At 43.2% G+C, this 57671-nt stretch carries 37 protein-coding genes and 2 pseudogenes (2 of these 39 cut by a window edge); 5 read left to right on the forward strand and 34 right to left on the reverse strand.

Features of this window, described 5'->3' with window-relative positions; all coding sequences use genetic code 11:
• From J2Z65_RS07110 to deoB, 22 genes and pseudogenes are all read right to left on the reverse strand, one after another.
• Positions 1-481 carry the 5' end (the start) of a discoidin domain-containing protein gene (locus tag J2Z65_RS07110; protein ID WP_209855801.1) on the reverse strand. 4460 nt of this gene lie to the left of the window's left edge, so only the first 481 of its 4941 coding nucleotides appear in the window; the start codon lies at positions 479-481; its stop codon lies off the left edge, out of view.
• A gap of 335 nt (positions 482-816) precedes the next feature.
• Positions 817-2091 (reverse strand): ABC transporter substrate-binding protein, encoded by a 1275-nt coding sequence (locus tag J2Z65_RS07115; RefSeq protein WP_167061557.1) that lies wholly within the window; start codon positions 2089-2091, stop codon positions 817-819.
• A gap of 20 nt (positions 2092-2111) precedes the next feature.
• Entirely contained in the window at positions 2112-3101 is a 990-nt protein-coding gene (locus J2Z65_RS07120) for a substrate-binding domain-containing protein (RefSeq protein WP_167061560.1), read from the reverse strand.
• Positions 3091-4887, reverse strand: a complete 1797-nt coding sequence (locus tag J2Z65_RS07125; RefSeq protein ID WP_167061563.1) for a cache domain-containing sensor histidine kinase — start codon at positions 4885-4887, stop codon at positions 3091-3093. Before J2Z65_RS07125 ends, J2Z65_RS07120 begins: the two co-directional genes overlap by 11 nt.
• Entirely contained in the window at positions 4884-6515 is a 1632-nt protein-coding gene (locus J2Z65_RS07130) for a response regulator (RefSeq protein WP_338111725.1), read from the reverse strand. The genes J2Z65_RS07125 and J2Z65_RS07130 overlap by 4 nt, the downstream gene beginning before the upstream one ends.
• A 248-nt stretch (positions 6516-6763) precedes the next feature.
• Positions 6764-11137, reverse strand: a complete 4374-nt coding sequence (locus J2Z65_RS07135) for an endo-alpha-N-acetylgalactosaminidase family protein (RefSeq protein WP_244999141.1) — start codon at positions 11135-11137, stop codon at positions 6764-6766.
• A gap of 177 nt (positions 11138-11314) precedes the next feature.
• The gene (locus tag J2Z65_RS07140; protein WP_209855803.1) at positions 11315-15772 is read right to left on the reverse strand and encodes an endo-alpha-N-acetylgalactosaminidase family protein; all 4458 of its coding nucleotides are present in this window, start codon (positions 15770-15772) and stop codon (positions 11315-11317) included.
• Between the two features lie 230 nt (positions 15773-16002).
• Positions 16003-19317, reverse strand: a complete 3315-nt coding sequence (locus J2Z65_RS07145; protein WP_167061566.1) for a M60 family metallopeptidase — start codon at positions 19315-19317, stop codon at positions 16003-16005.
• 285 nt (positions 19318-19602) lie between these two features.
• On the reverse strand, positions 19603-20247 hold the full coding sequence (locus J2Z65_RS07150; protein WP_167061569.1) for a hypothetical protein: 645 nt from the start codon (positions 20245-20247) through the stop codon (positions 19603-19605).
• A 135-nt stretch (positions 20248-20382) separates the two neighbouring features.
• Complete coding sequence (locus J2Z65_RS07155; RefSeq protein ID WP_209855807.1) at positions 20383-22065, reverse strand: response regulator; 1683 nt, start codon at positions 22063-22065, stop codon at positions 20383-20385.
• 10 nt (positions 22066-22075) lie between these two features.
• Positions 22076-22903, reverse strand: a complete 828-nt coding sequence (locus J2Z65_RS07160) for a carbohydrate ABC transporter permease (RefSeq protein ID WP_167061577.1) — start codon at positions 22901-22903, stop codon at positions 22076-22078.
• On the reverse strand, positions 22904-23785 hold the full coding sequence (locus J2Z65_RS07165; protein ID WP_167061580.1) for a carbohydrate ABC transporter permease: 882 nt from the start codon (positions 23783-23785) through the stop codon (positions 22904-22906).
• Between the two features lie 76 nt (positions 23786-23861).
• Complete coding sequence (locus tag J2Z65_RS07170; protein WP_167061583.1) at positions 23862-25154, reverse strand: ABC transporter substrate-binding protein; 1293 nt, start codon at positions 25152-25154, stop codon at positions 23862-23864.
• A gap of 281 nt (positions 25155-25435) precedes the next feature.
• Positions 25436-27082, reverse strand: a complete 1647-nt coding sequence (locus tag J2Z65_RS07175) for a response regulator transcription factor (protein ID WP_209855810.1) — start codon at positions 27080-27082, stop codon at positions 25436-25438.
• A 61-nt stretch (positions 27083-27143) separates the two neighbouring features.
• Positions 27144-28931 carry a sensor histidine kinase gene (locus J2Z65_RS07180; protein ID WP_167061592.1) on the reverse strand — a complete coding sequence of 596 codons (1788 nt, stop codon included), beginning with the start codon at positions 28929-28931 and terminating at the stop codon, positions 27144-27146.
• Between the two features lie 180 nt (positions 28932-29111).
• Positions 29112-29924, reverse strand: a complete 813-nt coding sequence (locus J2Z65_RS07185) for an ROK family protein (protein WP_167061595.1) — start codon at positions 29922-29924, stop codon at positions 29112-29114.
• Between the two features lie 49 nt (positions 29925-29973).
• Positions 29974-30116: pseudogene (locus tag J2Z65_RS36070) on the reverse strand (M20 family metallopeptidase); the annotation flags it as partial.
• 339 nt (positions 30117-30455) lie between these two features.
• A complete protein-coding gene (locus tag J2Z65_RS07190; protein ID WP_240159865.1) occupies positions 30456-32024 on the reverse strand; it encodes an ABC transporter substrate-binding protein in 1569 nt (522 codons plus the stop codon).
• Positions 32025-32206: 182 nt separating this feature from the next.
• On the reverse strand, positions 32207-34477 hold the full coding sequence (locus J2Z65_RS07195) for a helix-turn-helix domain-containing protein (protein ID WP_167061600.1): 2271 nt from the start codon (positions 34475-34477) through the stop codon (positions 32207-32209).
• A gap of 224 nt (positions 34478-34701) precedes the next feature.
• The gene (gene deoC / locus J2Z65_RS07200) at positions 34702-35367 is read right to left on the reverse strand and encodes a deoxyribose-phosphate aldolase (protein WP_240159866.1); all 666 of its coding nucleotides are present in this window, start codon (positions 35365-35367) and stop codon (positions 34702-34704) included.
• 116 nt (positions 35368-35483) lie between these two features.
• Positions 35484-36305 carry a purine-nucleoside phosphorylase gene (locus J2Z65_RS07205; RefSeq protein WP_167061603.1) on the reverse strand — a complete coding sequence of 274 codons (822 nt, stop codon included), beginning with the start codon at positions 36303-36305 and terminating at the stop codon, positions 35484-35486.
• Between the two features lie 90 nt (positions 36306-36395).
• Entirely contained in the window at positions 36396-37583 is a 1188-nt protein-coding gene (gene deoB, locus J2Z65_RS07210) for a phosphopentomutase (protein WP_167061606.1), read from the reverse strand.
• A gap of 88 nt (positions 37584-37671) precedes the next feature.
• Here deoB and J2Z65_RS07215 point away from each other — a divergent pair, with 88 nt between their 5' ends.
• The 3 genes and pseudogenes from J2Z65_RS07215 (at position 37672) to J2Z65_RS07225 (ending at position 40603) form a co-directional block, all read left to right on the forward strand.
• Positions 37672-38388, forward strand: coding sequence for a Crp/Fnr family transcriptional regulator (locus J2Z65_RS07215; protein WP_167061609.1), 717 nt, complete (start codon positions 37672-37674; stop codon positions 38386-38388).
• 181 nt (positions 38389-38569) lie between these two features.
• Complete coding sequence (gene deoD / locus J2Z65_RS07220) at positions 38570-39274, forward strand: purine-nucleoside phosphorylase (protein WP_167061612.1); 705 nt, start codon at positions 38570-38572, stop codon at positions 39272-39274.
• Between the two features lie 95 nt (positions 39275-39369).
• Positions 39370-40603 (forward strand): annotated as a pseudogene (locus J2Z65_RS07225) (MFS transporter).
• A 78-nt stretch (positions 40604-40681) separates the two neighbouring features.
• On the opposite strand, the gene J2Z65_RS07230 reads toward J2Z65_RS07225, so the two are convergent.
• Genes J2Z65_RS07230 through J2Z65_RS07250 form a run of 5 tightly spaced genes read right to left on the reverse strand, consistent with a single transcriptional unit; the run spans position 40682 to position 46641 of the window.
• A complete protein-coding gene (locus tag J2Z65_RS07230; protein ID WP_167061615.1) occupies positions 40682-41800 on the reverse strand; it encodes a Ger(x)C family spore germination protein in 1119 nt (372 codons plus the stop codon).
• Entirely contained in the window at positions 41800-42897 is a 1098-nt protein-coding gene (locus tag J2Z65_RS07235) for a GerAB/ArcD/ProY family transporter (protein WP_167061618.1), read from the reverse strand. Before J2Z65_RS07235 ends, J2Z65_RS07230 begins: the two co-directional genes overlap by 1 nt.
• On the reverse strand, positions 42894-44012 hold the full coding sequence (locus J2Z65_RS07240) for a Ger(x)C family spore germination protein (protein WP_167061621.1): 1119 nt from the start codon (positions 44010-44012) through the stop codon (positions 42894-42896). The genes J2Z65_RS07235 and J2Z65_RS07240 overlap by 4 nt, the downstream gene beginning before the upstream one ends.
• A complete protein-coding gene (locus J2Z65_RS07245) occupies positions 44009-45109 on the reverse strand; it encodes a GerAB/ArcD/ProY family transporter (protein ID WP_167061625.1) in 1101 nt (366 codons plus the stop codon). The genes J2Z65_RS07240 and J2Z65_RS07245 overlap by 4 nt, the downstream gene beginning before the upstream one ends.
• A complete protein-coding gene (locus tag J2Z65_RS07250) occupies positions 45106-46641 on the reverse strand; it encodes a spore germination protein (RefSeq protein ID WP_167061627.1) in 1536 nt (511 codons plus the stop codon). The genes J2Z65_RS07245 and J2Z65_RS07250 overlap by 4 nt, the downstream gene beginning before the upstream one ends.
• Positions 46642-46871: 230 nt before the next feature.
• Here J2Z65_RS07250 and J2Z65_RS07255 point away from each other — a divergent pair, with 230 nt between their 5' ends.
• Together J2Z65_RS07255 and rodA are read left to right on the forward strand one after the other, a co-directional pair.
• On the forward strand, positions 46872-47984 hold the full coding sequence (locus tag J2Z65_RS07255) for a phosphodiester glycosidase family protein (protein ID WP_240159823.1): 1113 nt from the start codon (positions 46872-46874) through the stop codon (positions 47982-47984).
• Between the two features lie 86 nt (positions 47985-48070).
• Positions 48071-49228 (forward strand): rod shape-determining protein RodA, encoded by a 1158-nt coding sequence (rodA, locus tag J2Z65_RS07260; protein ID WP_338111726.1) that lies wholly within the window; start codon positions 48071-48073, stop codon positions 49226-49228.
• Positions 49229-49443: 215 nt separating this feature from the next.
• On the opposite strand, the gene J2Z65_RS07265 is transcribed toward rodA, so the two are convergent.
• The 7 genes from J2Z65_RS07265 to J2Z65_RS07295 all read right to left on the reverse strand — a co-directional run.
• Entirely contained in the window at positions 49444-50655 is a 1212-nt protein-coding gene (locus tag J2Z65_RS07265) for a helix-turn-helix transcriptional regulator (protein ID WP_167061630.1), read from the reverse strand.
• A gap of 8 nt (positions 50656-50663) precedes the next feature.
• Positions 50664-51818, reverse strand: coding sequence for a Gfo/Idh/MocA family protein (locus J2Z65_RS07270; RefSeq protein WP_167062711.1), 1155 nt, complete (start codon positions 51816-51818; stop codon positions 50664-50666).
• Between the two features lie 23 nt (positions 51819-51841).
• The gene (locus J2Z65_RS07275) at positions 51842-53500 is read right to left on the reverse strand and encodes a response regulator transcription factor (protein ID WP_167061633.1); all 1659 of its coding nucleotides are present in this window, start codon (positions 53498-53500) and stop codon (positions 51842-51844) included.
• Positions 53478-55256 (reverse strand): sensor histidine kinase, encoded by a 1779-nt coding sequence (locus J2Z65_RS07280; RefSeq protein ID WP_167061636.1) that lies wholly within the window; start codon positions 55254-55256, stop codon positions 53478-53480. Before J2Z65_RS07280 ends, J2Z65_RS07275 begins: the two co-directional genes overlap by 23 nt.
• A gap of 110 nt (positions 55257-55366) precedes the next feature.
• A complete protein-coding gene (locus J2Z65_RS07285; protein WP_167062714.1) occupies positions 55367-56212 on the reverse strand; it encodes a carbohydrate ABC transporter permease in 846 nt (281 codons plus the stop codon).
• Positions 56213-56270: 58 nt separating this feature from the next.
• Positions 56271-57128, reverse strand: coding sequence for an ABC transporter permease (locus J2Z65_RS07290; RefSeq protein ID WP_193581022.1), 858 nt, complete (start codon positions 57126-57128; stop codon positions 56271-56273).
• Positions 57129-57257: 129 nt separating this feature from the next.
• A protein-coding gene (locus J2Z65_RS07295) for a type 2 periplasmic-binding domain-containing protein (protein WP_167061639.1) crosses the window boundary here: on the reverse strand, positions 57258-57671 show its 3' end. Its footprint extends 1248 nt past the window's final position; only the last 414 of its 1662 coding nucleotides appear in the window; its start codon lies beyond the right edge, outside the window — the gene reads right to left on this strand; the stop codon is at positions 57258-57260.

Consider the following 57671-nt stretch of genomic DNA (forward strand, 5'->3'; position numbering starts at 1 on the left):
AAGGGGTCAAATCATATTCGAACGAAATGTATCCATTCGGACGATTTCCAAGAACTTGTCCATTGATATACACCGTGCTGTCCATATAGACGCCGTCGAAGGTAATCGTTACTTTTTTTCCGGCCGCTTCATTTGGCAGCGTGAATGATTTCCGGTACCATCCGGTTCCGCCATCCAGGAACGCAGCGTCTCTACCGGCAGCGGAATCTTTATTAAAATTCTTTTCAATACTCCAATCATGGGGAACGTCCAATGTTCTCCAGGAAGAATCATTAAAATCGGCGGCTTGCGTACCGACCGCATCACCCAGATTAAATTTCCAGTTGGAATCAAAGCTTTGTTTTCTTTCATTTTGGTTTAAACCCATATTAGTTGTTAGATCTGCAGCATGAGCCGTTTCAACCAGAAAATCTGAAGTTAATGGAATAGATCCATATAACAAGGAACATAAACATGCTATCGTTGTTATTTTTCTAAACACTTTACCCTCTCCTATACCGTAATTAAAAACTTGCATGACCATCTAGTTCATGATTCCCAGAACGCTTGGCATACTTGTTAAAGCGACTAAATCTTTCATCCTCCTTTACTAGGAATACAGCCCATTTGAAACGCTTTCAAAACGATAATAATAGGATTTCGGCCTTTAAACCATGATATATTCTATGAATTACATGATATATTCTACTAATCAATGATACATTCTACTAATACATGAGATATTTTAAGGAATATATGAGGATTTCTAAGATTTTCCCCCGCAGTTATATTTCACACCCTCCACCATTTCCGTGATAGCGGATGGCCCTTCCTCAATCATTGGCTTTTGCTAAGCGCAATTTGCTGCAGCCGATCCAACGCTAATTGAGGCGTCATTTGCCCGAGCAGCACGGCCTGCCCCATGTTTCTGGTCGCGTTAAGCACAGCGGACCAGGCGGGATGCTGGATCGGATAAAATTTGGCGTGTTGAATCCAATCGAGATTTTGCCTCATGAGTGAATCATTCTGCGCCAGCTTCTCGCCTACCGTGCTGATCGTCGGTATGAAGCCTTCCTGGATAACAAATTCCTCATAGCGCGCATCCTCATAAATAAAGTCGAGGAATTTGGACAATGCTTCCTTGTTCGTATGATCCGTCCGGAACGACATCCAAATATCTTGCACGCCTAGCACAAGTGGCGTTTGGCCTTCCTTAACCGGAATCGGCCCTTTCCCCCATTTTAACCCGGGAAATTCACGGGGTACGACGCTCTCGAAATAATTGCCTGATATGAGCATGCCTAGCTTGCCATTACCGAGAATCCGTTGCTTTTCATCACGCGTCGTGACCGTGGGCTCAGGATCCGTCAGCCCTTTTTCATAAAGCTCCTTTAGGAAGAGAATGCCTTCCACATTTTTGGGTGAATTGATCGCCCATTCGCCATCCTTCATCCAGCCTCCCCCGGCACCATAGAAAAAATAGGAAAGATAAGCCCAAATCTCGTTATCCGTCAGATCGAGACCGAAGCCGTCAACTTGTTTCGTACTCTTGATTTTGCGCGCAGCGTCTTCCAGCTCTCTCCAAGTTGTGGGAGGACCGTCAATGCCTACTTCATTGAAAATATCTTTGTTGTAGTACAATTCCCGTATCGTCGCAGCGTAAGGAACTGTGTAGCGCACGCCACTCCATTTGCCGGTTTCAGTGAAATAGGGATAAATTTTCTTCCGAAGCGCGGGAGAAAGCAGCTCATCCATGTTATTCAGCAGGCCATCCTTTGCAAAATGCGCATACATGTTCGAAAGCAGCAAGTCCGGGGGCTGGTTGCGACTAATCATCGTAGTGTAGGCACTGTCCAGATGATCCCAGTTAATCACTTGAAGCTCGACTTCGATATTCGGATATTTCGTTTCGAAATCCTTCACCGCGTTTTCAAAAAAAGGTTTTGTCGCCGAGCTGTACTCAGGAGCAACGAAGGAAATAAAAGCCTTTGGTTCAGGCTCGGACAAAGCTGTGCCACGTTCCTCTTTCATGCATCCGGTGAGCGGAATTGCTAAAAGCAAAAGCGGCACGCCGGATAACAATGCTAATTTACGCACAACTGCGTTATTCATTTGTTCCCTCCTCCATATCGTTACTTCTCCACTAAAGGAAAGAGCAGCTCTTGATTTTGCTGCGTGTACATGTTGTCTTTGGTGATTACTAACGCCTTCATCTTATTGATCGGTTCGACTTTCATCCCGTTCAAAATCTTTACAGCGGTTTCTACCGACAAATACCCCATATTGAACGGCTTTTGCACAATCGTTGCCTGCAAACGTCCCTCTTCCAAAAGCTTGACTTGATAAATGGAGCTGCCAAACCCGACGAGGTTCACGTGATCAGTCCGTTTATATTCTTTGAGGGCCCTTGCGGCTCCCAAGGTTGCTTCTTCATTCAATCCGGCTATCCCCTGGACGTCCGGGAATAAAGACAGCAGCTTTTTGACTTGCTCGTAGGCTGCGTCTTCTGTTGAATCAAAATAAAAAGTGCCTGCATTTTCAACGCCAGCAAGGCTTGCAATGGCTTCTTTAAATCCTTGCTCTCGCTCCTCTTCAGCCCAAAGGCTCTTTCTGTCGCTAATCACCAGCACTTTTCCGTGTCCACCATTCCGTATGCCTGTCAAGCTCATGCCGATTTTCTTTCCCTCTTCAAAATTGTCGGTAGCAATGAGGCTCTCTCCCTCAGCACGATGGATACGCGATTCGATTAAAATCAGCTTGGCTCCGGATTCTTTTATTTTCTTAGCCATCGGCGCAAGCTTTTCAGCATCGGTTGCTGCAAGGATGATGGCATCGGGCTTTCCGGCCAGCACTTCGTTCAAATTGCGGATTTGTTCGTCTGTATCCGTCTCGGATAGCGGTCCGGTGATGCCGATATGGATATCGAATTCCTTCGCAGCCGCTTTCACGCCGCTGCTTACCATCTGCCAATAGTCAGAGTGAATATTGTTCGTTTTCAGCACGACAGCGATTTCATATTTTCTTGGATTCGTCAAACGAAGCGTATCAACGACATGTACGGCCAGCAATCCAATGAGAACAGCCAGCAGTACGGCCAAAAGTACGGGGTTCTTATGCGCCATCCCCTACTCCTTTCCGAGCGTTCAAGGGAACTACAATCGTCACCTCGGTGCCTGCCCACCGCTCGCTGCTAAAACTTAAGCCAAACTCATGACCAAATAGCTTGATCCGCTCATCCACATTGCTGACCCCGATCCCTTTCATGGTTCCGTTCTTCGCTTTCAAAATTTGATCCAGCTTGTCCGAATCCATGCCGACCCCGTTATCCTTAACGACAAACACGATGCTTTCTCCTTGCGCCTTCCCGGTGATTTGTATTCCGCCAGGCTCCAGCTTATGTTTTATTCCGTGATAAATCGCATTTTCAACGATAGGCTGCAAAATAATTTTGGGAATGTGATGCTCAAGAATGTCCGGATCCACGTCGATAGCAAAGTCAAGATTCTCTTTGTATCTAAGCTTTTGAATCTGCAAGTAGTTGGTAATATGCTCCAGTTCTACGCGAACGGGAACCGTTTCATCATTCTTATGAATAATGGCGCGAAACAGTTTAGACAACGAAGAAGTCATCAAGACGACCTCGTCATGCTTCTTACGTTCGGCCATCCAGATGATCGAATCTAGCGTATTGTACAAAAAATGGGGGTTGATCTGCGCTTCCAGCAGCTTCATTTCGCTCTTTCGTTTGAATTCCTCGTTTTGAATGAGTTGGCTCATTAAATCTTTGATTCTGCCCACCATCATATTGAACGCCCGGCCCAGTTGGCCGATTTCATTCTCGCTGTGAACTTCCGAGCGAATGTCGAAATTGCCTTTTTCCAACTGCTTCATGCTGCTCTGAAGCATTTTGATCGGTCGCGATAGATGTTGGGAAATGGTAAAAGAGAGATATAAGGCAATGACCAACGCCAGTATCGTCCATAAAAAATAAGACAAATTGATCTGATATTGGTTGGCAATCAGTTCGCTCTCATAGGCAACTCCGATGATTTTCCATCCAAAATGAGTTTCTTGGATCGAATAAATCCGTTTTTTGTTCCCCACCCCCGTAACGAAACTGCCGCTGCCGGCTGATCTGACTTCATCAATCAACTCCGTTTTGAGATTGCTGGTAATGAGCTTTTGCTGGGGGTGATAGACAATGTTGCCGTCCTTATCGACGATGAACACGTATCCTCTTTTCCCAAGGTTAATCTGATTGCAAATTTCGTTGATCACGCTCAGATTCAAGTCAACCAAAAAAATGCCGTCTCCCGTAATGCCGTCAGCACTTTTCAGTTCCCGGCTCAAAGATACGACCCAGCGATATTCATTTTGGATAATATTTTGGACATGCGGGGCAGTGATGACGGATTTGCCTCCCTCCGTTCGCGCGCGTTGATACCAGGGCTGCTCCTCAATTTTGGCATTCTCGTTCAAGCTTGTGATTCTGCGGTCTGAGACGAACCGTCCGTTATAACCGAAAACCATGATCGAGGCAATATCTTTGCGTGTAATCAAGATGGATTGAAACAGATCGGAAATTCTTTTCTCATAGGGCCTTCGCTCTTCTTCGCTAATAAAGCTTGTGCCTGATATATAATATTTCACGTCTTTGTTCGTCAAAGCGAGCATCCCGATATTTTCCATATTGGTGATGTAAGACTGAATGTTACTATTTACCTGTTGGATGATTTCCGAGATGTAGTGCTCCGAATTCCCTTCAACCGCCTCGGCCGACAAATGATAAGAGATAAAGCTCGTGATTGCGATCGAACCCAGGATCAGGAGCGAAAAAGCGACGGAAATGCTAGATTGAATGCTTCGAAATTGTAAAAAATGAAACCCGGCTTCCCGTCCTGTTCTCATCCGGTCGTCTCCTTCGCAAGCTTTTCCCGGTATTCGGTGAGACTTGTCCCTGTATGCTTTTTGAAAAATACACTGAAGTATTGGGGGTCACTGTAACCAACTTTCGCAGCGATTTCGTAGAATTTCATGGGGGTATGCCGCAGCAAATCTTTAGCTTTGTCCAGCCGGATCCGCGTTACGTATTCCATGATCGTTTGTTCCGTATGCTGCTTAAATAAGGAACTGAGGTAGCTCTTACTTAGATGTACGTGGCGGCAAAGATCATGGATCGTCAAATCCTCGTTATGATAATTTTCTTCGATATAAGAGATAACACTTCGGACCTGCATTTTCGTCAAATCGTTCCGCTGCTCCGCAATGTAGGCAATCGATTCATTGCAAATTTCCTGCAGCCACTGCTCGATCTCGTCTAACGTTTTTAGGCGGTTCATATTTTTGAAAATCAACTCGTGGCCTTTAAAGTGAACGATTTCGTCTCCGACTAATTTGTGAATCGTATTCACAATCTCAATAAGGATCGATTGAATCTGCAGGTAACAAGCACCGATAGGCATCAATGAGGATTTCAGACTGAAGATTAATTGCCTAATGAGGGCATGAGATTCCATGCTCGTACCTGTTTTGATCATGGTGGCAAACCTGTGACTCCATTCCATATCTAGCCTATGCATGGAGTTATGCGCTCCCTCCATATCCTGAATGGAGAGAACACGATTACTCCCCAGCAAAAAGCGGTAATCCAACGCGGATATCGCACCCTTGTAAGAAATAGACAGCTCGCTTAGTGCACTGCATAATGTACCGAGACCAACGGTAACCGTGAATTTCAAATATTTCTCTATGCAAAATCGTATCACCTCTGCTAAATTGAAAGCCGCCTCATACAGCGCCTCTTCCGCTTTACCGTAAAATACGACTCCAATTCGTTCTTCCCTTGTTCGGAAGATCACCGCTTCTTTGCCTTCCATGACCTCTTGAACAATATTGTATGCCGCAGAACGGAGGAGCTCTGGATCGTTGTCCCATTTGCCTTTCGTTATTTCACTAAATTCGTCTATGTCAATTACTGCAACCAGATAAGGAGGGGGCATTGCCGGAATGCGGAAATATTGGAGCCTCTCTTGAATACGCACCTCGTTTAAGGTGCCGCTTACCATCTGCTCGAGAAAACGTTCCCTTAATAACGGCAAACTCTGCTGAAGCTGTATTTTGAGATGGGTCAAATTCTCGCGGTGCTCTGCTTCGTTGTCCATGGCTGATCTCACCTTATCCAGAAGACTTCGGAGTTCAAACGCGGTAATCGGCTTGACGATATAATCGTAGACGTTTAACCGTAGTGCCTTTTGGGCATAATCAAATTCATCGTGACCGGTAAGGATAATCACTTTGATATAGGGATATTTCATCTGAATGTTCCGGGCCAACTCGATCCCATCCATAAACGGCATGCAAATATCGGAAATGACTAGATCCGGTCTCAGTTCTGCGATTGCTTCCAAAGCCTCCCTTCCACTCGCGTAATCTCCTACGAGTTCAAAGCCGTGAAGCTCCCACTCGATACTCTCCTTGATGCCTTCCCGTACTTCTGATTCGTCATCTACGATCATGATTTTATATATAATAAGCACCTTCCTTACCCATATATGGACTATCATGCAGTACTTTTTTCCGATTCAAAAAAGAGCAGCCGCAATAGCTGCTCTCATTTAAAACGCTCGCAAAATAATTTTAATGGGTTTCCGGCTCTTAGAACATGATATTTTATACGAATTTCCTGATATTTTCTACAAATTTCATAATATTTCCTGTAATTAGTAGGAAGGGCCATCCCTTCGCCATTTCCATGGCAGCAGATAGCCCCTCCTCATTCATTGACTTACTCCATTATTTTTTTGGCTACAAACGCAAGATCGTCAATATCGATTTTGCCATCGCCGGTTACGTCTGCTTGCTTGATTTGCTCCCAATCCGGGCTGGAAGATGTTTTGCCGTAATTCGCTGCAACGATGCCAAGGTCACCGATGCTAATTTTATTGTCATGGGTGACGTCGCCTGGCATTCCCGGAGGCTGTGTTGCAATGCTCACGCCCACCGTAGAAGCTTGTGCCTTCGTTTCCGCTCCCTGCGCATCGCCCAGCGCTGCGTCGGTTACAGCAATCGTTCCCGTCGCCGGCTGCGTCAAAGCTTTGGCTTTGAACTTCAGTTCCAGAATCCCGGCATCGCCTGTCACTGCCTTGCCTAGGCTTGCGAGAATAAACCGAAGCTTGCCCAGCGTGTCCTTCACCGTATCTACAAGCAGAACGCCATCTTTCACGGCGCGGGCCGAGACAAAGTCAAACACGTTTGAATCGTAATCCAACTTAATATCTAGTGCATATACGCTTTGCGTGACACTGCTCAGACCCAGCTGCACAGGGAATTCCCCGCCTGCCGTAACGGTACCGGCTGCAGATAGCGTCGTTAGAGCGTTCTGCATGCTGTCGCCTTTTTGTACTGTAATATGACTTACCGTTGTGAAATTGCCGCTTACCGTGGTGACCGTAATGTCCGCCGCTCCCGCTTTCAAAGCGGTTACTACTGTTTTGCCGTCTTTCACTTCCACTTTCGCGACGGTATTGTCACTGCTCGCCCAAGTGACATTTCTATTTGTTGCGTTCTCAGGGAGCACTGTTGCTACCAGCTCCGCCGTTTGGCCTTCTTTCAGCGAGACTTGCGGTCTATCTAACTGTACGCCGGTTACAGGCACCTCAATCATGCGATAGACATTAATTTCAGCTGCAGATGCCCATCCATTATACCCGGCAGTTGCTTCCAGTTTAATAAAAGATGCTCTCGTCACCGGGAACTCCGCTGTTTTCTCCTCGCTCCCCATAGCCCAAGTTCCACTTGAGACTTTGGTGTACTGGACGCCATCCGTACTCGCATAGACATTGTAGGCCGTGATGATACCGTTACTTCCCCCGCCTTGTCTTGGGAGAACCTTGATTTTATTCACATCGTAAGTACCTCCAAGATTCAATGTAATCGATTGCGGCAGCGGATCAGACTTATCCCACTTCGTATGCCAAATCGTATCTGGATCTCCGTCGAGCACGTTGGATGCCCCGTTCGCTTCATTTTCCAATTCCTCGCTTGTTGCCGTTGCCGTCATCTGCGACTGCGGAATTTGGTTCGGATCGACGACCAGACCGGAATCCGGCGGTGGATTTTGGCTTACATCTCCTCCAACGCTGACGACCAAATCATCCATGACAAAATCGGTACCATTCCCCGTCTTCTTCCTCAACCCAATCCATGAATTTCCTGAAGATGACGCGACAAATGCGTACTTGAATGTTTCAGGAGAGGTAGCTGCATGAAACGTAGTCGTCGATGCTGTTGTCACGCCATCGCCAACAACGAACGCATAGTCCGTCGAACCGCTTTCGTATTTGAAACTTACCGTATATGTCGTTCCCGGAGCGAAGCGTAATGTTTGAGGCAATGTTCTGTAAACTAGGCCTTTATTTTCCTTATGCGATACTAATGACCAATTCCCGTTAATCGTATGGTCGATCGGGTTGCCGTTCCAGCCCTTTTGTGTATAAGGAGCATGCAAATTGGCCAAAGAGGTTCTAGGATCGGCGGTTGTTCCTCCCGCATTACCCTTCACAAACGGATACCAGCCTGCATCCACGTGTTCAAAATCTTCTGCGAAATAAGCCCCTGTCGGGTTTGCCGCACGTTGTACTTTCATAAGATGAACATCATCGAAAGTAATGGCGGCGGTGCCTGGTTCACCTTGCAGATACAGAATCGCTGTCGTTTGTCCAGTCGGGACATTAAAAAGTACGCGCATTCTCTGCATTTTGGTATTATTTTTAGAATCTCCGCCAATTTCATTAAGGGCAAACGAGCTATCCGTATAATTACTCACCTCGGCACCGCCGTAATCTTTGACCCCGATTCGAGCACGGCGCGTACCGTCCACTTGTACATAGACATAAGCTGAATAAGTCCCCGGCGAAAGTCCTGTAAGCTGCTGGCTGACGCTCACAGATTCGCCGCTTGCGATTTTCAGCTCATATTGTCCGCGTGTATTTCGCTGAACGGATGCAACCTGTGTATCGCCGGTTACCATCCAGGATGAGAGTCCGCCGCTATTGAAGCCCGGATCTTTTAATGGCGTTCCTTCTCCCCAATTCACATCCGGCGTTGCCGAAGCGGCTCCTTTGTAAATTACATAAGGCGTATTTGCAAGAGCATTGATGGTCACCTGACTGCCAGCCACCGACAAATCCTGAATAAACTGTTTGCCTTGATCCGTCAGCTTGTAAAGCTTGACTGTATTAAGCCCTGACCAGCTTAACGGAAGTGTCCAGGTCGTGGTGCCTCCGCCTGCATTCCAGTGATATAGTTTATCTTCCGTTGTCGGACTCCAAGGAAGCAGGTAAGATGCGCCATTTAAGACCGTAATGCCGTCCTTCTTTATGACTCTCGTACCGGTAGCGTTGCTAACGCCTACATGATTTGTAAAATCGATGGTGTCATTGGTCCACTTTAGAATAGGGAAATGCTGCATATACTTCGTCGGTAGATTCGTCGCAAACGTCTTCTTGATCATATCGTCATATTGAACTCTTCCTTGCCAACCTTCGAATGCTTCGAGCTCTGTACCCCCAAGCAGCGGATGGCGCGCGATCCAGGTATCCTTCTGATGATTGCGGATAAATCGGGCAATTTGACTGTTAAATCCCTTATGAGAGGCACTGCTATAGTCGTACTCAACATTCTGATGAGCCCAAACTGCATCATCTTCTAGCACATATTGGTATTCTGTAGCAGTTGTCCATCCAAGTGATTTAAATTCCCGAGCAAGTTCCCGGCCGTTCCAGCCATTTTCAAGCCAGGCATCCGCATAAATGAAGTCAAGATTCGGAACATGATCCTTCAATTCCCGCAAGCGGCTTAATCTGGCCCCTGTCGCAGCTTCGTTGCGCATTTGCTCTTTGTTATAGTCAAACGATAAATCAAGCCAATCCCATCCAGGTTTATTCGGGTCCACCAGGTTCTCGCTAAAATACTTGGCTTGTGGATTTGCGCCTGTGGCGCTAATGTGCACCCCGAAATAACCACCATATTTATGGCCTTCATTCACAAGGGTATTGATATCCGCATCTCCGCCTTGTCGTATGCCGATATTATTGCCGTAATCCGCATGCGCGGAATCATGGCCTTCTTGTTGATATCCTTTCAACTCAATAAACTGCTGCAATCCATCTGTTTCCAGATAAATTCTCTTCGTTTCATCCAATGTCTTCAAGAATGGATTCGTAGCCTGGCTGGCGAAATTAAATGGGATACGTTGAACAACCAGATCGGGAACTTTCTCACTGCCAAAGGGAATATTCATAATGCTGCGGAACGCAACGGCCCCGTCTTGCCAATCAACGCCGCCATCTCCGTTTACATCCGGCGTAATGACAACTTTCTCGCTTGGCAGCGGTTCGGTTGTGCTCATGCCTTCCGGTCTGTATACCCATGGCGCGCTCCAGACACCGGTGCGGTAATAGCCGGTTTTATCTACCGTTTGTTTGCGAAGTCTTTCATTATCCTTATCCGATGAATAATCTGAAATCGCATTCGTCCAGAGGGCTCCCGCCAGTTGGTTTGTATTCAAGATGGAGTACAAATAATTATTAGGAGAACTATCAACTGCAGGAGTGCCGGTTACATTCATGAACGTATCTCCGCTTCCGGATATATTCGTGTGCATCCTTGTACCTGAAAATGCAGCTCCTGTTTGCGTACTTCGAATGGAAAGCAGATTAAGATTCGGAATCTCAAATGTGCTAACTTTGGTCGTACCACTCTCCGTGATATCGGTTACATTATAATTTAATACGTTTTCGACCACTTCCAGATCAATATTCACCGTTACGTTGATTGTCGGAAGCGATAATGCGTAGGACGCCTTCGAACCCGTCTTACTAAACGTTACAGTCGGTGTATAGCTTGTACCATTGATCACGACTTGATTTAATTCATCTTCTTGACCATACATGACAGCATTATTAGCTAGCCATTCATATTGCAGCACTCTAGGGAATTTGTCATCAATGGTCACTCTCATCACAGAGGACTCTAGGGATTGTGACTGAGATGCTGCAGACGTAATAGGAGTTGTAAATGTTGATATTGTTGTATTGATACTCCCAACTGCTTGAATAGACATACATAAAGCTAACATAACCGAAAATTTTCTGATCAATCTAATCCTCTCCTTTAATCAATCTTACAACCGATCCACCTTGCAGCCTCAAACAACTGAGAGCGAAATTCTCCCAATAGATGAGATGTCGTTTTCGCCTTCGGAAGCCCTGCAAGTAAGAAGGGCCATCCTTTCGCCATTTCCATGGCAGCAGAAAGCCCCTCCTCATTCATTGACTTACTCCATTATTTTTTTGGCTACAAACGCAAGATCTTCAATATCGATTTTGCCATCGCCGGTTACGTCTGCTTGCTTGACTTGCTCCCAATCTGGGCTGGAAGATGTTTTGCCGTAATTCGCTGCAACGATGCCAAGGTCACCGATGCTAATTTTATTGTCATGGGTGACGTCGCCTGGCATTCCCGGAGGCTGTGTTGCTATGATAACGCCCACCGTAGAAGCTTGTGCCTTCGTTTCCGCTCCCTGTGCATCGCCCAGCGCTGCGTCGGTTACAGCAATCGTTCCCGTTGCCGGCTGCGTTACAGCCTTGGCTTTGAACTTTAGTTCCAGGATCCCGCTGTCTCCTGTCACAGCCTTACCTAAGCTTGCGAGAATAAACCGAAGCTTGCCCAGCGTGTCCTTCACCGTATCTACAAGCAGAACGCCATCTTTCACGGCGCGGGCCGAGACAAAGTCAAACACGTTTGAATCGTAGTCCAACTTAATATCTAGTGCATATACGCTTTGCGTGACACTGCTCAGACCCAGCTGTACAGGGAATTCCCCGCCTGCCGTAACGGTACCGGCTGCAGATAGCGTCGTTAGAGCGTTCTGCGTACTGTCGCCTTTTTGTACTGTAATATGGCTTACCGCTGTGAAATTGCTGCCTACCGTGGTGACCGTAATATCCGCCGCTCCCGCTTTTAAAGCGGTTACTACTGTTTTGCCGTCTTTCACTTCCACTTTCGCGACGGTATTGTCACTGCTCGCCCAAGTGACATTTTTATTTGTTGCGTTCTCAGGAAGCACTGTTGCTACCAGCTCTGCCGTTTGGCCTTCTTTCAGCGAGACTTGCGGTTTATCTAACTGCACGCCGGTTACAGGCACCTCAATCATGCGATAGACATTAATTTCAGCTGCAGATGCCCAACCATTATACCCGGCAGTTGCTTCAAGTTTAATAAAGGACGCTCTCGTCACCGGGAACTCCGCTGTTTTCTCCGTGGCGTCTTTGGCCCAAGTTCCACTTGAGACTTTGGTGTACTGGACACCATCCGTACTCGCATAGACATTGTAGGCCGTGATGATACCGTTACTTCCCCCACCTTGTCTAGGGAGGACCTTGATTTTATTCACATCGTAAGTACCTCCAAGATTCAATGTAATCGATTGCGGCAGCGGATCAGACTTATCCCACTTCGTATGCCAAATCGTATCTGGATCTCCGTCGAGCACGTTGGATGCCCCGTTCGCTTCATTTTCCAATTCCTCGCTTGTTGCCGTTGCCGTCATCTGCGACTGGGGAATTTGGTTCGGATCGACGACCAGACCGGAATCCGGCGGTGGATTTTGGCTTACATCTCCTCCAACGCTGACGACCAAGTCATCCATGACAAAATCGGTATCATTCCCCGTCTTCTTCTTCAACCCAATCCATGAATTTCCTGAAGATGACGCGACAAATGCGTACTTGAATGTTTCAGGAGAGGTAGCTGCATGAAACGTAGTCGTCGACGCTGTTGTCACGCCATCACCAACAACGAACGCATAGTCCGTCGAACCGCTTTCGTATTTGAAACTTACCGTATATGTTGTTCCTGGAGTGAATCGTAATGTTTGAGGCAACGTTTTGTAAACAAGGCCTCTATTTTCCTTATGCGATACTAATGACCAATTCCCGCTAATCGTATGGTCGATCGGACTGCCATTCCACCCTTTTTGCGTATAAGGGGCATGCAATTCGGAAAGATGCGTACGCGGATCATTGATCCCGCCCGCTTCCGCTTTGACAAACGGATACCAGCCTGCATCCACATGTTCAAAATCTTCAGCGAAATACGCGTTTGTTGGATTCGCCGCCCGCTCTATCTTCAGAAGATGAACGTCATCGAAAGTAATGTTTGTTGTACCTGCCTGACCTTTTAGATAAAGCGTCGCTGTCGTTTGCCCCGCCGGGACATCGAACAGTACGCGCATCCGCTGCATATTGGTACCATTCTTGGCATCCGCCGCAATATAATTGGAAGCAAACGAGCTGCCCGTATAGTTGGTTACTTCGTCTCCGCCATAATCCTTGACCCCGATTACAGCACGACGAGTGCCTTCTACTTCCACATTGACATATGCGGAGTAAGTTCCTTGCGAGAGTCCTGTCAGCTTCTGGCTGACGCTCACTTCTCCTCCGCTTGCCATCTTCAGCTCATATTGTCCGCGACTGTTTCTCTGAACAGCGGCAGACGCCGTATCGCCCGTTACCGTCCACGCAGCAAGCCCCCCGCTATTGAAGCCCGAATCTTTGACCAATGAGCCTTCTCCGTAATTCAAGTCAGGAGCTGCTGGCGCGTCACCTTTGTAGACCACATAAGGGGTATTCGCGACTGCGTTAATCGTAATTTGATTGTTTGACACCGTCAAATCCTGCACCCATTCTTTCCCCTGATCCGTCAGCTTGTAAAGCTTCACTGTCGTGAGACCCGACCAGCTTAACGGAAGCGTCCAGCTCGTATTACCGCCGTTTGCATTCCAGTGGTACAGCTTTTCTTCTGTTTTCGGATTCCATGGAAGGAGGTAGGCTCCACCATTCAAGATCGTGATGCCATCCTTTGTCATCACTCTTGTCCCGCCAGCATTGCTAACGCTTACATTGTTTTCAAAATTGACCGTGTTGCCCGTCCATTTGGTAATCGGGAAGTGCTGCATATATTTCGTCGGCAAGTTCGTTGCAAACGTCATCTTGATCATATTGTCATAGTTGACCTTGCCTACCCAGCCTTCGTATGCCTCCAGTTCCGTTCCGCCTAGCAGCGGATTGCGGACGATCCATGTATCCTTTTGATGATTGTGGATAAAACGGGCGATTTGGCTGTTAAATCCTTTAACCGTTGTCCCGCCATAGTTGTATTCAGTAGCCCAGTGGTACCAGATCGCGTCTTTCTCCATCACAGTAGGGAATTCCGTAGCAGCCGCCCAACCCAATTGTTTCATTTCCCGTGCTAGCCTCGCGCCGTTCCAGCCATTCTCAAACCAAGTATCCGCATAAATAAAATCAAGGTTCGGTACTGCTGTTTTCAATTCTTGCAATCGGTTAAACCTGGCTGCGGTCGAAGCTTCGCTACGCATTTGAGCCTTATTATAGAGGAAGGATGCATCCAGCCAATCCCAGCCTGGTTTATTGGGATCTACCAGCGTATCGCTAAAATATTTCGCTTCAGGGTAAGCTTCGGTCGCATTAATATGCACCCCGAAATATCCGCCATATTGGTGACCTACATTGACAAGCGTGTTCATATCTGTCGCTCCGCCTTGACGAATTCCGATATTATTGCCGTAATCCGGATGTGCAGAGTCATGGCCTTCCTGTTGATACCCCTTGAGCTCTATAAACTGACCTAATCCGTCCGTATTCAAGTAGATTCGTTTCGTTTCGTCCAACGTTTTGAGGAAAGGGTTCGTTGCTTGGCTGGCAAAGTTAAATGGAATCCGCTGAACGACAAGATCGGGAATCCGATCACTGCCTTGAGGCGTCTCCATGATGCTGCGATATGCAATAGCTGCGTCTTGCCAATCTATGGCGCTGTCCTTATTCGCATCTCCCGTAATGACAACCTTGGCGCTTGGCAGCGGTTCAGCTTCGTTCATACCTTCTGGCCGGTATAGCCAGGACCCGCTCCAAATGCCGGTAAGGGCATAGCCAGCTTTGTTTACCGTCTGTTTATGAAGCCTTTCATTATCCGTATCTGTCGTATAATCTGAAATCGCATTCGTCCAGATGCCTCCCGCAAGCTCACTCGTATTAAGGAAAGTGTACAAATAATTTTGTGGAGATGCATCCGCTTGAGGGGTTCCGGTTACATCTCTAACTGTATCGCCTGTTCCCGCAACGGCCGTATACATCCGTGAACCGGCAAATGTCGCTCCGCTTTGCGTGCTTCTGACAGAAAGCAAATTATGATTCGGTATTTCAAAGGTTTTGACTTTGGTCGCACCAGTCTCAGTAATGCCTGTAACGTTAAAATTCAACGTATTCTGAGCGACTTCCAGAACGATGGTCATCGTGACGTCTATCGTTGGAAAGGTTAAGGTATAGGATGCTTTAGAACCCATGTTGCTAAACGTTACATTAGGCGTATAGCTGATTCCGTTAATTTTGACCTGCGATATACGATCCTCTTGACCGTACATTACTGCGTTACCATATTGATATTGAATGACACTTGGGAAATTTTTGTCTACCTCAACACGCATTAGATTCGAAGCAATGAATTCGGATTGCAGGTCTGTCGCTGACAGTGGCGCTGCACCGTAAACGCCCTCCTCTACTGAAGTATCCCTTGTTATAGACGAACTATCCGTAGTTGTGCTGAAACTCTCCATCGCAGATATTGACTGTACAGTTGAGCATGAAAGAAACATCTGCAGTGCTAGAGTAGCCATAGAAAGTTGTCCCAAATGTTTTCGTTTTTTACCGTTTACCATTTGTCTTCACCCTTTCCTTGCGATTTAGCTTTGATACATTTTTACCACCAACCTATTGTATCCGACTTGCAAGCGCATTCACATGATCTTTTTACACCTTCATATGATATTTTAATACTGAATAATCCTACTTCTTCTTTATGATTTCTCAAAACAAAGCTAGGTGCACAATGCAACAATCATCGCACCATGCACCTAGCATCGCCATTCGTTCCTGAATCATTTAGTTATTAAGGTGCTGCAGTAGTGACAGGAATGCCGAATACGTTAATTTCGGCTGCTGATGCATAATTATTTACTCCCTGAATGGCCTCCAGCTTCACATGCGTTGCTGTTACCGGCATAAATGTTGCACTCTTCAGCGTTGAAGATTGGACCCAGGTCCCCGTCGCTGCTTTCGTGAAGTTTACACCATCTGTGCTTGTATAAATATTGTAGCCTGTAATGATGCCATTCCAATTGCCGTCTTGTCTCGGCAAATAATTCAGCTGGCTGACTTGATAGCTTCCACCCAAATTCAGCGTAATTGACTGCGGCAACGGATTGGATGAATCCCATTTCGTATGCCAGATTGTCGAAGAATTCCCATCCAATACATTCGAAGCGCTGTTATTCTGATTTGTCGTTTCCTGGCTACTGGCGGTCGCTGTCAGTTGCTTTTGTGGAATGACGACCGGCAGCATGTAGTTCACGTTGATTTCTGCTGCGGATGCATAACCGCCAATACCGGCTGTTGCCTCCAGCTTCACATATGAGGCCGACGTTACCGGGAAAGTAGCATTTTTCTCCGTCGCATCGTTGGCCCAATTGCCGGTAGCTACTTTTGTAAAATTCGTTCCATCGTTACTCACATAAACATTATAAGCCGTTATGATGCCGTTCACGCCGCCAGCCTGTCTTGGCAAATATGTCAGATTTGACACATTGTAGGTGCCGCCAAGATTCAACGTGATCGATTGTGGCAGCGGATTGGATTTATCCCACTTTGTATGCCAAATGGTAGATGGATCTCCATCGAGTACGTTGGAGGCTCTGTTATTTTCGTTTGCCAACTCTTCGCTCGTTGCCGTCGCGCTCATTTGGAAGTGTGGAACGGTTTGCGATTTGCCGATATCCGCCGTTAAATGCCAGATTGGATTCGTTGGCTTAGGCAGCCCAAGAGCAGCGACGGCGTCACGCGCATTGGACGAATATTTAAATCCCCAGCGATCAAAAAATTCCAGCAAATTCTCCCCCGCCATGCGGGAAGCCGTGAGTACGAACTGATCTTTCTGCTGCTGTAAGTTGGCAGGCAAACTGGTTTCGTTCATTTCTCTATACGCCGTATGCAGCTTCGCATAGAAGTCCCAACCGTAAGCATATTTCAACTGAGCGAACATCACTAATCTCATAAACACATCGTCGATGTTTTCGAAATCTTTGCTCGAGTCTGTGTTTGCCACAAATTGAGCAGCCTGCGGGAATACATCTTTCAAACGTAACTCATTTCCGTAATACTCTTGGACATGCAGGGAATGAAGATTGTTGGTTACCTCGATATTGCTGCCCCAAGTCCATGCATACATCTGAAAGTTATGGCCCAGCTCATGCCAGAACCCCCAACCGTTATGCTGAATATCATCGAGGTTTACCAACATTTTAGAAGTATCGCCTTGATATAGCATGATGGGATAACCAGCGTGCATCCAACCGTTGGTGATTTGTTTGTCGGCAACATAACGGAACGGCCAATTATCTAAACTTTTGTTCGGCAGCGGTTTATCTGGAGCCAATCCGGCCATATTTTCATATAAACCATAAATCTCATCCCATTTCGCCATCAACTGCTGCGGGTTATCGAGCGAATGGATATCCTCCGACGGCACCGTCAGCGCGATATGATTGCTTTGAAGTTCCGCCCATGGTGCGGGATTATTGCGAATGGTGTCCTTCCACTCTTGTTCGCTGGTTTGTCCGAGAACAAAATAAGGAGCCTGGATGACACCGCCAATATTGACGTTCACCGTTCGTCCAGGTTTGGATTTCGACGGGATGATGTACACCAAGCCGCCGTAAGGGCTGCTGATGCGATTGAGACCGGGATTCAGCTTTTTCTTCAGAGCGACAACCGGTAGACGATCCCACTTTGTAATTTTAGCCCAGTCAGATGTCAGATCGTCCGTATGGGCCCCGATTTGTACAACCAAATCTGGTTCGTCAGCAGGAACCTCCACGGTAATTTCCCCGCCGGCAGGCGCATATGTTCCGGTGCTTACCCAATGCCCGGGAGGAGCAGACATTCGTAAGTAGCTAGTGTCTGCATATTCCATATTCACAGCGATCGTTTTGGCGACCCTCGGTACCGAATTCTCTACCTTGCCTGGAAACACGTCTGCTCCGGCAAACTTTACACCCGCATCATCCAAGCTTGCAACAGATGACCTGTATTCAACTAGTGCGCTCGTATAGGGCTTCTGTAAACGATCTAACGGCATTGTTAGCGCACTCATAACCGCATCGCTTTCGCTCTTTATTCCGCTCAGGTAGTTACTAGTGGGGACAATGGATTTCCAGCCATTAAGAACGCTTGAGTTGATTCTTTCCCACACATCCTGTGGCGAATTCTCACCTGCTGCGGCATAATCCATAAAGGTTTTGGCATTGCCCTCGACTTGCTGCAGCGCATCGGTCAGTGAAGAAAGCTTGGTCTTGTTCACTTGATCTAAAGAAGGCTTCGGATTAGGGTCATTTATGGTAATACTATCGTCGTTAATGCCCAGACCGGCTTGATTCAGCAACCATTGAGCCGGATAATCGGTTACTTTGACGTGCTGCGGATCTTTCGCTTGTGAACGGACGTCATCCGGCGGATAGGATGTCATGACCCAGCCCTTTGATTTAACAATGATGCTCCCGCCATTTTTAACATACGCCTCCAGTGCAACTGCTTCCGCAGAGTTAACGAATCTCGGATCGACACACGCGACAGGGTAAACGAGGGGGTCCAGCGGTTGACTTGTCCAACTGCTGACAACGGTTTGATCGATAGGTAGCGCATTCCCAGGCGTTAAATCACTTTTCGTGATCAGCTTGAGTCTTTCATTGCCCACAAGTGCATTCGAATAACGATTCGTGGTGCCTGTTGCCGGATTCGGAGACTTGTCTTCGGTCAGCCAAAGCAGCATGTTTCTTGCTATTGTTCCGTCTAGCGTATTCGAGCTTGCAGTTAAATTAAAGTAGCTCCAATCACCCGCTGCAATGACACGCCCTTGCCCGTAACGCGAAGCGCCTACAAGCGCAGATTTGCCCTGATCAAGAGCCACCGCAAATGCGTCCGCCCCAAATACGGTTATGGTCGACTCGTTCTGATAATCCGGATAGCTTGGCAAATCGGTATACAAAAGATTCAAGTCATGATCCACGCTTGAATAAACGGAATCGGATACACTTACTCGTTCAGTACTTGAGGCAGCTGCCGCAACCGAAGGAACTGTAAAATAGGTTTGGCCAAAGGGCAATACCAAGCTTAGCGAAAGTAAAACCGCAATTTTCTTTTTTCTCATCATTTGTTTTAATTCACTCCTGTCAAATTGTTATTCCTGCATGGCGAAAAAATTGTAATTGTCACCTCCCTTCAACATCTGAATAACATACAGCAAAAAGGCACAAGCCAAAATTTTAAAGCGCTTTCAAAATAATTCTATTCAAATTTTAACCCCGAAGGAATGATATTTTCTACGAATTAACCCTCATTTTCAACAAAATCCGGTACGATATATTATTCCCGACTCACAAAAAGGCCAGTCAGCAATCGCTGGTTGGCCCAATCCGAGATAGAAGATGTTTTATTTTTAATTCGCTGCACCGATCCCAAGATCACCGATGCTTGTTTTATTGTCATAGTTGACGTCGCCTGGCATTCCCGGAGGTGACGTCATACTCACGTTGACCGAAGATACTTGCGCCTTCGTTCCCGCTCCCTGCGCATCGTCCTGCAGCTTAGGCGACCCAAGATCAACACTGGCATCAGAATTCTCAATGAATTTTTGACGCAATAAAGTAGAAATCAATGGCTGATTTTCATTGGAGCGAAAGTACCGATCGGCATGAAGGGTGATCTCGCTCAAATATATTCGACCTTTGTCGTAAAGCTCGTTCATACTAGTTTTTCGCAGCTTTGGACCTGCCTCTGGATGGGCATACAGACTATTTACGGTGTCAAAGATCAATTTAATCTCGGGTATGCGATTAGCCATAGCAAATTCCTTGTTTCCGGCGAGTTTATTGTCAATGTCTACACGCAGGTATTCAGAGTATTCTTGCCATACCTCCATATCTAAAAACTTCATCATTTCATCGTGACCGTACCAATAGAAAATATCAGTTTTTCGCATTTCATCGTAGAAACCTTTGACGATCTCCAGTTTACCGAATGCGATAATTTTCTCCTTGTGGTCAATTACATGTGCATGTGTATGTGTATGTGTATGTACCATGCGCTCCCCCCCTTTTTACACCTTTATCATATTGGTTTATCTGGCGTACAACCATTGAATTTAGTACTGTAAATATTTGAAAAAGTACTATTTTTGTGGTTCTTGACATGAATAAACCGTGAATAATTCCCGCTATCAAGTATCAATTTTCATTGCCGCCCCTAAACCAAGACTCTCCCTATAAGCCCTCGGACTTACACCTGTAGCCTTCTTAAATACTCGGCTGAAGTGCTCCGAATTCATATAACCGATCTTTTCAGACAGATCAATGATTTTATATCCCTTTTTTAACAACCGTTTAGACTCTTCGATACGCAAATTCGTTACATATTGAATGAAACTCTCGCCGACATTTTTCATAAATAGCCTGCTGAAATAATTTTCACTGACCCCAACCCATTTGCTCACCATGCTTAGACTCAATTCCTCGCAATAATGCTGATGAATGAACTCTTTTGCAATCTCAATGATACTATAGGGCAAATTTGCTTTTTGGCTTAGCTCATGAATAAAACGATAAATATCTGAACAGACCTGCTTGATCCATTGTAAAGTATCCTCAAGGGTATGAAACTCTTTTAACTTTTCGAAGGGATTACTATGGTCAAACACGCCGCCCCATCGAACTTCTTGGGTACTTAGGAATGAGCTAAGTTCCCATAGGAAATCGATGAGTATCAACCTTGTTTCATGAACTTCAAATCTTACCTTTTCTTTCAATAGCTTCACATATTGGTCAAATTCAAGCTCCCATAGCAGTTCATTCTCCAGCTCAAGCAAACGTACGATCTCAATGCCTATGGCTATAAGCGTAGTTCGTACATCACCACTAGTTTCCATGCATGTTTTGATTTCACTCTCTGGGTAAAAGAACTTGTCATACCCTTCAAAAAAGCACAAAGAAATTAGGCTTCGCGCCTGATTCAGTAACATTTGCCAATGCTTTTTCCCATCAACGATATCGCTAATTCCCATTGTTACACGGACATTCATATACTGCTCTAGTCTGGTTTTGATCAATAAGAGCGTAGTGTGAATCCGTTTACGAATCGCCGTTTTACTTCTGAGCTGTGGAACCGTTAACAAGATGAATATGTCGTTCGCGTCCTCACAATAAACGATATGCTTGAATGACGCCGAGTCCATCTCTGTTTTAATCGTTTGCTTAATCGTCTGCTTAATCGCCTGCTTCAAAATCATCTCCGCAGAGCTTGTAATCGACACCGCAACGGCCACTTGATTGCTCTCGCCCAGCCAATCGCTCACTTCAGAAACGATTCGGGAATACTCCATAACATGGGATTGGATATCTAAGGTGAGAAGCCCGGCGATCACGTTTTCCGGGTCAGCTTTTTCTTCCACCATTGGACCTATCATTTGTACATCATTCGAAGCAGCAAGCTTTTTTAACTTTTGATCGGCTTTTTGCAGAATTGGCAGAATGTGCTCCTCGTCCATATCTACTTTAACAATATAATCAAAGGCGCCAAGCAAAAAGGCTTCACGAACATAACTAAAATCATTGTATGCGCTTAATATAATTGGAATTGGCTTCTTCATCGTATCTACAGATTGAATAGAACTTAACAGTTCAATGCCGTTCACTTTAGGCATCTGAATATCAACCAGCAAAATATCGATATCATTACGCTCTTGCAAAATAGCCAAAGCCTCCACTCCATCATCAGCTTCAGCTACAATCTCCATATTAAGTTCTTTCCACAAAATCATTTGGTGCATGGCCAATCTCACAAGAGGCTCATCGTCTACAATCATAACGTTATACAAGCATCCATCATCTCCAATAGAAGATTTCATACCTTGCTAATTACCCTTTAACCGCACCATCCATCATTCCCTTAAATATTTGCTTGTAGAAAATGATATAGATGAGCATACTTGGTATCAATGCAATTGTGATAGCCGCACATAATGAAGCCAGATCTGAGTTGCGTTGACCCACATAAGTTGTTAAGGACGTAGCAATGGTCAATAACTTTTGCGATGGCATATAAAGCTGTTGGACGAAAATATCGTTCATAATCGCTACTCCCTTAAGAATGCCAAGCGTAGCTGTAACAGGGAGCAGCAGCGGAAAAATGATGGATCTATATATACGGTAATAGGAAGCCCCGTCTAACATGGCACTTTCATCCAGTTGTTCTGAAATTTTCTCTAAAAACTGCATGTACATATAAATTTGCAGAATATCAGTGCCTATATAAATAATAATTGGAGCCCATATCGTATCATAGATTCCAAGCTTATGAATCAGTTGAAATCGTGCAATTTCAGTCGTATACGTAGGGATAATCATGGCAAACAAAAATAAAGCAACAATGATCTTCTTACCAACAAATTGAAAACGATTCAACACATAAGCTGTCGATGTCCCAAGCAATGCGTTGCCAATGAGACTTACGCCTACAAGTAAAAATGAGTTTTGCACGCCTCTTAGCAAATGGCCCTTGTTTATCGCAATCTTATAATTCTCCAGATTCAAAAAATTCGTTGGCAACGAATACGGAGATGTTGATGCTATCTCCATATTATTTTTAAATGATCCAAAAAAAATGAGCAAAATTGGAGCGAACACAACAATTGCTATGCATGTAAATAAGATGTAATACAAAGAACGGTTCAGAATACGCAGCATCTACAGCTCACTCCTATCTTTAACCAGCCATTGCTGCAGTTTGGAAAAAATAATAACCAAAATCAAGAGTACGATCGCCATTGCAGAAGCAAGACCATAACTATTGTTACTAAATGCGGTACTTAATGCAAACAGACCAAATGTGCTGCTTTCAACCCCCGGTCCGCCGCCGGTTATCACTAGCGGTATATCATATTGAAGAATAGCTCCTGAGACGTTAAGGAACAAAATAATTTCAATGACTCGTCGAATACCAGGCATTGTAATGTATAGTTGTTGATGCCAAAAGTTGGCCCCATCTATTTTCGCAGATTCGTATAAATCATTGGGTATAGATTGAAGTCCTGCCATAAAAAGGATCACATGCACACCTGAGAAGCGCCAAATCGATACGGCTACGAGTGAGTAATTAACGACATTAATATTACTGATCCACCCTGTAATGAGTGAATCAAGACCCACAAAACTCAAAAATGCATTTAACGGTCCATTCACCGGATTATAAATATAAGTAAACATATACGCTACAGCAATGCCGTTAATAATGTAAGGCATTAGAACCGTAAACCGGTAAAACGAACTACCGAACAGCTTGCGATTTAGCAGTACAGCAGCCACGAGCTCAACCGGAATCATACATGCATGAATAATAAAATAAAGGCTGTTATTTTTCAAAGCATGCCAAGCTTCTGGAAAATCAAAAATAATTCTTGAATAATTATCAAAACCTATATATTTAAAATTTTGACTGTAGCCGTCCCAATTCGTAAAGCTGTATCGAACTAACTCGATGGTTGGATAAATAAGAAATAATAAGAGCAGCGAAATGGGTACGAATAATAATGTAACAATCGTTACCTTCTTTTGCAGGTTGTAATTCATTTTCTCTCACCCCTGATGGTAAAGAAAAGGTGCTATTCCCAGATTGCAAAGTAGCACCTTCTCTTCTATTTATCTATTATTTGCTGGAATCAATGGCTTTCTTCCACTTATTGTTCAAATCGCCTTCGATCTTGTCAATTGACTTCCCGGCAAAAATATCTTGAGCTACTAGAGAAGGATCATACTGAGCGGCAGCTTTCACCTTGTTGTACATTTCATCGGTGCCGTTATACACAAACGGCTTGAAAGGCGTCTTCTGCGCTTCTTTAGCAAAGAATGGATTATCGCTTGCTACTGTTGTCATCGTAGACATTTGTTTACTCGTGCTGATATAGGCGCCATAAACATCCTTGCTAAATACCCATTGCAAAAATGCTTTCGCTTCTTCAACGTTTTTCGAATTTTTATTCACGCCGACATGCATATCGGACATCGTCATCGTTGTTAATGGTTCGCTTTCACTGTTTCTCCAAGGCAGAACAAACGCACCAAGATCATCATCCGCTTTCACTTTTTCCATATAACTTGGATAATACCATTGACCTAGTGCAATGGTTGCGGCTTTCTTAGCCTCGAATGCTTGTGTTTCCTGATCGAAAGAGATCGACAACGGATCTGGGCCAGCGAGTTTTTTCGTTGCAATTTCTTGCACGAACTTCGCAGCCTTGTCAAAGGATGAGTTGGCCGAGAACGGTGCTTCGTTTTTTGTAAGATTTGTCAAAAAGTTTTCGTCCCCGGAAAGCATATGCGGTCCGAATTCCATTAACGGATAAGAGGTCCAGCTGTCTTTCATGCCAAGTGAAAGCGGAGTGTATTTGCCGCTTGCTTTTACTTTCTCCAGCAAAGCAATGTATTCAGGCATTGTTTTAGGAACTTCTAAGCCTAGTTCTTTAAAGATACTTGGGTGATAATAGACAACTTCATAGAACGATACCAAAGGAAGACCGAGCGTTTTGCCATCAACTTTCGATGTGAACTTATTGTCCTTCGCAACTTGCAAATCATCAAGCGGCAGCAAAGATTGTTTATAAATTTGCAAGGCGGCCGGTTTCATGTAGAACACGTCCGGCAAATCGTTTGCCGCAAGATTCACCTTTAAATATTGTCCTTTATTATCCGGAACTTTGAGAACTTCAACGGATACATTCGGCTTCAATTTCGTATACTCTTTGACTTTCTCTGTCCAAAAATCGAGATCCCCTTGCGCTTCCCACATAGCAAATTTCAGCTTGACCGGTTCTTGCGTTAATTGTGTTGCTGCCGGAGCTGTAGTTGGTGTAGATGTTGTTTTTGTTCCGCAGCCTGATACCACGCTTGCCATGACTAACGTAACCATCCCTAATGAAGCAATCCATTTTCTATTACTCAATCGAAGCACCCCTTCACATTAGATTATTTTTAGATTATGATTAACCTGTTATTCATCATACAATTATTGAAAACGGAAACAAATGATAGAATCTAACACAAACATGATATTTTCTACACCTCTCGAACCCCATGTTATTGCAGATCATTATCCTCTGATCTCGTTGTAATGAGCGGCACATTGTCAACGCGGTCTTTGGAAATCCACTGGATTTCAAGCAATAAAAATGGTCAACCAACATTGCTGGTTGACCATTTCTGTTAGGGACTACCCTCTGGAGGCTATCCTTGATCTGTTTTCATTGTTGCCCCTAAACCAAGACTCTCCCTATAAGCCCTCGGACTTACACCCGTAGCCTTCTTAAATACTCGGCTGAAGTGCTCGGAATTCGTATAACCGATCTTTTCAGACAGATCAATGATTTTATATCCCTTTTTTAATAACCGTTTAGACTCTTCGATACGCAAATTCGTTACATATTGAATGAAGCTCTCGCCGACATTTTGCATAAATAGCCTGCTTAAATAATTTTCACTGACCCCAACCCATTTGCTAACCAAACCTAGACTCAATTCCTCACAATAATGCTGATGAATGAATTCTATCGCCTTCTCAACGATACTATAGGGCGGCGAATTTACTTTTTGTCTTTGCTCATGAATAAAACGATACATATCTGAACATCCCCACTTAATCCATTGTAGGGTATCCTCAAGGGTATGGAAGTCTTTCAACTGTTTAAAGTGATTACTATGGTCAAACACGCCCCCCCATCGAACTTCTTGGGTATACCTGAATGAGCCAAGCTCCCATAGGAAATCGCTGAGTATCAACCTAGTCTCATTAACTTCAAATCTTGCTTTTTCATACAATAACTTCACATATCGGTCAAATTCAAGCTCCCATAGCGGTTCATGCTCCAGTTCAAGCAATCGTACAACTTCAACGCCTTTGGCTTTAAGCATAATCCTTAGATCAACGCTAGTTTCCGTGCGTGGTTTAATTGCGTTCTCTGGATAAAAGAACTTGTCATACCCTTCAAAAAAGCACAAAGAAACTAGGTTTCGCGCCTGATTCAGTAACATTTGCCAATGCTTTTTCCCATCAACGATATCGCTAATTCCCATTGTTACACGGACATTCATATACTGCTCTAGTCTAGTTTTGATTAATGAAAGCGAAGTGTGAATGCGTTCACGAATCGCCATTTCACTTCTAAGGTGTGGAACCGTTAAGAGAATGAATATGTCGTTCGCGTCCTCACAATAAACGATATGCTTGAATAACGCCGAGTCCATCTCTGTTTTAATCGTCTGCTTAATCGCCTGCTTCATAAGCATATCAGCTGTGCTTGTAATCGACACCGCAACAGCTACTTGACAGCTCTCACCCAGCCGATTGCTCACTTCAGAAACGATTCGGGAATACTCCATAACATGAGATTGGATATCTAAGGTGAGAAGCCCGGCGATTACGCTTTCCAGGTCTGCTTTTTCTTCCACCATTGGACCTATCATTTGTACCTCATTCGAGGCAGCAAGCTTTTTTAACTTTTGATCGGCTTTTTGCAGAATTGGCAGAATGTGCTCTTCGTCCATATCTACTTTAACAATATAGTCAAAGGCGCCAAGTAAAAAGGCTTCACGAACATAACTAAAATCATTGTATGCGCTTAGTATAATTGGAATTGGCTTCTTCATCGTATCTATAGATTGAATAGAACTTAACAGTTCAATACCGTTCATTTTAGGCATCTGAATATCAACCAGCAAAATTTCGATATCTTGACGCTCTTGCAAAGTAGCCAAAGCCTCCACTCCGTCATTAGCTTCAGCTACAATTTCCATATCAAGTTCTTTCCATACGATCATTTGGTACATTGCCAGTCTCACGAGAGGCTCATCGTCTACAATCATGACTTTATACAAGCATCTATCATCTCCAATGGAAGACTTCATATGATATTTTCTATACCTCTGGACCCCCATGTTATTGCAGATCATTATCCTCTGATCTTGTTGTAATGAGCGGCACACGAATCACAAATTTCGTACCGGTCGGTTCATTCGGTTGTATCGTTAAACCATAGTGCATGCCATATTGCACTTGGATACGACGTTTTACATTGGAGATCCCCATGCCGCTGAACTTGTTCTCATGATTCTGGTTCATCCAGGAACTCAGTTGTTCATTCTCCATTCCGACTCCATTATCTGCAATTTCGATTTGCAAACTCTCATCGACAATGCAAGTATTCACCCAGATCTGTCCATCTACGTCCTTCTCATCCAACCCATGCACAATACAGTTTTCCACGATTGGCTGCAGTAACAGTTTTAGAATATAGAGAGAAGACGTTTCTTCCGCTACATTCCACACGACACTTATTCTCTTTCCAAACCTGTTTTCCATAATGTAAAGATAATGCTTGAGATTCTCTATTTCCTCCGAGAGCGGATTAAGGGTACTCCCTCTATTAAAAGAAGAAGAAACCAGCTTCATTAACGCGACGGTTATATTACGAATATTGTCTACTTTATTAACTAGCGCTATAAGCTTGATGACATTTAACGTGTTTATTAGAAAATGAGGATTAATCTGTGATTGCAATGAATCAAACTCTGCGATCCGTTTGGCTCTTTCTTCTTCTTTGTTTCGCAAAATTAATAGATGAATATGATCTAGCATATAGTTAAATGTATGCCCCAGCGTCACGATCTCGGCGCTCCCCGATGCAACAATCTTGGCATTCAAGTTCCCTCCCATAACGCTGGTCATCTTCCGAACCATCATATGAATCGGCTTCGTCAGACTGCGTACCATGAAAAACGAGATCACCAAAAACACACCGGTACAGACAATCGTGAAAATGATAACCACTCTGAAAATTTGATCGTAAGTTTGCGTAAGATGGCTGTAGGGAATTTGGTGAATCACCTTCCATCCTGTATTAGCAACGGTTGCATAAGTGATCAGTATCGTTTTATTGTCTAATTCGGAAATAAAATGACCTTCCTGATCGTTGTTAATTCTCTCAAATAAATGCTCATCCACATGTTCGAGATTGGATAATCCAGAGCTTGATGCAATGATTTGTCTATTTTTATCAACGATTAGAAAATCAGAATCAATGGTATTGCTATTTCCTCGTAATAAGTTCTCAAATGAGCTGCGATTGAAAGTACAGTAGATCAACTCGACGGTTTGCAATCCCGGTATGAACTCGGGTGAAACAGCAGCGGTAATCACATATGGCTTTCCGCGATCGAACAATACATTTTTTTGTAAGCCAATAAATTGAACCTGATTCGCATTGGAAAGCGCCTTTGTATACCACTCCGAATCATGGATGACTGGTGTATCTTCAATCAAGTTTCGACTATAAGAGAAGACCCCTCCTCCCTTAAAAAAGAAACTTACCGAAAGGATATAGTTATTGATCGATGCGTTATACCGTGTCAAAGCTGAATTTATAAAATCAATGTACATTTGACTGTTGCCGCTGTCTGCTTGCGACATCCGTGTGGCATTGATCAAAACTTCTTGATCCACCCCAATATTTGCAGTGATATACATTATTTTTCTAGTTTCCTGTTCTGCGGTGTATGTGATGGAGTGTAAGGTTTGCAAGGTTCGATTGGTTGTTTGTACTAACAAATCGTGCTTATACACCTGTAAAATGATGGCGGATAACGTTGTCAAAGGTACAACCACCATGATAAAAAGAAGAAGATAAAGGAGTGTCGAGATTCTCCATGGCGTTCTTAACCTATTCATCTGCATGAACCTCGTCCCATTCAAAATTCGAAAAGCAAAACTAGGTGCAGGATGCAATAACCATCGCACCATGCTCCTAGCATCGCATCATGCACCTAGCATCTTCATTCGTTTCTGAATGATTGTATTCGGATGTTACTAATAAGAGAATGATATATTCTACGAATTTCCCTACATTTTTTAACCAAAATTCCTTAAACGATGACTATGCTCCATTTCAACCAATCGTGAAACTCCTAACAGTACCGAAGAATCTGGATCCTCCGCAACGACAAACCGGACATTTCCCCAAGGCGTCCACGCGTTCTTAAGAACTTGTTCCTGGAGCAACGGTACAATGTCTGCCTGAGATTTCATCAACTCTCCGCTTAAAATGACAATTTCCGGGTCAAAAGCATGAATAAGATTCACAATGCAAGTGCTCCAATACGGAATTAATTTTTTAAATGTATCGATGCCTACTGCATCATTGTTCGTGACTGCTTCTAGGTCTGCGACAAAGTAATCACTCAATATACCGGCTTGATGATGGCGGCCACGTATAATTTGACCGTCCATCATCGCTGCCGTACCGATACTGGTTCCGATCGTCATTAGGACAGCATCCGTTTCGCCTCTTGCCACGCCATAAGCAGCTTCACCGATTAGCGCAGCCCGGGCGTCATTTTCAAGGATACAAGGCAATCCGAACACCCCATTAAACCACTCTTCAAAAGGAAACCCTACAGCATCTGAATATTTATCGTTAATCGATGCTAGGGTCCGGCTGGTTGCATCAACCACACCGGGCACTGCTATCCCGATCCCTGTACATTCGGATAGGGAAAAACGGCTATCGGAAAATAATTTGTAGATGGCTCCTATTATGTCCGAAAGACGCCTTAACAGCCCCTCTTTCGATAGGGCTGGTAATCTCGTTTTTAAGATAACGGTCCCATTGTAAACCAAACCGATGTTGATATCCGTCCTCCCGACGTCGATCGCTATGTGCATGTAGACTCCGCCCTCCTTTCTTAATCTAATACACAGCTCACCAGTCACCAATTCTCTTATTTAAGGAAATCTCCAACTCGCGGCAGGCTTTAAGTGCCCATAGAGCTTAGATGATCCCCCCTTCATATCCAGAATGCCCGGTCCATACGCTCTGTTTCCTTCTACACAGTAGGACAGCCTGCCTACATGCCAATTGAAGCTGTCATAGGGGACAACGGAGCCAGTAATGTTGCAAGCGCATTCACAATCTGTCCAAAATTTTTGCATCATCCAGAATGATGCCCACTGCTCTCGCCATACCCACAATCTAGCTTCCCGGAACCGTTATGGAAATCTCGATGATTTATCACCCGTTGGTTAATAATATTATGCTAGATGTCAACCAACAACTGACAGTAATTTACCGACATTTCGTCCTGAATCGAACTGCCAGACAATCCAGATCATTTTTGGGATACTCGTCTGAAGAGCCGCCATTATTTTTCACTGCAGAACACTGCGTTTAAAAAAATGACGGTTCCTTGTGGGCCATTATTTTTTCGTTATTTCCGGCACATAGATCATTTCATCCGTTCTGGGTTTGAAGTTGATTGTCTTTTTAACTCCATACAAACCCTGCTCATTGTATAGATAAATGTGCGGCCTTTCATTCGCAATAATCTTTTGGATTTGTTGATATTGGGCAATACGATCTTTAGGATTCATATTAATTAACGCTGCACTCAGCAGATCGTCTACCTCTTTGTTGCTGTAATCAAGTTCCGTTTTGGCTTTTCCCGAACGATATAAGTCAAGTGCGTTATCGGCATCGAATAACGAGTTCCCATAAGACAGAAGGAGCAATTCTTTATTTTTTCCTGCAGAACGCATTTCACGAAGCTTCGTTCGATCCATAAGTTCTAAGTTCACTTTGATGCCCACTTTACCCAGCATCGTTTGAACCATCTCAGCAACTTCTTTATCTTTGGTATAAACTCCAAGAGGTGCTGACAAAGTAATTGTTAACCCGTTAGCATACCCTGCTTCCTTTAAAAGTTGCATAGCTTTTTCCGGATTATATAAAGAAGTATTGAATAAAGATGGATCTGCCCCGAAATTCCCAGGCGTGACGCGGGTACGAGTTTGTATGCCGTATCCTCCAAGAGCGTTGTCGATCAGAGCCTTCTTATTTATTGCAAGATCAATGGCTTCACGTACTTTAGGATTAGCCGTCGCTAATCCTTTCGTGTTTCGAACAGCAAGCAATCCAACACGGTTGGAGGCAGATGTTAAAGTTGTTACATCATTTTGTGCGCTTATGACTTGAACCATGTCCGGAGGAAGGTTGACAGCAATATCTATTCCTCCTGCTTTTAGCTCATTTACTCGATTCAGATCCACCGGAAGTTTACGAAACACGACACGATCCCATTCTTTAACACGTCCTCCATAAAATTGATCGAACGCTTCCAATGTTATATGATCATCGCGAACCCACTCGACAAATTTAAAAGGTCCCGAACCAACAGGATGAGTCAGAAAATACTCAAATCCATTTTTTTCAATATAATTCTTTGGCAGTATACCCGAACCTATTCTGGATAATCGGTTAAGCAGCGCAGGTTGCGGACCATTTGTCAAAATCAGGAAATTTAGATCGTCAATAATTTTCACTTCTTTGATTTGTTTATAGTTAGGGTTCTCTTTAAGAGATTGGTCTTTGGCTACACGTTCTAATGTATATTTCACATCTGCAGAAGATAATGGATCGCCATTATGAAAAGTAATCCCCTTTTTTAGTTTAAAATTCCAGGTCGTATCGTCGACGACTCTATAACTTTCTACAAGATCTGGCTTAATTTCCAAGTCTGAATTCCTTTTAAACAAATAACTGAACATATTGATATGAATAGCTTCTGTTGAGCTGATATTGTGGTTGTGGATGTCAAATGTTTCCATGTCAGTTGGCATACCAATTGACAAAAATTTACTGATGTTGTTAGCACTTTTGTCTGCAGTCCGACTATCCGCTTTATAAGGAGGCTTAGAACAACCGGCCAAGACGAGGAATATGCAGAATATAAAATACAATAGCATTGCCCACGCACGCCTGCTCTTCATCAATTCCTGTTCCCCCCATTACTCCTAATGCGATATTTGCCAAAAGCTGCATCCCTGTTAGGATGTTCTAATATTCGAGCATTTATCATTCCCAGGATCATATTATTATTTTAGTTGCTTAGATACTCAAAAAAAGCAAAGCCAGATTGGCTTTGCTCTAGTCATTTGCGATGTTTGTACCTTTAGCTTTTGTTTTGCATCCGAAAGTTAGCCGGCGTGGTGCCTGTTACATTTTTGAAAACGCGTCCAAAAGTCCTTTCCGTATAGCCAACCGCTTCTGCTATTTCATTTATAGATAAAGCACTGTTTAAAAGCAGGTGCTTCGCCTTTTCAATCTTTAAATTAGCTGTAAATTGAACAAAGCTTTGGCCCGTCATTTTCTTAAAAATCCGGCTTAAATAGGACGGGTTAATTCCAAATTGTTCAGCAACTGAGGTCAAAGACTGCATTTGAGTTGCGGACTCATACAAATATTGTTTGACTGCTTCAACTGTTTGATGCCCTCTGTTTTCATTCGTGAGCTCGATTGCTCTAAAAACTTCCGGGAAAAAATCGAATTCAAACCAATACACAAGTTCATCGACGGTCTTCCATTGGGGAGGCGGCGATAAATCCCATTGAGCAACTAGTGCTTGGTTATCCGTGGTTTCATATAATATTCGGAGAACAGAGAAATATAACATTTGTGAAGTTTGCAGCAATCTACGTGAGTTAACTTTCGCATCGAGCATATATTGAATCATATTTTTGAATACACGCAGAGTCTCTTCCTGATTGTTTTGTTTGAGCGCTTTGATCATCAATGCTTCTAATTCGTAAGGATATTGAAAAATAAAAGGAGCCTTCATCTCCCGAATCGTAATGATGCTTCCAGATCCTTTTACTAACCGTTCCATTAAGCATTCACTTGCTTCTCTATATGAATGGTGTATCCCTTCTCTGATAGAATAAGCATTCCCAACACCAATTGAGACTGGAATGTTTAAATAATTATTAACCGTACTTTGAATGGATTCTGCAACTTGCGCTGAAATTCTAGCGATTTGACGTTCATTCATTTGTGAAGGCGTGAAGCAAATAACAATGACTTGCTTCATATCCAGAGACGGAAAGATATGAGCATCACTAAAATTCTGTTTCATAATCTCTTCGCATAAGTTAGAAATTGCGAAAATTAGTAAAGCAGGTTCATCTTCACTGAATTTAGATTCTGTAGATGATAAATCAGGTTCCACGATTAAAATCCAATATTTACTGTTTTCATCCAACGAATTTTCATGAAGAAAAGCATCACTAAACGCAATGAATGATTCGGGACCTTGAAGTAAACGATAATACGTTAATTCTTTTATTGAAACGGTTTGTCTCCGATTTTGTTCCTGTAGTTGAAGGATTTCCTCCTGCTTGTGCCGTAGAAACTCCGCAATGATTTTCCGCTCATCAAGAAATCGGACCTTCTTGTCTTTTACAGTATCACCAAGTTCTCTAATCAACCGTGTCACTGGTGAAAACAGATAAGAATAGGATGAGATCAGTATGAGAATCGCGCCGATCATAACAATGAGTTCAAGTTTAATTAAATGCCAAAAAATATCTCGCTTATAAGAGAAAAATGCATCCAATGGATACCTAATCGCCACGATCCATTCACTTGATGCAAGCTTGCTATAGGTGGTAAACGTATTTCTCGAACGATCTATTGTATAGCCGGCACTAGCAGGTGTATCCAAGATATCCTTTAGCATCTTTTCCATATCCGCATCCAGGAATTGACCCAATGTATTCTTATTTGCAGAGGATATTATTTTTCCTGTATCACTAATGATTAGAGATTCGATAGGCACATCCTGACTGATTGTGATGATATTGTTTAATGCTCGTTCTCTAATATGAATCGTTAAATAAGCTTGAGGAAAGTCAGATTGTACCGGCAATGGTTGAAAAAACGAAATCATATTTTCTTGTGTGGATTGGCGGGTAAACATCCACATTGGTTTACGCAATGCCTCAATCGTTTGATACAAGCGCATCGTATCATCAGACATTGATGTGGAGGGTATTATCCCATTTGCGCTTGAAATAAGCAACACAGAACTGGGTATATATAAATCAACGCTATAAATATCTTTTACAGTGTTGGAATAAGCATTTAATTTATGCTGAATTTGTAACATCTTATCCGTTTGGTGTTCCAAATCCCTTACATAAATCGCCTGTAGGATCTCCTGATCCATCATCATATTGGAAGCGCCTTTCACAATGGATTCCAGCAATGCGTCCACATGAGAGGAAATCAAGCCATTCATCCTGACCTGATCATCGATATGATGCTTGTCAAAAACATTCGTTACGTATCTATCGCAACTAATGGTGATAAACATGGAAACTGCCATGACAGTTAAAAGGGATATGGCTATTGCTTTAATAAAAAAATTCCCCTTAAACAAATTCAATGATCCCTGCCCCCAACTATATTCTAATCTCTTTATTTTTACACTTTTGACTAAAGTTATCCTATGTTTTATAGCTCGGATTAAACTTTACGTTGAGTTTAACTTATGTTGATCTGCTTCCGTTATTTTTGCTGGGACCGGACGGAACTCAATGAATTATCGCTAATCATGGCAGTAGACTTTGACAAAGCGGAAAATACCTAATTCAAACTACGGTGCAAATATCAATAATCGCTACTTGCCGTTAAAGATTCTCCTTGGACAATGGCAACAGAGGAGCTCGTCCCAATCCTTGTCGCCCCGGCAGCCAACATGGCAAGTGCATCCTTTTGACTTCTTACCGCTCCCGAAGCCTTTACACCCATGGAAGGTCCTACTGTTTCCCGCATCAGTGCGATATCCTCCACCGTAGCGCCTCCGCCGCCAAATCCAGTTGAAGTTTTAACGAAGTCAGCGCCCGCTTTCTTCGCAAGGAGGCAGGCCGCTATCTTCTCTTCTTCCGTCAATAAAGCCGTTTCCAGAATCACCTTCACGATCGCTTTGTTGCCTGCAACTCGAACCACCCCACGAATATCTTCGTACACCGACATGTAATCTCCCGATTTGAGCTGTCCAATCGAAAGAACCATATCGACCTCAGTCGCTCCATCGATCAAAGCAGTTGCTGCCTCGATCACTTTCATTGTAGGTGCCGAAGCTCCCAGTGGAAAACCAATGACCGTACACACCTTCACTAAACTGCCTGCCAACTTCTCGGCTGCAAGCCTTACATAAATGGGATTCACGCACACGGTAGCGAATCCCCACTCCGCGGCTTCCTCACACAACTTAATAATCTGTTCGGATGTAGCTTCCGGCTTCAACAAAGTATGATCAATGACAGAAGCCATTTTCTCCTGAGATAGAGGGACGAACTCCCCCTCCTCTGTCATTAAGTTAATAATCGGTTCAAGCTTACTTTTTATCTCTTCGATTTGCTGGCGCATCATATGCCATTTCTCCTTTTCTATAACGCTTTGATAATACCAAGAACCAATTGCAAAAATTTCGGTTTCACTTTCTCAGCGGCTTCCATCACTTCATCATGGTTTAACGCCTGCTCCAAAATACCTGCCGCTTTGTTTGTAATGCATGAAATGCCAAGCACTTCAATACCAGAATGTCTTGCAACAATAACTTCCGGGACCGTCGACATTCCAACCGCATCGGCACCTAACAGCCGCGCCATACGAACTTCTGCCGGTGTTTCGTACGTAGGGCCTAAATTGCCCATGTATACACCCTCACGGAAGGTGAAGCTTTGCTCGTTTGCAACACCGTGAGCCAGTTCAATCAGACGCTTGCTGTAGGCCTCGGTCATGTCCGGGAAACGAGGACCAAGCTCTTTATCGTTATGCCCGATCAGCGGGTTCGTTCCCATGTTATTAATGTGGTCGGACAGTAGCATCAGATCACCGACTTCAAAATCCATATTCACGGCGCCCGCTGCGTTAGTGACGATAAGTTGGTTTACGCCGATCGCTTTCAAAACCCGTACCGGGAACGTCACAAAATCGGCGTCATATCCTTCATATAAATGGAACCGCCCTTTCATCATAACAACAGGTTTCCCCTTTATTTTTCCTGCAACCAATTCCCCCGCATGCCCCTCCACAGTTGAGACCGGAAAGTGCGGAATGGCAGGGTACGGGATGATTGTTGCTTCTTCGACGAGATCGGCAATAATGCCCAACCCTGAACCGAGTATCAGCCCGATCTGCGGCTTAAATCCAATCATATTCTCAATAAATGAAGCGGCCTCCTGAATTTTCTGCTTGACGGTATTCATGAACTTTTTTCCCTCTTTCTACGAAACGCATCGACCTGATGGCCTTACGTTGATACGTGATTTTCATCAATCAAATTAACAAGACCAGGTTTAGTTATTGATCTTTAATAGATTCAAAAAGCTTTCCCCGATGCCTGTCTTGGCGACATCGAAATTGTCAGCAATAGTTGCAGCTAGATCGGCAAAAGTGTTTCTTATACCGATCGAAGCGGTATTGGATGAGAGCTTAGGGCTGTAGATCAAAATGGGGACATATTCGCGAGTATGATCCGTACCTGGTGCTGTTGGGTCATTCCCGTGATCGGCTGTAATGATCAGCAAGTCCTTTTCTCCAGTCTGTTGCATAAGTTCAGGTAAATATTGATCAAACTCTTCAAGACAAGCAGCATACCCCTGTGGATCACGGCGATGGCCATATAAAGAGTCAAAGTCAACTAAATTTGTAAAGAGCAACCCTTTGAATGGACGCTTCAATAAATCAATGGTAGTCAGAATTCCGTCTAAATTGCTTTTCGTTGGATGAGATTCTTGAATCCCTTTCCCTGTAAAAATGTCATTGATTTTACCGACGGAGATAACAGTATAATCTTGATCATTTAGGCGATTGAGTACCGTATCACCAAATGGTTCAAGTGCATAATCGTGCCGATTCGATGTGCGTGTAAAGGCTCCTGGTTGTCCTATATATGGTCTTGCGATAACACGCCCAACCATATATGGATCGTTCAAGGTTAGTTCCCGAGCGATTTCACAACCATGATACAACTCCTCAAGTGGAATAATATCCTCATGTGCTGCGATTTGAAGGACACTGTCGGCCGAAGTATAAACGATCCATGCTCCAGTGCGCATTTGTTCTTCACCGTACTCGTCTAGGATATCTGTCCCGGACGAGGGCTTGTTTCCAATCACCTTTCTACCTGTCAACTCTTCAAACTTCGCAATAAGCTCATCTGGAAATCCATTTGGATAAACCTGAAATGGAACTTCTACTTTTAACCCCATTAATTCCCAATGGCCGGTCATCGTATCTTTACCAACCGACATTTCATTCATTTTTCCATAGAAGGCTTGTGGCTTCTCCATCTTAGGGATAGCGGAAAGTGGTGCAATATTGCCCAAACCAAGTGAAGTAAGATTTGGCAATTTGATCTCAGGGACCTGCTGACAGATGTGTTCAAGTGTATGGCTTCCTTGGTCACCAAAGTTGGCTGCATCAGGCAATTCGCCAATACCAACACTATCGAGGACAATCACACTAATACGTTCGAATTTCATATCGTTTCAGGCTCCATTCTTGAATGCTGGAATAATATTACCTCTGAACTAAAATACTAAAGAAATTGAATGAAAGGATCTACAACTGATGATTACTGACCTCTCTGATTTTACGATCTTCTCAGATCTTCCTAAGGATTCCTTATCGCAAATCGCGCCTTTATTGAAGGAGCGTAATTTTAAAAAGAACCATGTACTCATATTTGAAAATGATCTTAGTGAAGAAGTTTACTTAATTCGATCAGGGAAGCTGAAAGTGTATCGCCTAAGCGAAGATAGAGAAATTATTCTTAAAATTGCTTCCCCGGGTGAAATTTTGGGTGAAGCAGAAGCATTATCCAATCATAATTATCGAATTAGTACAGTTGAAGCTTTGGAGAATGTTTCTGCTTGGCAACTGGAAAAGCAAGATTTTCTTCGTATCGTCGAGCAATATCCTTCTGTTCTAAGAAATGCGTATACGATTCTTATTGAGCGAATTCGCATGCTCAATCGATTAATTCGCTATTTGTCATTTTATGATGTTCGAACAAGGACAGCAAATTTAATCACGGATCTGTATTATAACTTTGGGCAGTGGGAAGATAGCATTTGTAAAATAGACCTAAAGATAAGTCAATCTTTCCTGGCTAATATGATCGGAGTTACTAGAGAATCCATATCCAAAACCCTGGCTGAGTTTCAAGCCGAGGGAATTCTCGATATTCGGAATAAATATTTTTATGTCATAAATAAGAGTAAACTTGAATCGATTTGTAACCATACTGAAGAGTTTCCAGAACTTCGAAAATGGGATAACCAGTAGACATGTCATGAATCAAATATACCTCTGCAGGTTTAATATTTCAGTTAACGCTTTAACGATTCAACTGTGAACCAGTTAACAAAAGTGATGAGAAATCGCTGACAGAATGTGAATTTACATTGTGATATGCTGTGTTTGAATCGTTTTCTTGAGATATCGTAACACCATAGGAGGCAATAACATGAGTTTTCATATTGAAGCTAAGGCTGGGGAAATTGCAGAATCTGTTTTATTACCCGGTGATCCATTACGTGCAAAGTACATTGCAGAAACTTTTCTGGAAGGCGCTGTTTGCTACAATAATGTTCGTGGTATGCTCGGTTATACAGGAACTTATAGAGGAAGCCGTGTATCGATTCAAGGCACAGGAATGGGCATGCCCTCTGCATCCATTTATATTCATGAATTAATAAATAGTTATGGAGCAAAAAATCTGGTTCGTATCGGGACTTGTGGCGCCATACAATCTGATGTGAAAATTCGAGATGTTATTATTGGACAAGCTGCCGCGACGGATTCGTCCATTATTCGCAATAACTTCCCAGGATATGACTTCCCACAAATCGGGAACTTTGGTTTAATCAAAAAGTCATACGAAATTGGAATGGCTAAAGGTCTTAATCTTCACGTGGGTAATGTGTTGTCTTCAGATATTTTTTACTCAGATGATAATTCTTCAGTGATTAAACTTGGCCAACACGGCGTATTAGCCGTAGAAATGGAAACAGCAGGACTTTATTACCTAGCTTCTAAATTTGGCGTAAATGGGTTATCTCTTTTAACGGTCAGTGACCATCTCATCACAGGTGAGCAAACCACCGCGCTCGAAAGACAAACCACGTTTAACGACATGATCGAAGTTGCTTTGGAAACGGTAACTCAATAAAAGCTTCATTGTAACCAAAAGTAACATTCCGCGGTAATTTTGGAAGCGCTACCCTACATCATGAGAAGGAAACAACAAAGGAGAAAAGATCAGCTATGTCTACATTAACCACAGATGTGCGCATAAAGGAAGCCCAGGAGATTAATATTAAGAAAGCAGTGCCTGTTACCTTAATATTATTTCTACTTTGCTTGATCATTGATAATTCGTTTAAGATCATTTCTGTTGATATGGCAAAGGAATTCCACATCTCAGCGACAACAGTCAGCTGGCAATCAACCCTGGCTGGCCTTGTGATTGGAATCGGGGCAGTGGTTTACGCAACATTAGCGGATTCCATTAGTATCCGAAAGCTTTTTATCGCTGGGATCACTTTGATATGTGCCGGTTCAATCATGGGGTATATGTTTCAACATTCGTATTTGCTCGTTGTGATCTCACGAATTGTCCAAACGGCAGGTCTAGCATCAGCTGAAACATTATATGTTATATTTGTAACCAAACATTTGCCTGCCAATGAACAAAAGAAATTTCTAGGATTAAGTACAAGCAGTTTTGCTCTTTCGCAGCTTATTGGTACATTAACTGGCGGTTACGTTTCTACGTATTTCCACTGGACATCTCTATTTTTAATTTCTTTAGTAACACTGTTCGCCCTTCCTTTTGTTTTAAAGTATCTTCCTAAAGAAGAAACGAAAAACAGTCATGTCGATGTATTAGGATTATTCCTAGTAGGAGCCATTTCAGCAGCCTTACTCCTGTATATTACCGATTTCAATTGGATGTACCTGATTTCCTTTCTTGCTTGAAAAGATTTATGGCTTGAAACTAGATACGATTTCACTATTAATGATTCCTGGCTTTATCGGAGCTACGATCGTCGGGGCTCTTTCCGGAAAAATTGCGAAGTATCTGGGAAGCAAACAATGCATTACAATCGCGATGTCTTGTATTGTGGTAAGCTTATTACTAGGCGCATTCTTTGTACAAACTTCGGTTGTTGTACTCGTGATCTCCATGGTGTTATTCTCTGGCTCATTTGCATTCATGTACGCACCATTAATTGATTCTTGTATCCGTACGATAGAAAAAGAAAAAGCTGGAACAGTAGTCGGATTTTATAATTTAACACTTAGTGTCGCAATGTCAATCGGAATTGCCTATACAGCAGCCATGATGGACAATTCCTCCATGCAAACAAGCTTCCTAGGAATTACGAACAATTCGAATACATCCATGTTTAGTAATATCCTATTCATTCTCGTACTCATTACCCTTTTGAGTTTATCTCTGTACTGGGTATTAGTAGGACGAAAAGCGACGAAATAGATTGCGAGTCTAGTTCATAAATAGAACCCTAAAACCAAATGTTTAGGGTTCTTTTTGGATTGATGTTGCACGCAATTTCTATTCAGAAACCCCAATACTTCCAATGATGACTTTAGGAGTAACATGTACCGTGGCTTCAGAAAGCGCTTTTCCCCAGTTATCCTCTACCTTCTTCCAGTTTTTATACTGATATGCACGTACATGAATGCCAAACTGAAAGGGATCCACTTGATATTTTTGAGCTTTCTTGATTAAAGCCTCACATTCTTTTTTCAACTCTTTTTCAATCGCTTGTTCCAGCTTTTTTTTCTCTTCCTCTAGGTTTAACATGAACAAGCGCTCCGTCAAATCGATCCGAACCTTCATCGCAATATCGATGGTAAGGTGATCATCTTTGAAGACCGCATTGAACGTAGGTTTTACTTTTTTTATGTTGAAACTTACAAAGGAGGTTCTTTCATTCGTATGGAACATTCCAGGAGGTATATGAAACGTTAACGGTATGTTTTCTTTCGTATCTTGCTGCAATAATAGGAGCAGAGAACTTTCTTGCTGATTCAAGGAGACCGCATAGGTACCGTCTTTATGCAGGAGAGCTGTACCGGTAATGACGAGATCATTTTTCTCTGGTTTCATTTCAGTTAAAGCCGGCGTCATTCCTTTATCCTTCATTTGTTGATGAAATTTCTGAAGTGTCGTTTGCACGGTAATTCGGCTTTTATAGGAAGCATCTACCAATTGCTTGATTACGGAGGCGATACGGCCTTTATCGCTCATATTTGTATACATCACATCTTTAACTGCTCCATTGATCATTATGACATTCGCATTGATCTCATTTCGGGAGTCACGGATAAGAACATCCAAATAGGGATAAGCATTACGCTGCTGGAGCAGTTTGTTCCCTATAAGCAAATTTTGCGATTTTCCGTATGCAAGGCTGCCGCTTGTCTTACTATCAATCAGCCATTTTGATTGGCGCAACGTATTTGCATTTGTGGATGTGATTTTATATTTGTCCGTGGCTTCTTCATTGAATACAGGAGTTGACGTGAACACGACAAGCTTATTGTTCTCATCAAAATCCAAGGCTTCAGTGAGAACAAACTGTTGGTTTTCTATATAAACGGTACTACCGCACCCTGTAGGAAACAACAAAACTGCCCATGTTATAAAAATATAACCGAATCTATTCATTATCTTACTTCCTTCCTAACGAAATGAAAAATCCATCCATAGATCCAAAGGAAAATTGGGAACACATAAACGCTATATAAACCTGTTATCCCCACCATTTTGACCATTTTAGTGATTTGAGAATCCGTTGGGATAAAAAAGAATGACAATAAAATCCATAAGGTTATGACGATTCGTAAAAAATTTCGATGATCCTGCTTGCCTAATATTTGACTTGTTCCGAATGCAGCCACATAGAGGAAAGGAATAATCGTCATAAAAATGAAAACCAAATACAGGGGCAAACAGATAATTTCCAACCGCTCCAAAAAAGGCAAGTGGATTAGCTTTAATAAGTTGAGCGTGGGATAAACGTAATCCTTGATCTCGGTTCTAGAGAATATAACAAAGCAGACGATTGTAGTCGTTAAATAGATCATCATTGATATTGAATTTGCAAAAACAATTCCCTTGAACGCTGATTTCTTGTCCTTTAGAAAAGGATAAAAGAAGAAAGCCATTTCAAATCCGGTAAAAGAATATACGGTAGTTTTTACGGATGATAAAATGGGATATATCCCCTCTTTTCCAATCGGTATAAGGTTCATCCATTGCGCATCCTTTAACGTTAGGATCAACAAGAAAGGCATCCACATCGTGACAATAAGAACGAGTTCGGCAAACTGTCCGATCCCCTTTACTCCCTGCTTGGTAATCATATAGATCGGAATGGCAAACAAGGTCATTAACATGTAGTTCGGTGTTCCCTGAATGATCCAAATTTTTATGATATGAATCGCTGAAAGCATGGTTGTACTTGCTGCACATGTGTAGAGCAGAATCCATACTGCTGCTAAAGCGTTACCCACCCACTTTCCAAAGTATTTAACTAATACTTCGAATAACGTATACTCGGGATTTTTTTCCATAATTCGTATGATGACTAAGCTCAGCAGCATTGCCAAAATCCAGCCCAATATAATGGATATCCATCCATCTGTCCCGGCCGATTTGGCTAATTCGCGAGGAAGGGATAAAATTCCGATCCCGACTTGGTTTTGAACTATGATCAGGATGAATTGTTTTAAGGAAATTTGATTCATCGAGTACTTGTTCATTCGGCAACTCCAATATTTCTAATGACAACTGTAGGAGAATAATTTACGGTTGCTTCAGAGAAAGTTTTTACCCAGTGCTCCTCTACCTTCATCCAGTTTTTGTAGTCGTATGCCGACACATAAATCCCGAAACCAAAGGGATCGACTTGGTGCAACTGAGCTTTCTTAATTAAAGCCTCACATTGTTTTTTCAGCTCTTGTTCAATGGCTTGTGCCAATGTTTTACCTTTCTTCTTCATGTCAAAGGTAAACATACGCTCCGATAATTCGATCACAACCTTCATCTGGATATCGATCGTTAGATGGCTTTCATCAAATATTGGCTTGAAGTCAACATTTATTTTTCTAATATTGAAACTCGCATAGGACATTTCTTCATCCGTAAGAGATATCTCACGAGGAATGTGTACAGTCAACGGTATGGGTTTCTTCGTATTGCGCTGCAACAAGAACAAGAGTGAACTTTCTTGATGATTCAAAGAAGCAGCGTAGGTACCATCTTTATGTAAAAGCGCGGTCCCTGAAATAACAAGTTCATTCTTCTCTGTTTTCATTTCTGGTAAGCTTGGCGTTATTCGACTATCCTTCATCTGTTGATGGAATTGTTGCAGTGTAGTGATCACGGAAATTCTGCTTTGATAAGTGCTTTCAAGTAATTGTTTGATTACACCGCCCAATGAGCCTTTATCGCTCATATTCGTATACATCACATCTTTCACACTTCCATCAACCACAATCATATTTGCATTCGTTTCATTTTTAGGATCGCGGTAGAAGGCATCCAAATAGGGTAATACATTGGTCTGCATCAGTAAATTTTTTCCAATCATAAAACTTTGCAATTTTCCAGATACAATATTACCGTTTATTTTTTGCCCCACTTTTATTCTAGTTTCACGCAATGTATCTGCAGTTGCAGCTGTGACTTTATATTTATCCTTAGCTTCTTTACTGAAGACCGTAGATGCCGTGTAATTGACCAACTTCTTTTCCTCGTCAAAATCTATGCCCCCAGCAATCACAAATCGTTGTGTCTCTATATAAACTTGCTTACCGCACCCGGTGATGACCAATAATGCTGCCCAAGTGATAACAATGCCGCGCCATTTCTTCATTGAACTTGTCCCTTTCTAACTAGTTGAAACAGCCATCCGTAAATCCACAAGCATACAGGGAACACATAGGCGAAATATGTACCTAACTGCCCCCACAATATGCCCAATCGAGCTACTTGGGAAGAAGATGGGGAGAAGAAGAATGAAATTAGGATCAACAGCCCTATGAATATCCGCAAAACAGTTCGATGATCCTGCTTGCCGCATAATTGACTTATGCCCAGCACAGTTGTATAGAGGTAGGGAATGACCGTTATGAAGAGGATAAGCAGATAGAAAGAAAGAAAAGTGATCTCCAACCGTTCTAAGAACGGCAATCGGATGACCTTCAACAAGTTGAGCGTAGGGTAAGCATAATCTTTGATCTCATCCGGAGAAAACTTGATATAACAGATGACTGTAACGAATACAAAAATAATCATGCTTAACGAGTTTGCAATCACAATTCCTTTCGAAGCGGATTTTTTGTCCTTGAGAAACGGGTACAGAATGAAAGCCAATTCAAACCCAAGGAAAGAAAAGATGGTCGATTTTACGGTAGACAAAATAGGAAGCAAGCCTTCTTTAGCGATTGGAAGAAGGAAAAGCCAGTGGAAATCCTTGAGTGTAAAGAACAAAAAGAAAGGCATCCATATTGAGACTAGAAATATTAACTCTGCGGAGACTCCGATGATCCTAACACCTTGCTTCGTGACCATATAGATGGGAACTAGAAACAAGATCATCAAGATAAAGTCCCACATATCAGGTATGATCCACAGCTTAATGATAAAGATCGTTGAAAACATGGCCACGCTTGCTGCAAAAGCCGTATACATAATCCAAAGAACAGAAAGGCCTCTCCCCATCCATTTCCCAAAGTTAGCAGATAAAATCTCGATTAACGTATATCCAGGGTTTTTATCCATAATTCGAATGACAAATAAGCTTGCCAATATACACAAGAGCCAACCCAATAGGATGGAAAGCCAACCATCGGTACCGGCAGATTTAGCTAAATCGCTGGGAAGGGATAAGACACCGATTCCAATTTGCGTTTCAGATATAATGAAGATGTACTGTACCAAAGAAATTTGATTAAACGAATATTTTTTCATGGTTGATCTTCACCTTCTCTGTTTGCTCCTTGTCTGATAAGTTGAGTGGGATCGGCCGAGAGAGGTCGTTTTTTCATTTTCCACATCGGGACTCTGATCCAAACATCTTTCCAATCAGACAATCGGATGGGAGCAATGGGGCTTCCGTAGGATAAGCCGAACGACTCCATTGAAATCAGGTGAGCCCCGATAATCATGAGCCCAATCACAATGCCCACCATACCGAACAACGCGGCCATGAGCATCATTGGAAAACGGAGTAATCGCAGCGAGGAGGACATGTCGAAATCAGGGATAATAAAGGAGGAAATCGCTGTGATCGCAACGATAATCACCATAATATTACTTACAATCCCCGCTTGCACCGCCGCCTGACCAATGACAATCCCCCCTACGACACCAATCGTTTGTCCAATCGGACCCGGAAGACGTAAACCTGCTTCCCGAAGCATCTCTAGGGATATTTCCATTAGCAATGCCTCTATAATCGGAGGAAAAGGTACTCTCGCTCTGGATTCCCCAATCGATACCAACAAATCCAAAGGTAGTACTTCATAATGAAACGACACAATGGCGATATAAATAGCCGTTAAAGACATTGTCGTAATTAAGGCGATATAGCGCAATAAACGTAAAAAAGAGGCAATGATCCAGCGATTGCTGTAATCATCGACACTTTGGAAGAATGCCGAAAACGTTACAGGGGCAATAATCACACTAGGTGAATGATCTACAACGATGGCTATCCTCCCTTGCAAAATGTGGGCCGCAGCAGAATCCGGTCGTTCCGTCATCATTAATTGTGGAAAGAGGCTTATCGGATGATCTTCAATAAACTCCGCTAATTCTCCCGTATTCAAAATGGCATCCACATGAATTTGAAGAAGCCGGTCCTCCATTTCTTTCACGAAATCAGGTTGCACAATATCTTCAAGATACATCACTGAAACTTTCGTATTACCGCGAGATCCGATGGAATATTCTTTAATTTTCAGTTCGCGATTAGGAAGATATCGTCTGATGAGGGCAATGTTCTGCCCGGATGTTTCTACAAATCCTTGATGTGCCCCCTTTAACGTCGATTCGATTTGGGGCTCTTTAATCGATCTTTGGGGCCAGCCTTGCGTATGTAAAGCTAACGAGCGTGTCTGTCCATCTATAAACAGAATGCTCTTGCCTTGGAAAATGGAGGACTCAACATCGGACCACAAGGTTAAAATTTCTGTTTTCGCAATCGTTAGTGAAGAATTCCAAATATCGTTAACTGTCTCGATTTCATAGATAAGCGGGTTTAAAATGTTATTATTAATCGCTGATTTATCAATGAGCCCCTCCAAATAAACAAGCAGTGCACGATCCCCTGTTCTTAATTGAAACTGACGAGTAACCAGATCCGGAGCGTAAGTAAAAACGGTTTGAATTGTAACTAAGTTAAGTTCAAGAACTCCTGAAATCGGTTGCTGAAGATGATCAGATGATTTCGTTTTTGGAACTGATCTCCATCCATTCAACCATCTCCGGATTGTTCCCATCCTTGCACCTCCATTCCTTTAGCATGTAATTAAACGTTTCCCATATATAGGTAAAATTATTCGGAAATCAATGGCAATCAAACAAATACAAGAAGCCATCAGGATGTATCATCCAAATGGCTGACAAATAATTAATATCAAAAAGGAGAAGTCGTGCATATCTTTCTCATTAAATCTTAAGGATTGTATTTTAATATAATAATATGTTTTTAAAAGAGAGGTGATATTGTATGAATGGTTATCAAGACTATGTCTTAGCTCAACCAATGAAGCCACAGCAAAAGCCGCGTCGCAAGAAAAAATTAAGATTTTTCGCTGCAGTTATATTGTTCTTATTTATATCAACTTTTATTTTTATCGTTTGGTTCTATTTTACTGTTTCTGGGACCAATTGGCGTTATATGCTGGCTGATACGTTGATTACATCTCAACATCGTGACTATGCGAAGTTTTTGATTGGGCAAAGTGAACTGGACCTGCGGACAGAAAATTACGCAAAGCAATTTGATGATATGGGAATGATTCACGATAATCATGAGATTTCAATGAATTCCAAGAAAAATAATGATGTTACGATAGAACCGGTTAATGGGAAGAAATTCAAAGGATATCTGATGTTTGTTCGCAATCCTCAGATGATTCGAGTTGTAACTACGAGCATGAAAGGGCAAGGAGAACAAATTCTAAGCATGGTCAAAAGAACAGGGGCAATTGCGGGTGTTAATGGTGGGGCTTTTGACGATCCGAACTACGATGGGAATGGCTTCAGACCCAGCGGGGTTGTAATGTCAGGAGGAAAACTTCTTTATTCTGATGGAGGTATGGAGGATCCTGTTAATGTTGTTGGTCTTGATCGTAAGGGTATCATGGTAGCAGGACGATATAAACCGTCCGAATTGTTGAAAATGGGTGTAAGAGATGCTGTCTCTTTTCAGCCCAAGTTTATCGTAAATGGGAAAGGTCTAGTCAAAAACGAGGCGGATGGTTGGGGGATTGCGCCCCGAACTTGCATGGCTCAAACAAAAGATGGCACAATTATCTTTTTAGTGATTGACGGAAGACAGCCCGGCTACTCTATTGGTGCAACTTTATACGATGCACAACAATTGTTGTTGGAGCACGGGGCTATTACTGCAGCGAACCTGGATGGTGGTTCTTCTTCTGTATTAATTAAAGATAATCAAGTTGTGAATAGACCATCCAGCAGTTATGGAATGCGTTACCTACCAACTGCTTTCTTGGTTTTTGACCACCCAGATAAGGTTGCGGTGTCCAATATGTGGAGTGATGTAGACATGAAGCATTTTAATTCTGCTTATAAACCCTTTTCTGCCAAACAATAAAATATGTACTTGAGATTATCATTACTTGGAATGCGAAGATTTGGGTTTGAGTATTTAAATTATCTCCAGAGAAGGAAGAACTATGTGTGATAAATGATTTGGTGCTAAAAGCGAAAAAACTGGATATGATGATTATCGCTTTACTATTATGTTTTATGGTTGCTAGCACTATCGTGATCTACAGTGCCACTACTAATACGAGATTTGCTGGGTTACATGTGAATAATTTGGTTATGTTCGCTGTTATGTTTGTGCCAATGTTGCTCTTGAGCATGCTAGATTATCGGGGGATTGTACGTCATTTATCGGTATACCTATATATATTCGGCATTCTGCTTTTAATCTTTGTTATGTTTAAAGGCATGAACATTAATGGATCGCAGCGATGGATCAATCTTCACTTTATGCAGTTTCAGCCTTCGGAACTAACAAAGGTCTTCGTCATCCTGTTGTTAGCCAAAATGTTGGAAAAACGTAAAGGGGAATATCTCCGATTCGTTCAAGACATCATTCCGATGATGGGTGTTGTGGGAATTCCTTTTCTGCTCATCATGAAACAACCCGATCTGGGAACAGCTATCGTTATTCTATGTATATTTCTAGGAATGCTATGGATAGGGAAAATTCGATTCAAACATGGACTCGTAGGGCTATGTATAATTATTGGGATTATTGGCAGTATCATTGCCCTATATTTTGTTGATCCCCCCATTTTCAATAAAATTGTAAAGCCGTATCAACTTCATAGAATTCAAACTTTTTTAGATCCAACTAGTAATCCCGATCAAAGTTATCAGGTTGTGAATTCCATGAAGGCAGTGGGTTCAGGGGAATTATTGGGAGAAGGGTACCTTCATGGTATTATGATACACAACGGATATATTCCATATGACTATGCGGATTCAATTTTTGTTGTTATTGGTGAGGAATTTGGTTTTGTTGGATCTGCCGTACTTTTGCTGCTTTACTTTTTTTTAATTTATCGAATGATTCGAATCGCTATGGAATGTGAAGATTTAACGGGTTCATATGTGATAATAGGTGTGACATCCATGTTTACTTTGCAAATTTTTGAGAATATAGCCATGCATACAGGACTAATGCCACTTACTGGAATTGCACTTCCATTTGTTAGCTATGGAGGAAGTTCTCTTCTGACGAATATGGTATCTATGGGGTTGGTTCTTAGCGTAATGGTTCACCAAACGAAATCTTTTCATTTTGGCGAAGAACAGAATTTTTAATCTGAAGAGTAAACTAATTATTGTCTTTGTTCCAAAGAGTTTTTCTATAACTTATTAAAGGCAGAAAATAGCTTATAAATAAGATATATAAAGAAAATCAAAAAGTCTGCCCAATCTCCCGTGGCTACGCTTCGGAGATCAGGCAGACTTTTTTAGTTATCTGACGAGTAACCAGATCCAATTTGGATGTCTCTTCCAAATGGCCGTCAAATTCTTTAATCAAGACTTTCCTTATAAACCTTCGGACTTACACCGGTGACCCTCTTAAATACCCGACTGAAGTGCTCGGGGTTCGTATACCCGATCTTTTCAGACAGATCAATGATTTTATATCCCATTTTTAACAACCGTTTGGACTCTTCGATGCGCAATTTCGTTACATATTGTATGAAACTCTCGCCGACGTTCTGCATAAATAGCCTGCTAAAATAATTTTCTGTTACCCCAACCCACTGGCTAACCATACCTAGACTCAATTCCTCGCAATAATGCTGATGTATGAATTCTTTCGCCTTCTCAACGATATTATGAGACGAATTGACTTTTGGGCTAAGCTCATGAATAAAACGATAAATATCCGAACAAACCTGCTTGATCCATTGCAATGTATCCTCAAGAGTATGAAAGTCCTTCAACTGTTCGAAGGGATTACTGCGGTCAAACACGCCCCCCCATCGAACTTCCTGGGTATATAGCAAGGAGCTAAGCTCCCATAGGAAATCAGTGAGCAGCAGCCTAGTCTCGTGAACTTCAAATCTTCCATTTTCTTTCAATAGCTTCACACATAGGTCAAATTTAAGCTCCCATAGTATTTCATTCTTCAGTTGAAGCAATCGTACGATCTCAGCACTTTTGACTTTTAAGGTCATTCGCAGATCAGCGCTAGTTTCCATGCATGTTTTCATTGCACTCTCTGGATAAAAGAACCTGCCATACCCTTCAAAAAAGGACAAAGCAACTAGGCTTCGCGCCTGATTCAGTAATCTTTGCCAGTGCTTCCTGCCATCCAGTATCTCGCTGATTCCCATGGCTACACGAACATTCATATATTGCTCAAGTCTTGTCTTGATCATAGAGAGAGTAGTGTGAATAAGTTCACGAATCGCCGTTTCACTTCTGATCTGATGAACCGTTAAGAGGATAAATATTTCGTTCGCGTCCTCACAATAAACGAAATGTTTGAATAATGCCGAGTTCATCTCTGTTTTTATCGTCTGCTTCATCAGCTTCTTCGAAATCATCTTCGTTGAGCTTGAAATCGACACCGCAACAGCCACTTGATTGCTTTCCCCCAGCCAATTGCACACTTCATCAACGATTCGGTAATACTCCATCCCATTCGATTGGATATCTTCGGTAAAAAGCCCGGCAATCAAATCATCTGGATCTGCGTTTACTTTTAGGATGATTGGAATTGGCTGCTTCATCGAATCTATCATTCACTTGCGAAATCTGGAACAGGCGTCACTTGTACGACTCCGCCACCTGAGCGAAGCGACTTCGTCGCCGCACAGCCTACGGCTACGCTCATGCGCCCTGCCTGAGGCGATGCCACGGGCCTTTTACCGGTTAAGATCATATCTACAAAATCTTGGCAGATGATAGGATCAGCTCCACCGTGTGTTCCTTCAGCTTCCTTAATTTCGTACACGCGATTCGCCAGCTCGCGCTCCGTATTCGAACGTCTCGTGTAAACAAACACTTTGTTATCCGGCTCGGAATTTTCAAGCCTTCCTTCCGTTCCGATGAACGTATAGTTACGGTGATAGTCGGGGGTAAAATGGCATTGCAGGTACGATGCCTTGATCCCGCCCTCCAGCTCCATAATCACAACGTTATTGTCCTCTACATCAACTTCCTTACGAAAAGCACATTGGTTCAAATGTTTCCCGCTGTACTCGGTGCAGGTGTCTTTCTCCGCGCAGTTCGGACAGGTGAGATCGTCAGGTTTGTCGCCGCCGTAGAAATCCAGCCCGCCGAAGGCGGAAACTTTTGTTGCGTAGCGCCCTGTAATCCAGTGGATCATATCGATATCATGCGAACCCTTCTGCAACAGCAGGCCTGTGGAGTTTTTCGAGTTCGCGTGCCAATCATGGTAATAGAAGTATCCTCCCCAACCAACGAAGTGGCGAACCCAAACGGCTTTGATCTCGCCGATCACGCCGGAATCGACAATTTCCTTCATCGTGCGAAACATATTCATGTAGCGCATATTAAAGCCAACCATGAGATGCTTGCCGGACTTCTTCCAAGCCTCGAGAATGCGGTCGCAGCCTTCTGTCGTAATAGCCAGCGGCTTCTCACAAAAGACATGCTTACCTGCCTCCAGCGCCGCAATCGCGTGCTCCTCGTGGCAATAATCCGGCGAGGTTACGGCAATGGCGTCGATATCACCGCGCTGCAGCAGCTCCCGGTAATCCAGTGTGACGAAAGCGTCGGGATTTATTTTCTGCTTGAACGTCTCCAGTTTGTCCGGAACAATGTCGGCAACCCCTACGACAACGGATCGCCCTTCCGGTTTGTGCCAGTACGCAGCGATGCCTCCGCGACCGCTCGCACCGATTATACCGATTCTTACTTGACCCTTCATCTCATCCAATTCGGATCTCCTCCTCATTCTCTTTCGGTGGATGACATTTTTCTTCTGAACTCCTGAGGCGTCATCCGATTTTGTTTTTTGAAAAATCGTATAAATGCCATGCTCGATTGATAGCCCGCTTTCATCGCGATATCTTGAATTTTTAATTTGTTGCCCTTCAGCAGCTCCTTCGCCTTCGTATTGCGAATATCTGCAATGTAGTCGGAGAGCGAAATCCCCGTCGTTTGCTTATAAAACCGGGAAAAATAAGAGGGGTTGAAGCTCACCTGTGCCGCCAGTTTAGGAAGCGTCAGGTCTTCCGCCAAATGCGCCTCAATATACGCATTCACTTTATCTATCCACTCTTGCGCATTCCCGCTCGATATCGTTCGCTTATGCTCGAAAATAGCCGATGCCATTTGCCTGTATTGCTGCTGCAGTTTTTCCCACGAGCTGATTTCGCCAAGCTGAATCTTATTATATTGTTCTAAAGCCGTTTCCAGCTCTTCAGTCATTTTGCAAGCCACCATGTTAGATTCGAAAATGGCATGAAGCGCGTGGAGGCATTCCAGTTTGTGAAGTCTGAACGTAGAATCGGCCACAAGGAAAGCCTTCCATTCATGAAACAACTTAAAAAAATCCGCTTCATTTCCGTTCTGCAAATAATTGTCTAATAAACGGACTTTATACAACTGAAAATAATCCGAACCGCACTCCGCTTTCGTTTCATCTGTGTCCTGCCGTATGGCCGTTACAGCGAAAGCTGTCATTTCCGTCGTTTCCGAGTAAACGCTAGTTCCGTGAAAGAGTGCCCCGCGTAAATCCTCGAAAGCTTGATGAAGCCCGCACCATCCTGCCGGTAAACTCTGCAGTGCCAAATCGATCCGGATATCCAACAGTTTTCGGCACGTTTGCCGAATCGGTTCCAGCGCGCTGCGAATGAAGGAAACGGTTTCATTACCATCGCTCTCGCAGCCGTACGGTTGAATCAGCAGCAATAATTGGGAATCCTTACTGCACATCGATATCAAACGGGCACATTGACTCGTATATTCCTCTATTATGTTTTGAATAACGGAGAGCTGTCCGGCCTTATCTTGATCCATGATACTATCCCATTCTCGAACGTCCCCAAGCACCATCTGCAAAGGCAAATCAGCACGAACAGGAAGATTCATCTCTGACAATACTTGGATCACATCGTTCTCACTTGTTTCAGCTTCGCTTAGAAGCTCCCATACGAATGCTTCTTGCGAAGTTATATCGGTCAAAGTCACTTGCTTATCAGCGCCGTGAATTAAAGTTTTAACGACATTTTCTTCGTTCAGGCTGTAAATCGCTTTTTCAACGGTTTGAACGATTTTATCGTCGCCTTCGATTTTCAAAATATATTCGAATCCGCCGAGGGAAATCACGCTGCGCACATACTCAAAGTCATCGTATGCCGTTAGAAAAATCACCTTGCAGTTTGGCCAACTAACGCGAATCTCCTTGAGCAGATCAATTCCTTGCATACCGGGCATTCGAATATCACTTAGCACGATGTCAATTTCTTCCGATCTGAGGATGTCGAGCGCTTTGGTTCCGGAATATGCCTTGTACAGCTTCAGGTTCAAATGAGTAGTGTCTTGCAGCAACCCTACTAAGCCATCCGCCACAATGGGCATATCATCAACGACGAGCAGTCGATACATCGAATCCCCCTCCCTGCCATGGCTTAATTTTCATCTGTACGTGCAGTCCGCCCAGAGTCGATCTCTCGAACATAAGGCCGCAATCTTCCCCGTACCTCATTTGAATGCGTCTGTGAACGTTTACGATGCCGATCGAGCTTTCGTCTTCATCCGCTTGATTGCTAAGTTTGCCGTTCAACAGTGCGATTGCCTGATCGTCCAAACCGCTGCCGTTGTCCTCCACATGAATGTACAAATCGTCGCCGCTCTTTTCAAAATGAATCCATAGAAACCCTTCGCCTTCTTGATGATCGAATACATGCTTATACACGTTCTCAATAATGGGCTGCAGGACGATTCGAATGACAGTTCCCCCGCTAACTATCCATTCCGGAACCTGGAACTCAACTTTAATGCGATTGCCGAGGCAAACGGTCTGAATATCCACATAAGTGCGGGCATGCTTAATTTCCAGTTCCAATGGGATTTCATCCGGCTTGTCGCGAGTCACGAATTGAAAATAGTTTCCCATATATACACAGAATTGATAGGCTTGTTCAGTATCAACCTTCTTGATCAGTCGGCTCAGGACAAAAAAGCAATTATACAAAAAATGCGGATTGATTTGTGATTGCAGCCACTTCAGTTCTGATCGTTGACTTCTGATCTTTTGTTCGTAAACTTCCTGGATTAAGCACTTTAACCGTTCGACCATCTTGTTAAAGCCCTTATATAAATAACCGAACTCATCTTTTCGATTGGTCGGTAATGTCGGATATGTATGAATGTCCCGCATTCTGTTGAATGCTTGAATGAGCTTCCTCATCGGGCGCAAGATCACTTTATTAATGGAATAGGAAAAAAAGATAATGATTAACACGGATACACAGGACATCACCCAAAACCAGTTTTTGAGGGTAGTCAATGGACCAAGCAAATACGCTTCCGGTGTAAATGTTACAAGATAAGTGTTAATCGCAGGTGAAAATTTGTACGATACAATTGTTTGTTTTTTATTCAGGGTAATCGTCGACAAGCCGCTCTGAATGCCCTTTTCCTGTTGGCTTTGCAAGAAAGACTGTAACCCCTGGGCTTCGGTTTTATTCACTTGGGCACCGATTGACCAATTCTGCTTCAGATTGATGAGCATCGCATTGCCTTGACCTGGTCTTGCCACGGAATTTAGCATCTCTTGCATTTGCTTAATCGACAATTCGATCCCAAGTACAAATATTGGTTTCCGTTTCGCATTCGCCGGATACGCCAGACTCAGAAATAGACGATCGTTCCAGTAGATCATTGGCCCGCCGCTATTCTGATGCTGCAGCGCATCAAATTCCGGTTCATTAATGCCTTCTTCGTAATTGGCGGATGTTACGGTTCTTTTGATTAACGGGACGTATGCTTTGGCATCCGCTATAAACAGGCTGGAATACTTCATTAAGTAAAGCCGCCTTTGTAAGGCATTGACAAGCGCTATCCGCTCATACTGGCTGATCTGGTCGCCGATTGAGCTAAGGTTCCGAAGGTCCTGATCTATGACGTATTCGGGAAGAGAATCGGTTATTCGACCAATCTCACTCTCGAGCATGTTCATGAAATAATCCGTTCTGGCTTGAATGGATTCAGACATTTCGTATCGGATTCCTTCCGATCCCTGCAAATTAATTCTTAACGTAATCAAATAAAGCGGTGTAATAACTAGAAAAAAAGTGAGAAACAGCTTCAGAAAGATCGAAGGGGGTTTCATTGATTTCAACTGATTCATTATGTTCATAATATCTGCCCCGCTCAGCTCGTATTAGGAAATTAGCTTCCTCCTCTAATCATGACATGGGTGTAAACGTTTAGGCAATACAAACATGCACACGCAATCTTAGACTCCCATTATTCTTTTACGCTTCCCATAACAATTCCTTTAATAAAAAAGCGCTGCAAAAACGGGTATATCATCAGAATGGGAAAAGCTGCAACGAATATTTGTGCGGCGGTGCTTGTTCTGTCGGATAACTGTTTCAAAATGTCCAGGTCGTCCGAGGAAATGAACCGGAAATCTTTCTTAATAATGACCGTCTGCAAAAAAGTTTGCAGCGGGTAATGCTCGGGACGATTCATCAGCACAAGCCCGTCAAACCAGCTGTTCCAATGACCTACGATCGTGAACAGGCCAATTGTCGCTAGAGCCGGAGCCGATAATGGAAAATAAATCCTGAACAGGGTGACGAACTGGTTGGCACCGTCCATTTTAGCCGACTCCTCCAGCTCCTTGGGCAGCCCGCGGTAGAAGTTTAACAGCAAAATGACGTTAAAAACCGGCACAGCCCCAGGTAACACTAGCGCCCAAATCGTATCTATAAGCCCCGTCGCTTTAATCGTCATATACCACGGGATCAACCCTCCGCTGAACAAAATCGTGATGACAAAATACCAGGCATATACAGTCCGAAAGCGAAAATGACCCGGCTCCTTGGATAACGGATACGCCGCCAACACGGTTAACAACATACTGATGGATGTACCTAACACAACCCTTTGCATCGTAATCAAGAACGCCGTGAAATACTGCGGTTTGTTCAAAATATTTTCATAAGCTGCGGTCGTAAATTCAACGGGCCATAGTGATACTGTCCCTGCAGCGGCAGCTGAGCCCGAGCTGAAAGACAGAGCAAGAATATGAAGCATAGGCAGAATGCATAGCAAGGAGAGTGCGCCAAGAAAGAGATAGTTGATCATCAAGAATAGCAATCTGCTCCGAGTTACATGATGGATCACAAGGCCTTCCTCCTTTCCCCTAAAAAATTCTGTAATTAGCTAATCGGTAAGCGAGGAAATACGACACCGATATGAAAATCAGTGATACGACCGATTTAAAAAGTCCAATAGCCGTCGCGACGCCGTATTGGAACTGTTCCAAGCCGATCCGATAGACGAGTGTATCAATAATATCGCCGCTTTCATATACTTGCGGACTGTACAAATTAAAAATTTGGTCAAAGCCTGCATTCAATACGTTTCCCAAGCTTAATGTCGCTAGTAAGATAATGACGGGAAGCATCCCCGGCAGTGTAATATGCCATGTTTGCCTCCACCTGCCCGCGCCGTCCATTGAGGCGGCCTCGTATAGGGAGGGATTAATTGACGTCAGCGCAGCTAAATAGACAATCGTGCTGAAGCCGAATTCTTTCCACGTGTCCGAAAGTACGATAACGAAAGGAAACCAGTGGTTGTTCCCCAGAAAGTAAATGGGGGAGATTCCGCATATACCCAACACCTTATTGACAATCCCGGTCGAAGGCGAAAGAATATCGATCAAAATGCCTCCTAGCAGCACCCAAGACAAAAAATGCGGCAAATAAACGAGTGTTTGAAACACTCTTTTGAACAGCACCTTACGAACCTCATTCAATAAAAGGGCTACGATCAGCGGCACAATCAAACCGGCTACCATTTTCATTAACGCAATGCTAATTGTATTGAACATAATGCGCCCAATATCGGGGTACTCGATAAAAAATTGAAAGTTCTTCCACCCCACCTTCGGTGAATGAAAGATCCCTTTTGATGGAATGAACTTTTCGAAAGCGATTGTAATCCCAAACATTGGTATATAGCTGTAAATAAAGAGAATAATGACACTAGGAAAAATCATCAGATGCAGCGGCCATTCTCGTATCCACCGTTTACCCAGCAAGCTTTACACCACCATATCTGTTCTAAATATTCAAAAAGAAAGACGGCAGGAGGGTCTCCCCTCCTACGCCGTTATTACTTGCCATTATTATTTTTGCTTCGTATACCAATCATTGACTTCCTTCGTAATCTTCTCGCCCCCAAGGTTATTCCAATCGGCAACGAACTTGTCGAATTCATCAATAGATACTTGATTCATAATGATTTTGGTGAAAATTTCTTTCTCTTTTGCATCCAATACCGACTTTTTATCCTGCATCGTTTGCGTCGGTGCTCCAAAGAATTGATCCTGCTCATAACGGCTATCCTTCAAATATTGATTCATGATCGAGAAGGATCCCCCCGACTTGGCGATCATCCAGTGAAACCAACCGCTCACGTCGCCTTTCAAATAGTTTTGCGCCGCAGCATAACGATTCATCAGATCCGGATCGTTTTTCAACATGCTCGGATCTTTCGATTCGATCGCTTTTGGCAGAATACCTCCAGCTTGAACGTTACC

Origin of the sequence: Paenibacillus aceris, from assembly GCF_017874035.1 — a bacterium.
Classification (GTDB): Bacteria; Bacillota; Bacilli; order Paenibacillales; family NBRC-103111; genus Paenibacillus_E; species Paenibacillus_E aceris.

Excerpts from the sequence above, each read along its gene's own strand:
- J2Z65_RS07125 (WP_167061563.1), bottom strand. The coding sequence starts at position 4,887 with ATGAGAACAGGACGGGAAGCCGGGTTTCATTTTTTACAATTTCGAAGC.
- J2Z65_RS07215 (WP_167061609.1), top strand. The coding sequence starts at position 37,672 with ATGATTACTGACCTCTCTGATTTTACGATCTTCTCAGATCTTCCTAAG.
- J2Z65_RS07185 (WP_167061595.1), bottom strand. The coding sequence starts at position 29,924 with ATGCACATAGCGATCGACGTCGGGAGGACGGATATCAACATCGGTTTG.
- J2Z65_RS07180 (WP_167061592.1), bottom strand. The coding sequence starts at position 28,931 with ATGAATAGGTTAAGAACGCCATGGAGAATCTCGACACTCCTTTATCTT.
- J2Z65_RS07205 (WP_167061603.1), bottom strand. The coding sequence starts at position 36,305 with ATGAATACCGTCAAGCAGAAAATTCAGGAGGCCGCTTCATTTATTGAG.
- J2Z65_RS07255 (WP_240159823.1), top strand. The coding sequence starts at position 46,872 with ATGAATGGTTATCAAGACTATGTCTTAGCTCAACCAATGAAGCCACAG.
- J2Z65_RS07150 (WP_167061569.1), bottom strand. The coding sequence starts at position 20,247 with ATGGTACATACACATACACATACACATGCACATGTAATTGACCACAAG.
- J2Z65_RS07120 (WP_167061560.1), bottom strand. The coding sequence starts at position 3,101 with ATGGCGCATAAGAACCCCGTACTTTTGGCCGTACTGCTGGCTGTTCTC.
- J2Z65_RS07190 (WP_240159865.1), bottom strand. The coding sequence starts at position 32,024 with ATGAAGAGCAGGCGTGCGTGGGCAATGCTATTGTATTTTATATTCTGC.
- J2Z65_RS07285 (WP_167062714.1), bottom strand. The coding sequence starts at position 56,212 with ATGATCAACTATCTCTTTCTTGGCGCACTCTCCTTGCTATGCATTCTG.
- J2Z65_RS07160 (WP_167061577.1), bottom strand. The coding sequence starts at position 22,903 with ATGCTGCGTATTCTGAACCGTTCTTTGTATTACATCTTATTTACATGC.
- J2Z65_RS07265 (WP_167061630.1), bottom strand. The coding sequence starts at position 50,655 with ATGAAGCAGCCAATTCCAATCATCCTAAAAGTAAACGCAGATCCAGAT.
- deoC (WP_240159866.1), bottom strand. The coding sequence starts at position 35,367 with ATGGCTTCTGTCATTGATCATACTTTGTTGAAGCCGGAAGCTACATCC.
- J2Z65_RS07245 (WP_167061625.1), bottom strand. The coding sequence starts at position 45,109 with ATGAAAAAATATTCGTTTAATCAAATTTCTTTGGTACAGTACATCTTC.
- J2Z65_RS07280 (WP_167061636.1), bottom strand. The coding sequence starts at position 55,256 with ATGAACATAATGAATCAGTTGAAATCAATGAAACCCCCTTCGATCTTT.
- J2Z65_RS07145 (WP_167061566.1), bottom strand. The coding sequence starts at position 19,317 with ATGATGAGAAAAAAGAAAATTGCGGTTTTACTTTCGCTAAGCTTGGTA.
- J2Z65_RS07140 (WP_209855803.1), bottom strand. The coding sequence starts at position 15,772 with ATGGTAAACGGTAAAAAACGAAAACATTTGGGACAACTTTCTATGGCT.
- J2Z65_RS07115 (WP_167061557.1), bottom strand. The coding sequence starts at position 2,091 with ATGAATAACGCAGTTGTGCGTAAATTAGCATTGTTATCCGGCGTGCCG.
- J2Z65_RS07275 (WP_167061633.1), bottom strand. The coding sequence starts at position 53,500 with ATGTATCGACTGCTCGTCGTTGATGATATGCCCATTGTGGCGGATGGC.
- J2Z65_RS07155 (WP_209855807.1), bottom strand. The coding sequence starts at position 22,065 with ATGAAATCTTCTATTGGAGATGATGGATGCTTGTATAACGTTATGATT.
- J2Z65_RS07250 (WP_167061627.1), bottom strand. The coding sequence starts at position 46,641 with ATGGGAACAATCCGGAGATGGTTGAATGGATGGAGATCAGTTCCAAAA.
- J2Z65_RS07230 (WP_167061615.1), bottom strand. The coding sequence starts at position 41,800 with ATGAATAGATTCGGTTATATTTTTATAACATGGGCAGTTTTGTTGTTT.
- J2Z65_RS07270 (WP_167062711.1), bottom strand. The coding sequence starts at position 51,818 with ATGAAGGGTCAAGTAAGAATCGGTATAATCGGTGCGAGCGGTCGCGGA.
- J2Z65_RS07240 (WP_167061621.1), bottom strand. The coding sequence starts at position 44,012 with ATGAAGAAATGGCGCGGCATTGTTATCACTTGGGCAGCATTATTGGTC.
- J2Z65_RS07235 (WP_167061618.1), bottom strand. The coding sequence starts at position 42,897 with ATGAACAAGTACTCGATGAATCAAATTTCCTTAAAACAATTCATCCTG.
- J2Z65_RS07165 (WP_167061580.1), bottom strand. The coding sequence starts at position 23,785 with ATGAATTACAACCTGCAAAAGAAGGTAACGATTGTTACATTATTATTC.
- deoD (WP_167061612.1), top strand. The coding sequence starts at position 38,570 with ATGAGTTTTCATATTGAAGCTAAGGCTGGGGAAATTGCAGAATCTGTT.
- deoB (WP_167061606.1), bottom strand. The coding sequence starts at position 37,583 with ATGAAATTCGAACGTATTAGTGTGATTGTCCTCGATAGTGTTGGTATT.
- J2Z65_RS07290 (WP_193581022.1), bottom strand. The coding sequence starts at position 57,128 with ATGATTTTTCCTAGTGTCATTATTCTCTTTATTTACAGCTATATACCA.